This window comes from Porphyrobacter sp. AAP82, assembly GCF_000331285.1.
Lineage (GTDB): Bacteria > Pseudomonadota > Alphaproteobacteria > Sphingomonadales > Sphingomonadaceae > Erythrobacter.
In genome coordinates, this window is record NZ_ANFX01000020.1 from 1 (window position 1) to 53418 (window position 53418).

Below are 53418 nucleotides of genomic sequence, written 5' to 3' on the forward strand. Positions count from 1 at the left end.
CGCCCCACGAGCCGATACATGGGATAGAGAGCGCGGCTTCGCCGCAAGTGCAACTTCTCTGCGCCCCCCCTTTCTTCTCTGCGATCTTTGCGTGAAATCCCGCGGCGCAGCCGCGTAACCTTCGCAATACCCCTCCACCACCCGCCGCGCGGGCGGTCCCCCTCCCCATTCCTGCGGAACGGGGAGGCACCATGTGGCCCTACTGCCGTTCTGCCTGCGCCACCGCATCGCTCGCGCGCAGGGCCGAGACGATGCGGTTCAGATGCACCGCATCCTCCACCTCGACCTCGACATCGTAGGTGACGAAAGGGTGGTCGATATGCGCCTGCATCAGGGTGATGATGTTGGCCTTGTTCTGCGCGAAGATGCCCGCCATTTCGGCGAGCGTGCCCAGCCGGTCGTAGATCGTGACCGACAATTGCCCGGTCGCGCCCGAGGATTGCTTGCCCCAGGCAAGGTCGATCCAGTCGCTATCGACCCCGCTTGCCAGTTCCATGCAGTCGATCGCGTGGACCAGCACGGGTTCGCCCTTGCGGCGGATGCCGACGATGCGGTCGCCGGGCACGGGGTGGCAGCAGGGGGCAAGATCGAAGGCGACCCCGGGGGTGAGGCCGGTGATCGAGATCGCGCGCTCGCGCCGCTCCCAGTGCTCGTCTTCCTCGATCCCCGCGGTGCAGCCCGGGACCAGCGCCTCCATCACCTCGCGGTCGGTGATCTTGGCGGCGCCAATCGCATACATGAGGTCATCGGGCTCCTCCATTCCGAGCCGTTCGACCGCCACGCGGATCGCCTTCTTGCCGATGCGGGCGGGCACGCGGGCGGAAATCTCGTCGAACAGCTTGGAGCCGATGCTTGCGACCTCGTCGCGCTCCTTCATCCGCACCGCGCGGCGGATCGCGGCGCGCGCCTTGCCGGTGACCACGAAGGCGAGCCACGACAATTGCGGGGAGGCGTGGGGGTTCTTGATGATCTCGACCACATCGCCGTTCGCCAGCGGCGTGCGCAGCGGCATGTGTCGCCCGTTGATCTTCACGCCGGCGGTCTGCAAGCCCAGCTTGGTGTGGACCGCGAAGGCGAAGTCGACCGCGGTCGCCCCTTTGGGCAGCTGGAACAGCGCGCCCTTGGGGGTGAAGGCGAAGATGCGATCCTGGTAGATCGCCATCCGGGTGTGCTCGAGCAGTTCCTCGGCATCGTGGCTGGCATCGACAATCTCGATGAGGTCGCGCAGCCAGCCGACCGCTCCATCGGGCCGTTCGCCCTGCTTGTAGGCCCAGTGCGCGGCGAGGCCGAATTCGTTGGTGCGGTGCATCTCGCGGGTGCGGATCTGCACTTCGACGCGCATCGAATTGGCGTACATCAGCGAGGTGTGAAGGCTGCGGTATCCGTTCGACTTGGGGGTCGAGATATAGTCCTTGAACCGCCCGGGCAGGAACTGCCAGGTGGTGTGGAGAATGCCCAGCGCGCGGTAGCAGTCCTCCTCGGTTTCGGTGAGGACGCGGAAGGCCATGATGTCGGTGACCTGCTCGAAGCTGACATGGCGTTCGGCCATCTTGTGCCAGATCGAATAGGGGTGCTTCTCGCGCCCCCAGACCTCGACCTTGAGGCCCGCTTCGGCGAGGCGCTGCTTGATCTTCAAGGCAATGTCATCGACCTGCCCGCCGCCTTGCGAGCGCAGATGTTCGAGCCGGCCGGTGATGGTCGCCCAGGCTTCGGGTTCAAGCTCGCGGAAGGCCAGCGCCTGCATCTCGCGCATGTATTCGTACATGCCGACGCGCTCGGCGAGGGGGGCGTAGATATCCATCGTCTCGCGGGCGATGCGCTGGCGCTTCCCGGGGTTCTTGATGAAGTGCAGCGTGCGCATGTTGTGCAAGCGATCGGCGAGCTTGACCAGCAGCACGCGGATGTCTTCCGACATGGCGAGCAGGAACTTCCTGAGGTTCTCCGCCGCGCGCTCGTTCTCGGGCATGGTCTCGATCTTGGAGAGCTTGGTCACCCCGTCGACCAGCCGCGCGACCTCGGGGCCGAAATGGGCCTCGATATCGTCGATGGTGGCAAGCGTGTCCTCGACCGTGTCGTGCAGCAGCGCGGTGATGATGGTCGCCTGGTCGAGCTTCAGGTCGGTCATCAGTCCCGCGACTTCGACGGGGTGCGAGAAATAGGGGTCCCCGCTCGCGCGCTTCTGGCTGCCATGCTTCTGCACGGTATAGACATAGGCACGGTTGAGCATCGCCTCATCGGCCTGCGGGTCGTAATCGAGGACCTTCTCGACGAGTTCGTACTGGCGGAGCATCGCTATCGAATATGTGCGTGAGGGCGCAGTGCCGCAAGTGCGAAGAAGCCCCTCGTCACGCTACGACCATGTCGCGCGTTATGACCAGGTGGCTCTGGGCGGCAGGCTCATCAAAATCGCGTCGATATTGCCGCCGGTCTTGAGGCCGAAGATCGTGCCGCGGTCGTAGACCAAGTTGAACTCGGCGTAGCGGCCCCGGTATTCGAACATCTGTGCCTCGTCCGCCGCATCGAAGGGTGTTGCCATGCGCTTCCTGACGATCGCGGGAAAGGCGGCGAGGAACTGCTTGCCGATGTCCTGGATGAAGGCGAAGTTGCGCTCCCACACCGCATCGTCGGGGCATTCGAGATGGTCGCAGAACAGCCCGCCCACCCCGCGTCCGACCTTCCTGTGGGGGATGTAGAAATACTCTTCCGCCCACTTCGAATAGCGTTCGTAATAGTCCCGCCCATGCGGATCGCAGGCGGCCCGCATCGCGGCGTGGAACTGCGCGGTATCCTCGGCATAGGGCAGCGGCGGGTTCAAATCCGCGCCGCCGCCGAACCATGCCTTGGTGGTGGTGAGGAAGCGGGTGTTCATGTGGACCGCGGGCACATGCGGATTGGCCATGTGCGCAACGAGGCTGATGCCGGTGGCGACGAAGCCGGGGGCTTCCGCGCTCGCCCCGTTGATGCTGCCGGCAAATTCCTTGGCAAAGCTGCCGCGCACGGTCGAGACATTGACGCCGACCTTTTCGAACACCTTGCCCTTCATCAGGCCCTGCGTGCCGCCGCCGGGGTCAGGGTTGCCCTCCTCCTCGCGCTGCCAGGGGGTGTATTGAAAGGCCGCGTCCGAGCCCGCCTCGCGCTCGATCGCCTCGAACTCGGCGCAGATGTCATCGCGCAAGGCTTCGAACCACACGCGCGCGCGTTCGGTGTAAGGTGTCCAGTCTGTCATACATCCCCGTCCGTCATCTTGCCGCACCATAGGCGAAGGCGCGCGGGCCGCAACCCCGACTTTGCCCCGCGCGAGGAGTTGCCAAGCGCCGGAATTGGCGGCAGAGGACGGCCATGGTTCGCGCTATGTTCGCCCCCTTCCCCTTCGCCGGACACGAGCTTGCGCTCGGGCAAGGGCGCGCGCTCTATTGGCCTGCGGAACGCGCGCTGCTGGTCGCCGACCTGCATCTGGAAAAGGCGAGCTGGTTTGCCGCAAGGGGCCAGATGCTCCCGCCCTATGACAGCCGCGACACGCTCGAACGGCTGGCCGACGCGGTGAAGGCGACGGGCGCGCGGCGGGTCATCACGCTGGGCGACAATTTCCACGATGACGCAGGCGCGCTGCGATTGGATGCGCATTGCACGGGGATGCTCGAGGCGCTGACCCGGTCGCTCGACTGGGTGTGGATCACCGGCAACCATGACGAGGCGCTGCCGCGCGGCTTCGGCGGCACGATCGTGCCCGAACTGGTGATCGGCGGCGTGATCCTGCGCCACGAAGCGAAGCGCGCAGAGGCCGCGCCGGAACTGTCGGGCCACTATCACCCCAAGCTGCGCGTCAATGTCAGGAACCGCCACATCGCCCGGCCCTGCGCGGTCATGTCCCGCAGCCACAGCGGGGCCGAGCGCATGATCCTCCCCGCCTTCGGCAGCCTGACGGGCGGGCTCGACGCGGGCCACCCCGAGATCCTCGGCGCGCTCCAGCCCGCGGCAAGGATCGAGGCGCTGATGCCGGCAAGCGGCCGCATCGCGCGCTTTCCGCTGTGGCAGGCGGCGGCGCAAGACTCCACCTAGCGCTCGGCATTGTTTCGCACTACATAGCCGCCAGCACGAAGCTACCACAGGAGAACACCCCATATCACGTCCACCCCGGCGCTCGTTGGCCCCGCCTGTCAAAAGCGGCCCTCGTTTTGATTTCATGATCAACGTCCCCAAGGTTCGCGTCATCGATGACGAAGGCGAAAACCTCGGCGTCATGTACACGCGCGAAGCGATCGAGCAGGCCAACGAAAAGGGCCTGAACCTCGTCGAAGTGTCCCCCAACGCGGACCCGCCGGTGTGCAAGTTCCTCGATGTCGGCAAGTATCGCTACGAGGCGCAGAAGAAGGCGAACCTCGCGCGCAAGACGCAGAAGACGCAGGACATCAAGGAAGTGAAGATGCGTCCGAACATCGACACGCACGATTACGACGTGAAGATGCGCAACGTCACGAAGTTCATCGAACATGGCGACAAGGTGAAGATCACCCTGCGCTTTCGCGGGCGCGAAATGGCGCACCAGCACCTCGGCATGGACCTGTTGAAGAAGGTCCAGGAAGATGTCGCCGAAGTCGCCAAGGTCGAAGCCTTCCCGCGCCTGGAAGGCCGCCAGATGCTGATGGTGCTCGCGCCCAAGTAGGCGCGCGCCATCGCCCGCAAGGACATGGGGGGCGGGCCGCGAGGCTTCCGCCCCTTTTCCTTGCCCGCCCCCGCCGCTGCTGATAGTCCCTGACGGCCATGACGGGGGAAGAGCACATCGCATGACCGCGCGCGGGATCAGCCCCCGGATGATCGGCCTCGCCATGGGCCCGCTCGCCTTGGCGGCCACCGCCCTTGCCGCGCCGCCGGCCGGCATGGGTGACGGCGCCTGGCTGGTGGCGGGCCTCACCGCGTGGATGGCCGCGTGGTGGATGACCGAGGCCGTGCCGCTTTCGGTCACCGCGATGCTGCCTTTCGTGGTGCTGCCGCTCGCGGGTGTCTCGGACGCCGACAAGACCGCCGCGACCTATTATTCGCCGATCCTGTTCCTGCTTCTGGGCGGGGCCTTCATCGCGCTCGCGGTCGAGCGGACCGGCCTTCACCGCCGTCTCAGCCTGGCGATCCTGCGGCTGGTCGGGGCCGATGGCGGCGCGGTGCGGCTGCTGTTTGCCTTCATGCTTTCGACCGCGCTGCTGTCGATGTTCATCTCCAACACCTCGACCGCGCTGATCATGATGCCGATGGCGCTGGCGGTGCTGGAAGGGGGCGGGAGTGTGGCCGAGGGTGACGGGCCGGTGCCGCAAGACGGCATCGCGGGCGCGCTGCCGATGGGCATCGCCTTTGCCGCGAGCATCGGCGGGCTGGGCACGATCGTCGGCTCGCCCACCAATGCGATTGCGGTGGGGCTGCTCGACAGGATCGCAGGCGTGCGCATCACCTTTGCCGAATGGTCGCTCTACGGCATCCCGCTGGTGCTGCTTGCCGTGCCGCTGGCGGCGTGGATCGTGGCGCGGGGGCAGAAGGTGGCCGAGCACCCCTTCGATGTCGCCGCCGCGCGCGCCGCGATCCACAGCCATGCCACCTGGAGCGCGCCCGAGCGGCGGCTGGTGCCGGTCTTCCTGCTGGCCTTCATCGCCTGGGTCAGCCAGCCGCTGGTCGCCCCGCTGTTGCCGCCCGGTTCGTGGACCGACGGGACCATCGCGGTGATCGCCGCGCTCGCGCTGTTTCTTCTGCCCGACGGCACCGGCCGCCCGCTGCTGGTGTGGCAGGAAGCCGAGCGCGCGCCGTGGAGCGTGATCTTCATGTTCGGCGGCGGGCTGGCGCTGGCGGGCGGGATGCAGGCCTCGGGCCTTGCCAAATGGATCGGCACCGCGCTGCTCCCGCTCGAGGCCTGGCCGCTGCTGCTGGTCGCGCTGGCGGTGACGGTGCTGGTGATCGTGATCACCGAATTCGCCAGCAACGTCGCGACCGCCACCGGGATCGTGCCGGTGGTCGCATCACTGGTGGTGGCGCTGGGCGCGGACCCGGTGCTGCTTGCGCTGCCCGCGGCGCTCGCGGCGAGCTGGGGCTTCATGCTCCCGGCCGGCACCGGCCCCAACGCCATCGCCTGGGCGACGGGCCGCATCCGCATCGGCGCGATGGTGAGCGCGGGCGCGCTGCTCGACATCGCGGGCGCGGTGCTGATCGTCGCCCTCGTCTGGGGGATCGCGGCGCTGACCTAGGGCGCGGGCGGGAGCGGCTTGAGGCCCGCGAAGGGCTCCGCCTCATCCTGCGGCCACATCGCCTCGAGCTTGCCCTCGCCGCCCTTGGCCACGTGCATGTCGCCGCCCGCGATCCCGTCCCAGAACCGCCCGCCCACGATCTGCTCGGCGTCATAGGTCTTGACGAGGTAGCTGCCGAGATCGCGGTTGGCCAGCGGATCGGGCGCGGCAGGATCGGCGACCAGCGGCGGGTTCGCCATCTTGAAGGTCCACAGCCGGTGGCGGCCCTGCCGGTCCTCGGCCAGCACGCTCTTGATGAAGGCGTGGGGCACCGGCACGCTGATCCCGAAATCGGGGAGGTTCCTGCCGATCCGCTCGACCGGTTCGCCAAAGTAGAACACCGGGCAGGTCAGCACATAGGTTTCGAGCACGTCCTTGCGCGCGTCGAGCTTGCGGATCGCCTCCTCCAGCTCGCGCCAGCGCTTGCGGTTGAGATCGGGGTGCTGGGGCGACATGTTGGAGAGCAGGAAGGTTTCCGAATTCTGGATCTCGACGAGGTCCTGGTTGGCGCTCGCCACCAGATGCCCGCGGTCATAGCCGCTCGCGGTATAGGCCTTGAGGCCGGCGCGGAAGCGTTCGGGGATGCGCGTGTCGGCGCGGAAATTGTCGAGCCGGTCAGGCTCGGGCACGGTGTCGTTGACCAGCTCCAGATCGCGGTTGACGATCTCCAGCGTCCACTTGGCCTGGCGGAAATACCAGGAATAGCCGATCGTGAAATGGCGGCCGGTCAGCACCTGGTCGCACACCGGATAGCCGTAACGCAGCTCGCGCTGCATCAGGAACGGATCATTCATGCCTCACTCCCCTTGGCGGCGGAGCGCGCAGCGGCGCCCCGTGTTCAATGCGGATATGCGACCAGCGAGGGCTCTGACGGCTGCGGGCGGACCATGACGCATGGCGGCGCCCTTGCCCATCTGCCCTTTTCTGAAGGGTCATGCCGCGCCTTGCTTGCATGCGCGTGACAGGCCCGTTAGCCCTCGGCGCTGGACAAGGGAGGAGCACGCCATGACCGACAGCCGCAAGCCGGTGTTTCTGGTGATTGGAGCGGGCGCGGGGATCGGCGGGAATGCCGCCTTGCGCTTTGCTGCCGGAGGCTATCACGCGGTGCTCGCCCGCCGCTCGGACGCGCAGGGCCTCGCCCGCATGGTGGGCGAGATCGAGGCAGCGGGCGGCTCTGCCACCGGCACGCTCCTCAACGCCGCCGAGGACGGCAGCATCGAGGAGCTGGTCGCGCGCACCGAGGCGGACATCGGCCCGGTCCATGCCGCGCTCTACAACCTCGGCGCGCAGATCGGCAACCGCAGCCTCGACCAGACCCCGCACCGCATCTTCGAGCTCGGCTGGCGGCTCGGCACCTACGGCGTCTTCCGCCTGGCCCATGCGCTGCTGCCGCACATGGTGGAGCGGGCCAAGACCGGCGCGCACGGCACGCTGCTCGTCACCTCCGCCACCGCCGCGGTGCGCGGCAACGCGGGCCAGCACAGCCACGCCGCGGCGATGGGCGGGCGGCGCATGCTGTGCCAGACCCTGAACGCCGAGTTCGCGCGCCAGGGCGTCCATGTCGCCCACGTCATCGTCGACGGCCCGGTCGACGCCCCCGACACCCTCGGCAAGCTGCTCGGCGACCGCTTCGAGGCCTTCAAGCAGGGCAAGGGCGAGAGCGGCCTCATCGACCCCGCCGCCCTTGCCGAGACCTACTGGCACCTCGCCCACCAGCCTAGGAATTGCTGGACCCACGAGATCGACGTGCGCCCCTGGACCGATGTGGCATGGTGGAACGACAACCCCGATCCGCAGATCGACTCCAAGGGCAAGGGGTTTGCCGGGCCGCGAGCGGACTAGCGCAGCTTAAGGGTTTGCGGCGATGGCGCTGGCCATCATGGCGTCCTGATCGGCGGTGCCGCCCGACACGCCGACAGCGCCCACGACCTTGCCCTCCCGCACGATCGGCACGCCGCCGCCAATGGCCATCACCTCGTCGTTGGAGAGGATCGGGAGCCGCCCGCCCATCAATTGCTGCTCGCGCGAGGCGGTGGCCACGCGGTAGCGCGCTGCGGTGCGCGCCTTGGCCGGGGCGGCGTAGATCGATCCGTAGATCGCGCCGTCCATCCGCACGAAGGCGACAAGTTCCCCCGAAGGCTCGACCACCGCCAGCGAAATCTTGAGCCCCTCGGCCTCGGCCATCGCCAAACCGGCACGGATGATTGCCTGTGCATCGTCCAAACCGATCGGAGCGCCATAGGCTTGCGGTGCCGCAGGAGCGGGCGCTGCTGTTGCTGGGGGAGGTGTCTGTGCAACGGCGGCAACGCAAACCGTCACCAACATGGCTGAAGTTGCGACCGCGCGCATCGATTTGCCTGCAATCATCGCCCTTACTCCTCTTGACGCGAAACTACCCCCGCCACTCGCGCCGTTCCTCGGCCGCGCGCAGCACCTCATAGCTGGTCTGGACCAGCTGGAACTGCCGCGCGGCCTCGGCATCGCCGGGCTTCACATCGGGGTGCACTTCCTTGGCGCGGGCACGGTAGGCCTTCTTGATCGCATCGAAATCGGCGTCGGGTTCAAGCCCGAGCACTTCCAGCGCGCGCATTTCATCGGCGCTGCGCGAGCCGTCCCCCGATCCGGCCCAGCCGTAATGCGAGGCCTCGGCATAGCCTGCGCTTTCCTGCCGTTCGGCGCGGGCGCGTTCCTCCTTTTCGGCCTTGTCGAGGCCTTCGAAGTAATCCCACCTGGAATTGTATTCGGCGGCGTGCTTCTGGCAGAAATACCACCGGTCACGGCTGTTCGGGGCCTTGGGCGCGGGGCATGTCCCCGGCTCGTCACAGCCGTGGCGGTCGCAGATGCGCACGTTCGCCGCTTCCTGCGAGGAGCCATAGCCGCGCCAGCGCGGAAAGCCCCAATCCATCGACCGGCGCGCGCGGCTCACCGGGCAGGCCCCGGGATCATGTCGTTGGTCGATTGGGTCACGCGGTCAATCTAGGCGCTATGGCCGGAAATGGGAAGGCGTGAGAATGCGGGAACCGGTTGCAATGTGAAATGTTGCAGTGCGAAACAACCCGATGCGGCCCCTGCCCGCCGCCAGCGATGACCGGACCTGACGATGAGCCAGCAATTGACCCTTTCCAGCCTGTTCTGCGTGCTCGCGCTCGCGGGGCTGTGCATGATGACGGGCGCGCGCGACTTGGCGGGGATCGAGGCGCCGGTCGCGATCACGCAGGCGTTCTGAGGCGCGGCTTGCTTCTGCGCTGACGCCAGTCTCCCCTCCCCTTGGGGAGGGGTCGGGGGTGGGGGAGCTACGCCATCAACGGCAGAGCCCCCATCCCCAACCCCTTCCCCGAGGGGAAGGGGCTATAATCAGTTGATGATGACGCTCGCCGCGCGGCGGTTCTGCGCCCAGGCGGCCTCGTTCGAGGCGAGCGCGACGGGGCGCTCCTTGCCATAGCTCACCACCGCGATGCGATTGGCATCGACGCCGAGGCTGACGAGGTAGGCCTTGGCGGCATTGGCGCGCTTTTCGCCCAAGGCGATGTTGTATTCGCGCGTGCCGCGTTCATCCGCGTGGCCTTCGATGGTGAAGGTGATCTGCGGATAGCGCGCGAAATATTGCGCCTGGGCTTGCAGGGCAGCGGCATCCTGCGTGTCGACATTGTAGCGATCGGTATCGAAGTAGATCGTGGTCGAGGAACCGACGGCCTGTGCGAAGTGCGCCTGCGTGCCCACCGCCGGGCCACCCGGCGTGACCGGACGCGAGGTCGGGGTCGCGGTCGGGATGGTCTGGATGGGTTCGGGCGGCAGGGTGTCAGGCGCCTTCTTGGCGCAGGCCGCAAGCCCGCTCGCCGAGGCGAGGAGCAAGATCGTCGCAAGCTTGGTGTTCATCGCACGAGTTCCTTTTGTGGGGGAAATGTCAGGGCCGGATCGGGCCCCAGGCGGGGTCGGAAGCGTCGACCGGGGTGGGCAGGCGGCGTTCGTTCTGGCCGGTGAGATCGACCTGCCAAATGCCTGAACGCCCGGTGTTCTTTTCGGTGCGGAAGAACTGGATGATGCGGCCGTTGGGCGCCCACGTGGGGGCCTCGTCCTGCCAGCCCTTCGTCAGCACGCGCATGCCCCCGCCGCCGGTGTTCATCACCGCGACGTTGAAATCGCCCGCGATCCGCGTGAAGGCGATCTGGTCGCCGCGTGGGCTCCATTCGGGGGTGGCGCAGCGCCCGCCGAAAAAGCTGATGCGCTTCTGGTTGGTGCCGTCGGCGTCCATGATGTAGCACTGCTGGCTGCCCGAACGGTCGCTTTCGAACACGATTCTTGTGCCGTCGGGCGAGTAGGATCCACCCACGTCGATCCCCGGCGTGTCGGTGAGCTTGGTGGCGGTGCCGCCGGTCGCCGCGATGCGGTAGATATCGGTATTGCCCGCGACCGCCATCGAGAACAGGATCGACTTGCCATCGGGCGACCAGCGCGGGGCGATGGTGGGGTTGCGGTTCTCGGTGACGAGGGTCTGCTTGCCGCTGCCGATGTCGTAGACATAGATGCGGGGGTTTCCGTCGACGTAGCTGAGGTAGAGGATCTTCGAATAGTCGGGCGAATAGCGCGGGGTGAGCGCGGTGGCGCTCCCCAGCGTGAGGAAGCGGTGGTTCGCGCCGTCCGAATCCATCACCGCAAGGCGCTTGACCCGGCGGTCCTTGGGGCCGGTCTCGGCGATATAGGCGATGCGGCTGTCGAAAAACGGGCTCTCGCCGGTGAGGCGCGCGAAGATGAGGTCCGAACACTTGTGCGCCGCGCGCCGCCAGTCGGCCGCGGCGACCACCCAGCCCTCCTTCACCAGCTGCTGCTGGAGCTCGACGTCATAGAGGTAGCAGCCGACGGTCAGCCGGCCATCATCCCGCGCGGTGACATAGCCCTGCACCAGCATCTCCGCCCCCTGCCCGGCCCAGGCGCCATAGGCCGGTGCGCGCATGGCGGAGAAGGCGGGCTGCGGCAGGCTGTCGGGGCCGACGGGCTTGAACAGGCCGTTGTTCCTGAGGTTGGCGGTGATCACCCGCGCGATCTCGCGGCCCAAGGCGCCGGTGCCCGCCTCGTTGGCGGGGGTCGCGCGCTCGCGGTCGGTGGCGAAGGCGGGGATGGCGATGCCGATATCGGACCAGGCGGCCTCGTCGGTGATGCGGATGACCACGTCCTCGTCAGCGCTGCTGTCGATCACCTCGACCGGGGCCTCGGCACCTTGCGGCGCGCCCAGATCCTGCGCGGCAGCAGGCGCGACGGCGGTTCCGGCAAGCAGCAAGGCAATCAGCGCCTTCATTACGAATTCCTATCGAAGTCCAGAGTGAAGCTGTTTTTATCGGCCGGCACCGGGAAGGGAACCTTGAATCGCCCGACGAGCTTGATCGCGCGCACCGCTTCCTCGCGGTGGCGGGCGACCTGGTTGCGGTTGAGATCGGTCACGCCGGTGGTCGCGCCGAGGATTTGCGGCTCACCGGCAAGCGTCCCATCGGGGTTGAGGCGGAAGCGCACGCGGGTGACGAGCTTTTCGGCATCGGGCCCTTGCGGCACGCGGCCCTGCCACTTGGTCCGAACCTGCCGCGCCACCGCGCTGCGCAGCGAGGCGAGCTCGGTTGCGCCGATCGCTTGGGCGGGCGCGCGGGTTTCGGTGGTGGTGGTCGAGCTGCCCTTGCCGTCGAGGAAGTCGTCGCCGACGCGCGGCGCGCCGCCCGGTTTGCCGGTGGTCTGCCTTGGCTGCGTGGTCACCTGCCTGGGCGGAGTGCGGTCGGGGCGCGAGCGGTCGCGTGTGGGCGCGGGCTGCTGGGTCGCGGTGCGCGCCGGGGGTTTGGGGGGCACCGGAGCCGCGCGCGGCGCAGGCTCGGGCTTGGCGGCTTGCGGAGCGGGCGCGGGATTGTCGGCAATCGTCGGGGCAGCGGCCATGCGGCTCTCGCTCACCGGATCGGGCGCCGCGGCGTCCAGCCCCACCTCGGTCGCAAGGCTGACATTGATCCGCTCGGGGAACACCGTAACCTCGCTGCGCATCGTCTGCATGGCGAGCACGCCCACCAGCGCGCCATGCAGCAGCACGGCGGCGGCAAGGCCGATCTTCTCTTCGTTGCTGAGCGCGGTGTCTCCCATCCTGTCCTGCCGTTATGGGGCGCTAACTGAACCATCGGTGACCAGCGAGATCGAGGTAAAGCCCGCGCGGCCCAGCTCGCCCATAACCTGCATCACCCTGCCGTAATCGAGGCTGCGGTCGCCGCGCAGCACCACCAGCGGTGGCTCGCCCCCGCGTTGCAGGGCCTCGAGCGCGGCGGGGAGGCCTCCGGCGGGCACCGGCGCATCCTCGATATAGATCGTGCCGGCAGCGTCGATCGAGACGGTGATCTGGTCGGGCTTCTCCTCGACCGGCGCAGCGCGGCTTTCGGGCAGGTCGATGGGCACGCCCACGGCGGGGAGCGTCACCGTCACCATGAAGATGATCAGCAACACCAGCATCACGTCGACCAGCGGCGTGACGTTGATCTCCGACATCGCCGCGCGGCGCGAGCGCTTGGAGCCCTTGCGGCGGGAGGAAAGGTTCAATGCCATTTGTCAGCTCCATTCGGCGGCGAAGCCGCCGCAAGGCCGAACGGCCGCCCGCAGCGACGCGACCGCAAGGTCGCATGAGCGAGGATGCTCAAAACAAATCACGCCTTGTCCAATTCCCGGCTCAGCCCCGTGTGGAGCTTGTCGGCAAAGCGCTGGAGCGCCGCCTCGTAGCGGTCCACCGCGGCGCCGAAGCGGTTGTAGGCGATCACCGCGGGGATCGCGGCGAACAGGCCGATCGCGGTCGCGAACAGCGCCTCGGCGATGCCGGGCGCGACCACGGCGAGGCTCGCGCTCTGCTGCGCGCCGATCTGGAAGAACGAGTTCATGATCCCCCACACCGTTCCGAACAGGCCCACGAACGGCGCGACCGAACCGACGGTCGCAAGGAAGTTCAACCGTCCTGCAAGCTCGTCGGCTTCCTCGGCGATCTGGCTGTCCATCACCGCGGCGATGCGCTGGCGGGCGGCCTCGCGGTCGACCGGCTGCCTGGCGGTGGACTTCCTCCATTCATCGAGCCCGGCCGCCGCCACCCGCGCGGCGGGGACTTCCTTCCTGACCTGCTTGGCAAGCAGCGGCTCGCGGTTCTGCTGCTCCCAGAATTCGGCCTCGTATTCCCGCGACTTCTTGCCAAGCCCGCCGATCCTGAGCGAGAAGGAGACGATGATCGTCCACACCCACACGCTTGCCACGATCAGCCCGGCCATCACGGCCTGCACGATGATGTCGGCCTGAAGGAACAGTTCGACCGGATCGAGCCGGGTCGGCGTTGTGGCAGCGGCGGCAAGCAGATCGAACGTCACGGGGTCACTGGTCCTTGTTCATGAAGGCGGCAAAGGCGGCGCGCCAGGATGCGGGCTGACGGCGCGGGCGGCCATCCAGCGTGATGAAGCCGACGCGCAGCTGCGCCTCGCACAGCATCCGCGCGCCATCGTCTCCGGGGCGCCGCGCAATCTGGTGCATCCGGCACGAGGCCGCGCCAAGCTCGGTGCAGCGGGTTTCGATCACCACGTCATCATCGAGCCGGGCGGGCGCGAGGTATTTGAGATGGACCTCGGAGAGCGCATAGGCGCCCTCCCCGCTCTCGATCGCCGCGCGCTGGTCGATGCCGAGCATCCGCAAGAGGTCGGACCGCGCGCGTTCGAACCAGCGCAGGTAATTGGCGTGGTAGGTGATCCCCGAAAGGTCGGTGTCCTCGTAATAGACGCGCACCGCATAAAGATGCCGCGCGCCATCAAGGACGCCGCCGGGGGGAGTGGGAGAGGTCATGCCTTGCCGATTAGCCTAGCGGAGAGTCCGTTGCAAAGCCGGGACACTCGCGATGTGTCGATGAACCGCAGGCTAACGGGGGTGCGCGCGCAAGGTGAAGGCGTTCAGCCGCGCCGCGCGATCATCGGGCCGAGCGGCTGCCCGCCGAAGATATGGACATGGAGGTGCGGCACCTCCTGCCCGCCATGCTGGCCGATATTGGCGAGCAGGCGATAGCCGGGCTCCACCAGCCCCTTCATCCGCGCAACCTCGCCCACCGCGCGCACGAACCCGGCAATTTCGGAATCGCTCGCCTTCGCGGAAAAATCGTCCCAGCTGACATAGCGCCCCTTGGGGATCACGAGCGTATGGATGTCGGCCTGCGGGTTGATGTCCTCGAAGGCGAGCGCCCAGTCGTCCTCGTAGACCTTCCGCGAGGGGATCTCCCCGCGCAGGATCTTCGCGAAGATGTTGGCGTCGTCGTAGGGCAGGGTCGGGTCGATCGGCATCAGTCTTGGCTCCGGGGGTTACTCCGAACGAGCGGCTTTCTCGGCGATGCCCGAGAGCCCCTCGCGGCGGCCGAGTTCGGCGAGCACCGCCTCCAGCGCCACGCCCTTTTCGGCGAGCAGCACCATCAGGTGGAACAGGAGATCGGCGGCCTCGCCGACCAGTTCGGCCTCGTCGCCCGCAAGCGCGGCGATCACCGTCTCGGTCGCCTCCTCGCCCACTTTCTGCGCGATCTTGGCGAGACCCTTGGCATGGAGCCTCGCCACATAGCTTGCCTCCGGCGAGGCGGTGCGGCGCTGGGCGATCGTGGCTTCGAGGCGGGCGAGGATGTCCATTGAGCCTCTTTCGGTCAAACCCCGCGCGCGGGCAAGCCCGCCGCGCGCAGCGCCGCGTGGGCTTCGGCGATGGTGTGGTGGCCGAAGTGGAAGATGCTCGCCGCCAGCACCGCGCTGGCGTGGCCCTTGGTGACGCCTTCGACAAGGTGTTCGAGGCTCCCCACCCCGCCGCTGGCGATCACCGGGACGCTGACGGCATCGGCGATCTCGCGGGTGAGCGCGAGGTCGTAGCCGCGCTGGGTGCCGTCTCCGTCCATGCTCGTCACCAGCAACTCGCCCGCGCCGAGGTCTGCGACCTTCATCGCATATTCCACCGCGTCGATCCCGGTCGGCTTGCGCCCGCCATGCGTAAAAATTTCCCAGTTCCCGCGCGGCGTCCGGCGCGCATCGACGCTGGCGACGACGCACTGGCTGCCGAAGCGCGCGGCGATCTCGCCCACCAGCTCGGGGCGGGCGACGGCGGCGGAGTTGACCGCCACCTTGTCGGCGCCTGCCAGCAACAGCGCGCGCGCATCTTCGGCGGAGCGCACCCCGCCGCCGACAGTCAGCGGCATGAAGCACACCTCCGCCGTGCGCCGCACCATGCCCAGCAGCGTCCCGCGCCCTTCGTGGCTGGCGGAAATGTCGAGAAAGCACAGCTCGTCCGCGCCCGCCGCATCATAGGCGCGCGCCTGCTCCACCGGATCGCCCGCGTCCTTGAGGTCCACGAAGTTGACGCCCTTCACCACGCGGCCATCGGCAACGTCGAGACAGGGGATGACGCGGATGCGGACGGTCATTGGGCCACCTGTTTGTAGATTTTCACGGTCGGCTGCTGTTCGTCGCAGTCTGAGGATTCACAGTCACCGCCGCGCAAGCCAAAGGCCACGGCAGGCCAGAGGACGCTGATGAAGAAAGCACCTGCCATTCCAAAGACCAGCCCGTTGCGGCCCCACTGCGGCTCCAGAATGCGCGTCGCGATCAGCGCACAGACGAGGAAAACAACGAGATTGATCAGCGCGATCTCGACGGTACCAACCGTCAGCCCCGCAAGAAAGGTGAGTGCAAGGAAGAGCAACCCCACGAGCCGCATGGCTTAACCCCGCGCTCCCATCGCAATCGCGGCTGCCAGATCGAGCCGCCCTTCGTAGAGCGCGCGGCCCGTGATGACCCCCTCGATCCCCTCGTGCGCGTGGAGCGAGAGGATGTGGATGTCGTCCAGCCCCTTCACCCCGCCGCTGGCGATCACCGGAATGTCGACCCTGCGCGCGAGGTCGACGGTCGCCTCGATGTTCACGCCCTTCAAGAGGCCATCGCGCCCGATGTCGGTGAACAGCAGGCTGGCGACGCCTGCGTCCTCGAAGCGGCGGGCGAGGTCGGTGACGGGGACGTCGGAGACTTCCGCCCAGCCCTCGGTCGCGACCATGCCGTCCTTGGCGTCGACCGCGACGACGATGCCGTTCTCCCACTCGCGCGCCATCTCGCGCACGAAGTCGGGGTTCTTCAATGCCGCCGAGCCCATCACCACCCGCGCGACGCCGAGGTTGAACCACCCCTCCACGGCCTTGGCGTCACGGATGCCGCCGCCGAGTTGCACATAGCCCGGGAAGGCTTCGACGATCGCCTCCACCGCCGCACGGTTGCGGCTTTCGCCTGCAAAGCTGCCGTCGAGGTCGACCACGTGGAGGTGCTCCGCGCCGGCTTGCGCGAAGATCAGCGCCTGCGCGGCCGGATCATCGCCGTAAATCGTGGCGCGGTCCATGTCGCCCTCGGCAAGGCGCACGACCTGGCCGCCCTTCAGATCGATGGCGGGGAAGATGATCACGGGAACCACTCCAGAAAGCGCCGGAGCGTGGCGAGGCCGTAGCCCTGGCTTTTCTCCGGGTGAAACTGCACGCCGAGGATGTTTTCACGCGCGACGGCGGCGACCAGCCCCTCGCCGTGGTCGGTCATCGCGGCGACATTGTGCGGATCGTCAGCGGCGAAGTGGTAGGAGTGGAGGAAATAGGCCTCGCCCTCCGCGATCACCGCAGACCCGCGCGCGTGGGGGAGCATCGCGACATCGTTCCAGCCCATGTGCGGCACCTTGATGGCGGGGTCGGAGGGCGCGATCCGCCGCACCTCGCCCGGGATCCAGCCGAGGCCCGGCGTCTCGCCATGTTCGAGGCCGCGATCCGCCAGCAATTGCATCCCCACACAGATGCCGAGGAACGGCGCGCCGCCCACATGAACGCGTTCCTTCATGGCCTCAACCATGCCGGGGATGGCGTTCAGGCCCTCGGCGCAGGCCTTGAAGCTGCCGACGCCGGGGAGCACGATCCGGTCGGCCGCGCGCACCACGTAAGGATCGGCGGTGACAGTCACCTGCGCCCCAGCGGCCTTGAGCGCATTGTGAACCGAATGCAGATTGCCCGCGCCGTAATCAATCAGAGCAATGACTTCAGGCATTCTTGTTTTCCGCACCCGCCTCCGCGGGCGCGGTCCTCGCTAGGCGCGCGGCAAAGCCGCGCCCGCTGCGGGCGGCCGGTTGGCCTTGCGGCTGCTGCGCAGCCGATCGGCTCTGCCTACCCACCCAGTTGCCCCTTGGTGCTCGGGATCGCCCCGCCCTTGCGCGGGTCGCGTTCCACCGCCTGCCGCATCGCGCGGGCAAAACCCTTGTAGAGGCTTTCGCAGATATGGTGGTTGTTGGTGCCGTAGATGAGCTCCATGTGAAGCGTGATCCCGGCGGCCTGTGCAACCGAATGGAACCAGTGCTCGATCAGCTCGGTGTCCCATTCGCCGAGGCGTTCCTGCGTGAACTTCGCCTTCCACACGAGGTAGGGCCGCCCGGAAATGTCGAGCGCGACGCGAGAAAGCGTCTCGTCCATCGGCGAATAGGCCGCGCCGTAACGCCCGATCCCGGCCTTGTCGCCCAGCGCCTGCGCGATCGCCTGCCCCAGCGCAATCGCCGAATCCTCGGTGGTATGGTGCTGGTCGACGTGGAGGTCGCCCTCCACTCGCATCGTCACGTCGATCAGCGAATGGCGGCTGAACTGTTCGACCATGTGATCGAGGAACCCGATGCCGGTGGCAACGTCATAGGCGCCGGTCCCGTCGAGATTGACGGCGATGGCGATCTTGGTTTCGGTGGTGTTGCGGTTGACCGCGCCGGTGCGGGGAGGAGTGCTGGCCATGAGCCGCGCTATAGTCGGCTGGCGGCACATGACAAGCGGGCCGCGCATCGGTCCGATAGCGGCGTCAATGCGGCATGACAGGCCAAAGCCCCTTGACCAACTTCGCGCATACCGTCACGAATCCGTCCAGCCATGAACCCAGACACGCCCGACAGCCTGATCCCCTATGACGAGATCGTGCAGGAAGCCCTGCGCGCCGTGGTCGGCCGGGTGCTGGGCTCGATCGTCAGCGGCGGCGGCACGCTGCCGGGCGCGCACCACTTCTACATCACCTTCAAGACCGCCGCGCCCGGCGTGTCGATCCCGCCGCACCTGCGCGAACGTTTCCCCGACGAGATGACGATCGTGCTCCAGAACAAGTTCTGGGACCTGGAGGTGCTGCCGCACAGCTTCTCGGTCAGCCTCACCTTCAACCAGGTGCCCGCCAAGCTGACCATTCCGTTTGCCGCGATCACCGCCTTCGTCGATCCGGCGGTCGATTTCGGCCTCCAGTTCCAGGCCGCGGTCGAGGAGCTCGAGCCTGAAACCCACGAGGATGCCGAGAACGACGGGCCGGACACCGATCCCGACGGCTCGAACGTCGTCTCGATCGATTTCGGCCGCAAGAAATAGCGCTCCATGGCGGGGGCCGGACGCACAGGCAGGGGCAAGCGGGTGAAGCCAGCCGCACCCGCCGCGCCCGCTGACGCGGCCGGCGCGCCGCCCAAGCCTTCCGGCCTCCCCCTCCCCAGCCCTTCGGCCGGCACCAATCTGGTCATCGCCGATATCGTGCTGCGGGCTGCCGGGGGCCTGCTGCGCGACCGGCTGGAGAAGGGCCTGATCGTCAGGAGCCACGGCCGGGACAAGGCCGACAAGCTGGTGGGCCAGCGCGGGCTCGCATCGAGCCTTGCGCTCTACGGCGCGAGCCGCCTTGCGCGCCGTTCGCCGCTGGGGCTGGCGGTGGTGGCCGGCGTGCTTGCGGCCAAGGTGTTTTACGACCGCGGCAAGCGGCTCGAAGCCAAGCGCCGCGCCGGCAAGACGCCCCCCGCAGCGCCCCTGCAAACGGACGAATCCTGATCCCCGCTTGATTTGCCCACCCCTGATGGTGCAACGGGCGCTATGGGCGATACCTCTCAACCAGCCGACCAGCTCCACCGCCGGGGCCTGATGTTCATCCTCTCCTCGCCCTCGGGCGCGGGGAAGACCACCTTGTCGCGGATGCTGCTGGCCAAGGATCCCGAGATCATGCTCTCGGTCAGCGCCACCACCCGCCCGCCGCGCCCGGGCGAGATCGACGGGGTGCATTATCACTTCGTCTCGCCCGACCGCTTCCAGGCGATGGTCGACGAGGACGATTTCTACGAATGGGCCGAGGTCTTCGGCCACCGCTACGGCACGCCCAAGGGGGCGATCCGTGCAGGCCTGAAGGCGGGGCAGGATTTCCTCTTCGATATCGACTGGCAGGGCACCCAGCAGCTCTACCAGAAGGACCAGCAGGACGTGGTCCGCGTGTTCATCCTGCCGCCCTCGATCGAGGAACTGCACAACCGCCTCAAGGGCCGCGGCACCGACAGCGCCGAGGTCATCGCCGCGCGTATGGAACGCGCGCGGGCGGAAATCAGCCACTGGGACGGCTACGACTACGTCATCATCAACGACGATATCGACGTGTGCTTCGACAAGGTCCGCGCCATTCTGGAAGCGGAACGCATGAAGCGCATGCGCCAGACCGGGCTCATCCCCTTCGTGCGCGGGCTGATGGGATAGGGCTTTTATCGAGGTTCGCTGACGCGCGACCGGAAATCAGGCCGCATCGTCGCCGAATTCGGCGAGGGTCTGGAGGTAGCCCATATCCTTCACGATCAGCGCGCGGCCCTCGCGGGTGATCACCCCTTGCGCTTCCCAGTCCGACAGCAGCCGGCTGACATTCTCGCGCGCGAGGCCGGCAAAGGCGCCGAGGTCGCTCTGGTTGGGATCGTAGCGCAGCCGGCCATCGCCGCGCGCCGGATCGACCAGCCGCACCAGCGCGCGGGCAAGGCGCGGGGCCATCGAGAAGGTGCGGTCGCTTTCGATCACCAGGTTGAGCTGGCGCACCCGCCGGGCGAGCTCGCGCATCACGCCTGCGGCCGAGACCGCGTTGGCGGTTGCCGCGGCAAGGAAGGTGTGGCTGGGCAGGAGCAGCACCGATGAAGGCACCGCGGCAATCACGGTCGCGGTGCGCGGGCCCGAATCGAGCATCGCGATCTCGCCCACCAGTTCGCCCGGTCCGCAATAGTTGAGGATGATCTCGTGGCCGCTCGCGCTGACCATGGCGATCTTGAGCCCGCCGGTCAGCACCACCACCGCGAAGTCGCCATTCTCGTCGCCCTGCGAGATGATCGGCTCGCCCGGGCGCAGGTCGCGGCGGGTCGCCTCGCGCAGCAGGGTTTCGAGCTGTTCGGGCGCGAGCGCACGCAGCAGCGTGTCGGGCGCGAGCCGGGCGATGAGATCGTCGAGCGTATCCAGCATCATGAGTGGCCCCCTTGGGTTGGCCGTGAATAGGGGCTCGGGATCGGCCCCGCAACGGCTGGCAAGAGGGACAATATGTCGCCTGCGCGGGCAAGACCGTGATGGCCATCACAGACCGTGCGCGCGCCGCCTGCGATAGCGGCTGTGCGACCCGGGCGGGGGAGCAATTCTCCCCTGCCTCTTGGGCCCACACCCCTTGTGAGAGGGGGTGTGGGCCCCTTTTTTACGGCCGGGGCTGTGCCCGACATTCAGATGATGACGTGCCGAAAATGGTGCGTTTGCCGGACCCGGAGCGCAGCGGCCTTTCTAGCCGTGAGCACCGGAACGCCGGCAAACGGGCCATTTGCAGGCCGTCAGCGCTGAATGTCGGGTGCAGCCTTAGTGGCCGCCGCCCGAAGGATCGGCGAAGTGGTTGGGGAGCAGCGCGTTGACCACGCCGCCATCGACCGTCAGCGTCTCGCCCACCACATAATCGCCCGCGCGGCTCGCAAGGTAGATCGCGGCCGCCGCCATGTCTTCGGCGGTGCCGATGCGCTTGGCCGGGATGCCGCTCGCCGAGGCGTCGGGCGCGTCCTTGGCGGCGCGGTTCATCTCGGACGGGAAGGCGCCGGGCGCGATCGAGGTGACGACGATATTGTCGTGGATCAGCCGCGCGGCCATGCGCCGGGTCAGCTGGATCACCGCCGCCTTGGAGGCCTGATAGGCATAGGTCTCCCACGGGTTGATCCGCTGGCCATCGATCGAGGAGACATGGATGACCTTGGCCGGATGCCCCTGCTTGCCGCCCGCGACCAGCAGGTCGTGGAGCTTCTGGGTGAGGAAGAACGGGGTCTTGACGTTCAGATCCATCGTCCGGTGCCAGCCGGCCTCGGAAAATTCGAGATAGGGCTGGCCCCAGGCGGCGCCCGCATTGTTGATGAGGATATCGAGACAGCTCTCGCGCGCCTTCAACGCGTCCGCGAGCGCGATCATGCCGTCCATCTGGCTGAGGTCGGCGGGGATGCCGATGACTTTATCTGCTCCGAACTCGTCGATGGTGGCCTGCATCTGCTCGATCTTGCGCGCCGAGATATAGACGCGCGCGCAGCCCGCCGCGAGCAGCCCCTCGACGAACATCTTGCCGATCCCGCGGCTGCCGCCGGTGACGAGGGCGATGCGATTGTCGAGGCTGAAAAGTGATTGAATGTCCATTGTTCTCTCCATTCTCCTCCTGCCGTTTGCGGGAGGGGGTGATCGGAGGCACGTGACTCCGATCACGGGTGGGAATGGGCCGGGCAGGCCCACCCCGCTGCGACCAGCCAGCAAGCGGGCAAGTCTCGCACCCCTCCCGCAAGCGGGAGGGGTGGTGAAGGCTCAATACCCGCTCAATTCCGCCACGCGGTTCGCATGGAACGTCGCGTCGCCGAGGAACTCGGCCAGCGCGCGGTCGCGCTTCATGTAAAGGCCGATGTCGTATTCGTCGGTCATGCCGATGCCGCCGTGCATCTGCACGCCTTCCTGCACCGCAAGCCGCGCCGTGCGCGCGACCTTGGCCTTGGCGACGCTCGCCATCAGGTCGGCATGTTGCGAGCCGCCGTCGAGCAATTGCTGCGCCTTGATCGTCACCGCGCGGGCGATCTCGACCTCGGAATAGAGGTGGCTGGCGCGGTGCTGGAGCGCCTGGAACTCGCCGATCAGCCTGCCGAACTGCTTTCTCTGCTTGAGGTAGTCGACCGTCATGTCCATCGCGCCGCGCGCCACGCCCACGCCTTCGGCCCCCGCGCCGATCCGGCCTGCGACCAGCATCGCCTCGAGCACCGCGCGCCCGCCGTCGATCTCGCCGATCACGGCATCGCCGTCCAGTTCGACCCCGTCGAACTTGGTGTGGGTGGCCATCGCGGAATCGACCAGCCGGACGCTGTCATGGCTCACGCCCGCCGCGTCCTTGGGGACGGCGAACAGCGTGATGCCGTCGGCATCATCGTCAGCCCCGGCCGTGCGCGCGGCGACCACGATCATGTCCGCGCTCGCGCCGTGGATGACGAAGCTCTTGGCGCCCGAGAGCTTGAACCCGTTGCCCGATTTCTCGGCGCGGGTGGTGATGCGCGCCGGGCGGTGCTTGGCGGTCTCGTCGATGGCGACGGCGAACACGCTGTCACCCGCAATCAGCCCGGGCAGGTAGCGGCCCTTCAAGTCCGCCGAGCCGTGCTTGAGGGCCGTTGCCGCCAGCACCGAGGAGGTCAGGAACGGCGAGGGCGTGAGGTTGCGGCCGATCTCTTCCAGCACGATCCCGGCCTCGACATGGCCCATGCCGAGCCCGCCGTCGGCTTCCTCCACCAGCATGCCGGTGAAGCCCATTTCGGCCATCTGCTTCCACAGCGCATGGCCGAAGCCGTCCTTGCAGTTGCGGTCGCGCCAGTGGCGCAAGCCCTTGGCGATATTGCCTTCCTCGGCAATGAAGCCGCGCGCGGTATCGGCGAGCATCGCCTGATCTTCGTTGTGATACAGGGGCATTGGTTTTCCCTCTCAAGATTCCTCCCTCCCGCCTGCGGGAGGGGTAGCGAGACTTGCCAGCTTGCTGGCTAGTCGCAGCGGGGTGGGCCTGCGAGCGGTCGCGCGGGTCCACCCCGACCCCTCCCGTTGTTCCGATTTGACGGCTGGCAGAGCCAACCTTCGGCGGGAGGGGAGAATGACGATTACGCCCCCGGCAGGTCGAGGATGCGCTTGGCGATGACGTTGAGCATCACCTCGGAAGTCCCGCCCTCGATCGAGTTGGCCTTGGTGCGCAGCCAGTTCTTGGCGGGCTTGCCGTGTTCGGTCGCCTCGCTTTCCCATTCGAGGCTGCGCGAGCCGCCGACCGCCATCATCAGTTCGTGGCGGCGCTTGTTCAGCTCGGTCCCGGCATATTTCATCATGTTGGGCTGCGCGGGGTGGGCCTTGCCGACCTTGATCTCGTCCAAGAATTTCTCGCCCATCGCGGCATAGGCCAGCGCGTCGACATCGAAATTCGCAAGCTCCGCACGCAGCACCGGGTCAAGATCATCACCGAGCTTGGCCGCGTGGCGCTTCATCATCGCGCCGATCGCCGCCTGCCGCTCGCCGCCATCCGCGCCCGAGATCATCTCGCGCTCGTGGCCGAGGAGATACTTGGCGACATCCCAGCCACGGTTGATGGTGCCCACATAGGCGGGCACGTCATCGCCGTAGGACTTGGGCACGGCAACATTGTCGAAAAAGGTCTCGCAGAACGGCGAGGAGCCGCTGATCAGCTTGATCGGCTTGGTGGTGACGCCTTCGGATGCCATGTCGAACAGCATGAAGGTGATGCCGCCATACTTGTTCTCCTTGTCGGTGCGGACAAGGCAGAAGATCCAGTCGGCGTGATCGGCATAGGAGGTCCAGATCTTCTGGCCGCTCACCACCCAGTGATCGTCCTTGTCTTCGCCGAAGGTCTGAAGGCTCACGAGATCGCTGCCCGAACCCGGCTCCGAATAGCCCTGGCACCAGCGGATTTCGCCGCGCGCGATTTCATTGAGGAAGCGCTGCTTCTGCCCCTCGGTGCCGAAGTGCAGCAGCGCCGGGCCGAGCATCCAGATGCCGAAGCTGCTCAAGGGCGGGCGGGCATTGATGCGGCCCATTTCCTCGCGCAGCACCTTGGCTTGCGGAGCGGTGAGGCCAGCGCCGCCATATTCCTTGGGCCACATCGGCACGGTGTAGCCCTTGGCGATGCAGGCTTCGAGCCACGCGCGCTGGGCATCGTTCTTGAAGGTCGCGCGGCGCCCGCCCCAGTAGATATCGTCCTCGCCGCGCACCGGCTCGCGCATTTCGGGCGGGCAGTTGGCTTCGAGCCAGGCGCGGGTTTCGTCACGGAATTGTTCAAGATCGGCCATGACCGACTCTCCTCTCTCGTCTCTCACTTGACGCTTACGTTAGGATCAATTCGCATGCCGCTGCAAGCGTCCTTCGCTGGATCGCGCGTGCCGTAGCGTCATCCCTTGCGCGATTGACGCGCCCCTCAATCGGTCTAGGTTCGCGGGCAGAAAAAAGGGAGAGAGGAACGTGGCCGGACACCCCGCTTGCGAGGGCGCGCGCATGGCGCAAGGGCGCAGCGTGATGGCCGGAAAGCTGCCGATGCGGGTCAAACTGCTCGCCGGATTCGGGTCGGTCGCCTTCGGGGTGAAGGACAACGGCTTCTCGTTCTTCCTGCTGATCTTCTACAATCAGGTGCTGGGGATGGATGCGGGGCTGGTGAGCCTTGCGCTGCTGATCGCGCTGCTGGTCGATGCGCTGGTCGATCCGCTGCTCGGCAACCTTTCGGACCGCACCTACACCCGCTGGGGGCGGCGCCTGCCGTGGCTCTATGCCGCACCCGTCCCGCTTGCGGTGCTGTGGGTGATGCTGTGGAGCCCGCCGGGCGGCGCGGCGCCGAGCTTTGCGGGGCTGGTCGGGATCGCGGTTGCGGTTCGGCTGCTGCTGTCGGCCTGCGAGGTGCCCTCGATCGCGCTCGTCCCCGAACTCACCGCCGATTACGACGAACGCACCACGCTGTTCCGCTACCGCTTCCTGTCGGGCTGGATCGGGGGCCTGGGCATGATGGTGCTCGCCTACACCGTGTTCATGCCCGGGGCGCAGGGGATGCTGTCGCTGGAGGGCTACCAGGCCTTCGGGATTTTCGGCGCGGTGCTGATGGCGGTGTCGGTGATCGGCTCGGCCGCAGGGCTGCACCCGCTGGTCGCGCGCCTGCCTGCTCGCAAGCCCCCGCCCTTCACCTTCAAGGGCGCCTTCGCCGAGATCGCCGAGGCCTTTTCCGAGCGCGCCTTCCTGGTCTTTGCCGCCGGCGGGCTTGCCGCCTACGTGGCGCAGGGGATGACCTTCTCGATCTCGAACTACCTCAACCTGTTCGTCTGGCAGCTGACGCAGGGCCAGCTCGTCGCCTATCCGCTGATGCTGCTTGCCTCCGTGGTGCTGATGTTCGTGATCGTCGGCCCGATGCACCGCCGGCTCGGCAAGGCGGGGAGCGCGGCGCTGAGCGCCCTTGGCGCGGCGCTGATCGGGATCATTCCCTATGGCCTGCTGCTGGCAGGCATCTGGCCGCAGCCCGGCACGCTGGCATCGACCGCGGGCTTTTATGGCTTCGCGCTGTTCGCCAATGCGCTGGGCGTGGTCTCGCTGGTATCGGCGACCTCGATGATGGCCGAGATTGTCGAGGCCTTCGAGGAACGCACCGACAGGCGGGCCGAAGGCTCGTTCTTCGCGGGCGGCTGGCTGGTGCAGAAATGCGCGACGGGGGCGGGGATCTTCGTCACCGGGCAGATCATCGGCTTTGCCGGGCTCGCCGCCAATTCCGCGCCGGGAGCCGTGCCGCAGGACGTGATCGTCCGGCTGGTGCTGACCTATGGCGCGGCCGCGCTGGCGCTGGCGGGGACCTCGGCGTTCTTCCTCGCGCGCTTCCCGATCAGCCGCGCCGAGCACGAGGCGCGGCTCGAACGGCTCGCTCATCGCCGCGGCCCCGATCCGCTCGGCGAGGCGGCGCGCGCCGATCCGGAGGGGCACTCCATCGGCGCCTGAGGCCCCACAAAAGAGTGCTTGGCGGGGGCGCTGCCCCGTGCCACGGTCACACCCAGATTCGATTGCAAATAAGGACGAGAGGAACCCCCATGGATTTCGAACCCACCGAACGCCAGGCCTACTGGTCGGGCCGCGTGCGCGATTTCATCGAACAGCACGTGCGCCCCAACATGGATGTCTACAAGGCGCAGGACGCCGAGGGCGGCCGGTGGAAGGTGATCCAGATCATCGAGGACAAGAAGAAGCTGGCAAAAGAGGCCGGCATCTGGAACCTGTTCATGCCGCCGCGCAATGACAGCCACCACCATGTCGACGAGACCTTCGAATTCGCAGGCCCGGGCCTTACCAACCTCGAATACGCGCTGTGCGCCGAGGAAATGGGCCGCATCGGCTGGGCGAGCGAAGTGTTCAACTGCTCGGCGCCCGATACCGGCAACATGGAAGTCTTCCACCGCTACGGCACGCGCGAGCAGAAGGAGGAATGGCTCCGCCCGCTTATGAACGGCGAGATCCGTTCAGCCTTCCTGATGACCGAGCCCTACACCGCCTCCTCGGACGCGACCAATATCGAGACCCGCATCGAGCGGGACGGCGACCATTACGTCATCAACGGGCGCAAGTGGTGGTCGAGCGGCCTCGGCGATCCGCGCTGCAAGGTCGCGATCGTGATGGGCAAGACCGATTTTGCGGCACAGCGCCACGCGCAGCAATCGATGGTGCTGATGCCGATCGACAGTCCCGGCGTGAACATCATCCGGCACCTGCCCGTGTTCGGCTATGACGATGCCCCGCACGGCCACATGGAAGTCGAGATGGTCAACGTGCGCGTGCCCGTCTCGAACATGCTCTTGGGCGAAGGCCGCGGCTTCGAGATCGCGCAAGGGCGCCTCGGGCCGGGCCGCATCCACCACTGCATGCGCACCATCGGCGTCGCCGAAGAGGCGCTCGCCAAGATGTGCCGCCGCTTGCAGGAGCGCGAGGCGTTCGGCAAGCCGGTCTACAAGCATTCGGTCTGGGAAGAGCGCGTGGCGCGCGCCCGCATCGATATCGACATGACGCGCCTCTTGTGCCTCAAGGCCGCCGACATGATGGACAAGGTCGGCAACAAGGCGGCCAAGCAGGAAATCGCGATGATCAAGGTGCAGGCCCCCAACATGGCGCTCAAGATCATCGACGACGCGATCCAGGCCCACGGCGGCGGCGGGGTGTCGGAAGATTACGGCCTCGCGTCTGCCTATGCCCACCAGCGCACCCTGCGGCTCGCCGACGGGCCGGACGAGGTCCACGCCCGCTCGATCGCGCACATGGAATTCGCCAAGCACGCGCCGGTTGCCGGCCCCACGGCGAACGCCCTGCGCGGCAATCACGGGCGCGCTGCCAATGACGGATCGAGCTTCAGCTCGGGCGACATGGGCGTGGCGCGGTAAGCATCAGCCTCCCCTCCCGCCGAAGGTTGGCCCTGCCAACCGTCACTTCGGATCAACGGGAGGGGGCGGGGGTGGGCATGGGCCCGCAAGGGCCCACCCCGCTGCGACTACGACTTGCGAGGCAAGCCCAGGTCTCGCTCCCCTCCCGCAAGCAGGTGGGGTGAGGAATTATCATGGCAAAAGCCGCCATCCTTGAAGCCCCCGGCCAGCCCTTGCGCATCGCCGAGGTCACCTATGCCGAGCCCGGCCCGCACGAGGTGTTGATCGACACCAAGGCCTGCGGGCTGTGCCATTCGGACCTGCACTTCATCGACGGGCATTATCCCCATGCCCTGCCCTGCATTCCCGGGCACGAGGCAGCCGGGATCGTGCGCGCGGTCGGCAGCGAGGTGAAGACCGTTCGCCCGGGCGACCATGTCGTCTCCTGCCTTTCGGCCTTCTGCGGGCACTGCGAGTTCTGCGTCACCGGCCGCATGGCGCTGTGCCTTGGCGGCGACACCCGCCGCCAGAAGGGCGAAGCGCCGCGCATCGCCTTTGCCGATGGCTCTGCGCCGGTGGCGCAAATGCTCAATCTCTCCGCCCTGTCGCAGCAGATGCTGATCCACGAACATGCCTGCGTCGCCATCGACAAGGCCATGCCGTTTGATCGCGCCGCCCTGCTCGGCTGTGCGGTGACGACCGGCGCGGGGACGATCTTCAACGCCTGCAAGGTGACCCCGGGCGAGACCGTGCTGGTGGTCGGCTGCGGGGGCGTGGGCCTGGCCGCGATCAACGCCGCCAAGATCGCCGGCGCGGGCAAGATCATCGCCGCCGATCCGCTGCCTGAAAAGCGCGCGCTGGCCGAGGTGCTGGGCGCGACCCACACCGTCGATGCCCTCGCCGAGGATGCGGCGCAGCAGATCATCGCCATCTCCGGCGGCGGGGTCGATTGGGGGATCGAAGCGGTCGGGCGTCAGGCCTCGGCCGATCTTGCGGTCGCCAGCATCAAGCGCGGCGGGACCGCGGTGATCCTCGGCATGATGCCCTTGGATTGCAAGGTCGGGCTCGGCGCCTTCGATCTCCTGTCGGGCAAGAAGCTGATGGGCGCGATCATGGGGATGAACCACTTCCCCGTCGATCTGCCGCGCCTTGTCGATTTCTACCTGCGCGGGCTGCTCGATCTCGACACGATCATCGCCGAGCGAATCACGCTCGATCAGGTCAACCAGGGCTTCGAGACGATGCGCAAGGGCACGTCGGCCCGCACTGTGGTGGTGTTCGACTGATGACTGACGCGCCCAATATCGATTTCGACAAGGAAATGGTCGGCACGGTCGCCGTGACCGAGAAGGACGCGCTCGACCTTGCCGCGCTGACCGCGTGGTTCGAAGCCAATGTCGAAGGCTTCGCCGGCCCGATCAGCTACACCAAGTTCAAGGGCGGCCAGTCGAACCCGACCTACCGGATCGACACGCCGGGCGCTTCCTACGTGCTGCGCCGCCAGCCCTTCGGCAAGCTGCTGCCAAGCGCCCACGCGGTCGACCGCGAATATGCGGCGATGACCGGGCTCTACCCGACCGGCTTCCCGGTGCCACGCACCTACGGGCTTTGCGAGGACCCGGAGGTGATCGGCTCCAAGTTCTTCGTGATGAGCATGGCCGATGGCCGGTCCTTGTGGAACGGCGCGCTGCCCGGCGTCGCGCCCGAGGAACGCCGCGCGATCTACCACGCGCTGATCGATACCATGGCCGACCTCCACCTGAACCAGCCCGAAAAGATCGGGATGGGTGACTATGGCAAGCCGACCGATTATTGCGCGCGCCAGATCACCCGCTGGACCAAGCAGTACAAGCTCTCCGAGACCGAGCACATGCCGGAAATGGAAGCGCTGATCGCCTGGCTGCCGCAGACCATCCCGCCGCAGCATGGCTCGAGCGTCGTCCATGGCGACTACCGGCTCGACAACGTGATCTTCGCGCATGACGAGCCGCGCATCATCGCGGTGCTCGATTGGGAGCTGTCGACGCTGGGCGATCCGATTGCCGATTTCAGCTACCTCATGCTCAACTGGCACAACCCCGCCGATGGGCGCGCAGGCCTGCTGGGGCTGGATCTCGAGGCGCTCGGCATCCCCAGCCAAGAGGAGGCGGTCGAACGCTATGTCGCGCGCACCGGCTACCCCGTGCCGCCGATGGACTGGTATTTCGCCTACAACCTGTTCCGGCTTGCAGGGATCATGCAGGGCATCAAGAAGCGCGTGATCGACGGGACCGCGTCCAGCGCCCACGCCCAGGCGATGAGCGAGCGGGTGCGGCCGCTGGCGGAGCGGGCCTATCAGTTTGCGGTGGCTGCGGGGATGAAGCCTTAGTGTTCCGCGCCCCCATCCGAGGACGCGTCCTCGGTGCTGTTCCCTCCGCTGCGCTACGGGGCACCTGCGGGCGGCCATTCGGCCTTGCGGCCCTGCGGGGGCCGAGCTTGAGTGTGCCAGCGAAGTTTACGTATGCCTGCCTCACGCCTGTGCAGCCTCCGCTTGCCGCAGCCGCGCCGCGCGGCTAGGCGCGCGTCACAACCCGACGCCCGGAGACCGCCCATGACCGACAGCCTGATCGCCGCCATCGAAGCCGCATGGGATGACCGCGCTGCCGTTACCCCCGGCCACGCCGTGGGCGAAGCGGTCGAGGCTGCCCTCGCGCTGCTCGACAGCGGCGCGGCGCGCGTTGCCGAGCCCGATGGCAACGGCGGCTGGCAGGTCAACCAGTGGCTCAAGAAGGCGGTGCTCCTCAGTTTCCGCCTCAACGACAACGCCGTGGTCGATGGCGGCGCGGCGAGCGCGCCGGCCTATGACAAGGTGCCGCTGAAGTTTGCCGGATGGGGCGAGAACCGTTTCCGCGAGGCAGGCTTCCGCGTCGTGCCCGGCGCGGTGGTGCGGCGCGGCGCGCACATTGCCAAGGGCGCGGTGCTGATGCCCTCCTTCGTCAACATCGGCGCATACGTTGGCGAGAACACCATGATCGACACCTGGGCGACGGTCGGCTCCTGTGCGCAGATCGGCGCGAATGTGCACATCTCAGGCGGCGCGGGGATCGGCGGCGTGCTCGAGCCACTCCAGGCCGAACCCGTCATCATCGGCGACGGTGCCTTCATCGGCGCGCGCGCCGAAGTCGCCGAAGGCGTGCGCGTGGGGACCGGCGCGGTGCTCTCGATGGGGGTCTATCTCGGCGCCTCGACCAGGATCGTCGACCGCGCGAGCGGAGAGGTCCATATCGGCGCGGTGCCGCCCTATGCGGTGGTCGTCCCGGGTTCGATGCCGGGCAAGCCGCTCCCCGACGGCACGATGGGCCCGAGCCTCTACTGCGCGGTCATCGTCAAGACGGTCGATGCGCAGACCCGCTCCAAGACCGGCATCAACGAGCTGCTGCGCGACTGACCCTGCGGCAGGCCCGCTCTGCCCCGTCCTGACTTCCCCCGCCGGACCCGCGGCCCCCGCGCGGGCGTAGTCCCTGCCTCACCCCAGCAGGAGACCGCCATGCCCGATTCCCCGCGCCGCACCCGTATCGACGAAACCGACGCCAAGGCGGGCAGCACCGAGGGCGTGGTGCGCTGGGTCCTGCTCATCAGCCTCGCGCTGGCGATCATCGCGCTGACCGTGATCTGGGTGACCGGCGCGCTGACGCAGAATGCCGACGAGAGCCAGATGAATGTCGCGCGCAAGCAGCAGGCCGAAGCCGCCCGCGCCGATGACAACGCCGATCTCGCCGAGGAAGCGGGCCTGGTCGCCCCGGGCACCAGCGAACAGCCCCAGAGCCCCGCACCAGCGCCCGCCCCCGCCCCCGCCCCCGCCTCCGCGCCCTCGCCCGGCAACTGAGACGGGGGCCGGTCGGGAACCGGAAGCGCGCTGCGGCTTTGATTGACGTTACGGAAAGGCCTTTCCGTAACGTCAATGACAGCTTGGGAGAGCGATAATGGCCGACAACGACAAAGCCCACCGGATCCACCATGAGGACGCGCGCGGCGCGGTCAGCAACACGGGCCTGCGCTATGTGCTGGCGATCAGCCTCGGCCTTGCGGTGATCGCGATGAGCCTCGTCTGGATCATCCCGGCGCTGGCGATGGCGCACTGACCGCGAGCGATCACTCCGCCGCGACGGGCGAAGTGATCAGCGTCTCGATCGGCGGCTGGCCTGCAAGGCTCGCCGCATAGCTTTCCGCCGCGCGCATCACGCGCAGGATGTTGCGGCTCGCGATCAGCTCCAGCTCCGCCTGCGAAAGCCCGCGCCGCGCGAGTTCGGTGAACAGCGCGGGGTAGCCGCTGACATCCTCCATCCCCGCAGGGCCGATCGGCATGCCGTCATAATCGCCGCCGATGCCGATATGCTCGATGCCCGCCACCGCGCGGATGTGCATGATGTGATCGGCAACGTCGCCGATCGACGCCTTGGGCTCGGGATTGGCGGCGAGCCACGTCGTCATCGCCGCGCTCGCGGCATCGGGGTTGCCGAGGTGGACGACCCTCAATCGCGCCAGCTCGCCCGCGCGGCGTGCGTCCCATTGGCGGATATCTTCGTCGATGAAGCGCGGCAGGGCGACCACCATCACCACCCCGCCATTCGCGGGCAGCCGCGCGAGCACGCTGTCGGGCACGTTTCTGGGATGCGGCGTCACCGCGCGCGCGCCGGAATGGCTGAAGATCACCGGGGCCTTCGCCGCATCGAGCGCGTCCATCATCGTGTCTTCGCTGACATGGCTGAGGTCGACCAGCATGCCGATGCGGTTCATCTCGCGCACCACGTCCATGCCGAAGGCGGTCAGCCCGCCGTGCTGCGGCGCGTCGGTCGCGGCATCGGCCCAGGGGATGTTGGAATTGTGGGTCAACGTCATGTAGCGCGCGCCCAGCGCGTGGAACTGGCGCAGCACGGCCAGGCTCGATCCGATCGAATAGCCGCCCTCCATGCCCAGCAGCGAGGCGACCTTGCCCTCGCGCATCGCGCTCTCGACCTGATCGGCGGTGAGGGCAAAGCGCATGGTATCGGGGTTCTTGGCGATCAGTCGCTTGGTGACATCGATCTGCTCGATGGTCTGCTGGATCGCGGCAGCCTCGTTGGCGTTGTGCGGCACATAGACCGACCAGAACTGCGCGCCGACCTTGCCCTTCCTGAGGCGCAGGAGATCGGTGTGCATCGCCCCGCCCTCGCCGCCGACATGGTCATGGCCCTCCAGCGTGTCGGTGAAGTCGAAGGCATTGATCTGGTTGGCGAAGCGTGACCGCAGCTGGCCCGGCGCGTCGTTGTGCCCGTCGAACACCGGCGCGGCCTCGAGCGCGGCGGCGGCGGTGGCGGTGGCGGCGGCATCGTCGACAAGCGGCGGCGGCGGCGGGGCCTTCGCCTGCTGCGCGGCAAGCGGGCTTGCGAGCATCAGCGCGGCGGCGATTGCGGCAAGCGGGGCGGCAGAGAGTTGCATGGGGGAGGCTCCCGAAGCTAGAGCGCCTGCACCGGCAGATGGCGGGACAGGCAGGGGTATCGGGCATGGATAGCGCGGGCGCGTTGATTGAACAATTGGGCCTTGCTGCCCATCCCGAGGGCGGGTGGTACAAGGAAACGTGGCGGGGCGAGGCGGGGCCGGATGGCCGCGCGGGCGGCACCGCGATCATCTTCCTCCTGCGCGCCGGCGAGGCCTCGCACTGGCATACGGTCGATGCGGCCGAGCTGTGGATCTGGCAGGCGGGCGATCCGGTCGAACTGCGGCTTGCCGCCACGGACGAAGGCCCCGCGCGATCGGTGATCCTCGGCAGCGATATCGCGGCGGGCCAGCAGTTGCAGGGCCTGGTCGCTCCGCAGGAATGGCAGGCGGCCCGGCCCTTCGGAGAGGCTGCGCATGGCTACTCCCTCGTCTCCTGCGTGGTCGTCCCGGGGTTCGACTTTGCGGGCTTCCGCCTTGCCGCACCGGGCTGGGAGCCGGGCGCGTGAAGACAGCGCTTCGTTGGGTGCTGGCGGTGTTCTACCTCGCCGCCGGGGTGATCCATCTCCTCAAGCCCGCGCCCTTCCTCACCATCATGCCCCCCGGCGTGCCCTACCCCGAGGCCGTGGTGCTGTGGACGGGGGTGGCCGAGATCCTCGGGGCCATCGGGCTGGTGCAGCCGGTCTCTAAGCCGCTGCGGCAGGCGGCCGGGTGGGGACTTGCCGCCTATGCGCTGTGCGTCTGGCCTGCCAATATCAACCACTTCGCGCTCGACATGGCGAAGGCGGGCGGCGGGCTTGGCCTTGGCTACCACGTGCCGCGCATGTTCGCGCAGCCGGTGATCATCTGGCTCGCGCTATGGGTGGGCGAATGCCTGCCGCTCAGGCGCAAACCCGCGTGACCGCCGGGGAGGCGATCCTCGCGCTGCTCGCGGAGCGGGCCGAGGGCGCCACCATCTGCCCGAGCGAGGCTGCGCGCCTCATCGCCGGGCCCGGGGACGATTGGCGCGCCGGAATGGCGGCGGTCCACGCCGCGACCGACAGTCTGCTGGCGCAAGGCTCCATCGCGCTGTCGTGGAAGGGCGAGGCCAAGCAAAAGCGGCGCGGACCCTACCGGATCGCGCGCCGCTGATTGCCGGGCGTCAGCCCGCCGGATGGGACCGCAAGGGCCCCGCCCGCCTTAGCTCAGATGCTTGGAGACCGCAGCGGTCATCTTGAACATCGAGATCTGGTCCTTGCCGATCACCGCGCCGAGCTTGGCGTCGGGATTGATCTGGCGCTTGTCCTTGGTGTCCTGGAGGCTGTTGGCCTTGATGTATTCCCACATCTTCGAGGTCACTTCGGCGCGGGTCATCGGGCCCTTGCCGATCACTGCTTCCAGGTCGCCCGAAAGCGTCACGGGCTTCTGCAGTGCGTTGGTCGTTCCAGCCATCATCTACTCCCTTATGTCTATGGCAGGTTGATCACAAATCATCGTCTTCCCAGTCCGCATCGTCATCCCCGCCGCCGGTGAAGGTGGCATGGAGCACCGCACAGGCCGTTATCGACCCTTGCAGCGATGCGAGCAGTTCCGCACGCCCTGCACCGGGCATCAGCACCAGCGGCAGGTCAGTCGCGAAAAGTTGAAACAGGTAGTGGCGCGTCTCGCCTTCGGGCGGGGCGGGCAGCAGCCATTCGGAATTGCCCGCCTGGTTCTTGCCGGTGCGCGGCGGCACCTCGCCTTCGAGCAGCTTGCCGCGCTGGCCGGCGAGACCCCACACCAGCCAGTGACAGGCAGGATCGGCGCCGGGGGCGGAGGCATCCTCGACCACCAGCACCAGTTCGGCAGAGCCGGGCGGCGGCGCGCTCCATTCGAGCGGCGGGGCGACGGCGTCTTCCTCGGCTGCGGTGAAGCTCGCATCGAGTTCCTCCCCGCTGCGGAACGCCGGACTGGTGAGGGCGAACCCGCCGCGCGCGATGGTCTGCGCCGATCCGAGCTGCGCGATCGCAAGCCCGGGATGACGCGCGGACGCGGGCACATGGGGTGCAAGCCAGGCGGGGAAGTCAGTCATGATTCTGTCTTTTCACTGCCCTCGTGCTAGTCCCTTCGGATGCGGCTTGCGAGACTGGGCAAGGGCGTTTTCGGCGGATTCTGCGGAAAACCATGCAAATGCAGGCAAAAAGGTCACGTTTTTTTGCGCCATAACGGGGCGAACTGTTGCAGGCATGCTTGCTCTTGGCGGTCTGGCGGGGCATTCCTGCACCCGCGCGCCGACCCTTCGGCGCGCCAAATTGTCGGGAGTGATGTCACGCCATGCATGTCGGCCGCGCCGCGCTCAGCCTTGTTCTGGCCTTCCAGCTTGCCGCTTGCGGCGGGGGCGGATCGTCCTCGTCCGGCCCGCCCACCAGCGGCGGCGGCACCCCCACCCCGACACCGACCTCGTCGGCCTGCTCGCTGAGCGCGCGGCAGGATTTCGCCGACCAGGTGCTGAACGAATGGTATCTGTTCCCCGATCTGCTCGCCACGGTGAACCGCGCGAGCGTCAGCAATCTCGACGATTATCTCGATGCCCGCGTCGCGCCGGCGCGCAACCTCGGGCGGGACCGCTTCTTCACCTTCGCGACCTCGATCGCGGAAGAGAACGCGCTGATCAATTCGGGCTCCTCGGCGGGCTTCGGCATCCGCCTGTCCTATGACACGGCGAACCGCCGCCTGTTCGTGGTCGAGACCTATGAAGGCACCGCCGCGCTCGCCGCCGGGATCGACCGCGGGACCGAGATCACCGCGATCGGCACCAGCACCGCCACGCTGCAAAGCGTCTCCAGCCTGTTCGCGAGCGGCGGATCGCAGGCGGTGGCCGACGCGCTCGGGCCCTCGACCGCGGGACTCAGCCGCGTGCTGCGCTTCACCCCGGCGGGCGGCGCCAGCCAGGAACGCACCGTCACCAAGACCGAATTCGCGCTCGATCCGGTCTCGGACCGCTACGGCTTCTCGGTCATCACCGATGGCGCGCGCAGGATCGGCTATATCAACCTGCGCACCTTCATCATCTCGGATGCGGCCAACCAGCTGCGCACGATCTTCGGACAGCTCAACACCCAGGGCGTCACCGAACTGATCATCGACCTGCGCTACAACGGCGGCGGGCTCGTCAGCGTGGGCGACACCTTCGGCGACCTGTTGGGGCGCGGTCGCGTGGGGCAGGTGTGGAGCCGCGAGGTCCTGCGCGCGTCCAAGGCCTCGGAAAACTCCACCCAGCTGTTCCGCAACGAGGCGAACGCCATCGCCCCCACCAAGATCGCCTTCATCACCACCGGATCGAGCGCCTCGGCAAGCGAGCTGGTGATCAATTCGATGCTGCCCTACCTCGGCAACAACATGGCGCTGGTCGGGGCCAATTCCTTCGGCAAGCCGGTCGGCCAGTTCGGCTTCGACCTTGCGGCCTGCGATTTGCGCGTCCGTGCGGTCGCCTTCCAGACGGTCAACGCCAGCAATCAGGGCGAATATTACAACGGCCTTGCCAGCGTCGTGCCCAACACCTGCCGTGCGGGCGATGACATCACCCGGCCGCTCGGCGATCCGCGCGAGGCCTCGGTCGCGGCGGCACTCGATTTCCTCGCCGGGCGCGCCTGCACCCCGATCAGCGGATCGGGAGCGGACATCGCGGCGGCAGGCGCCAATGGCGGCCAGGCCGCAAGGCAGGGCCTCGACCTTCCCGAGCGCGAGCCGCTCCAGCCGAGAAAGCCCTTGCCCGTCCAGCGCGAACTGCCCGGGCTGTTCTAGGCGTTACAGGCCCTCGGGCACCGTCGCGAAGCTCGGCGTGTCGCCAAGGTCGACCCAGTCCTGCTTGCTCTTGGCATAGCAGTGGAAGGCGGGCTTGAGGATGCTGGTATCGTCCAGCGTCCCGGCCTTGATGAACATCATCCCAGGCGGGCTGTCGACCCGGGTGAAGACCGGCGATCCGCATTCCGGGCAGAACTGCCGCCGCACCGTCGCGCCGCTGTCGCCGGTGTCGTTGTAGGTCTTGAGCGTGCCCTCGAAGCTCACCGCGGCCTCGGGCACGCCGATGATCACCGAAAGCGCGCTGCCGGCCTGACGCTGGCAGTTCTTGCAATGGCAGGTGACGCACAGCAGCGGATCGGCCTTGCAGGAATAGCGCACGCTGCCGCACAGGCAGCCTCCGGTGATGGTCATCGTCTCTCTCCCCGTGATGGCCGCTCGCGCTCTACGGCGCTTCGGGGCCGGTGAATGGCTGGGTCTCGCTATAGCCGCAGCCCTCGAAAATCTCGCCCCCCAAAGCGATAGTGGCGACATAGGGGAAGGTGCGGTCGCTCATCCCGTCGCTGCATTGGCCCGGGGTGAGCGTGGCGGTCAGGGCCTTGCCATCGAGCGTGCCGGAAAAGCCCAGGCCCCCGTTTCCGGCAAACCGCTTGAGCGTGACCGCGCTGCCGGGCTGGTTCTCGGGCGTGGTCCACAGCCCCCTGTCGCCCGTGACCGCAAGGTTCCAGAAGGGTTCGGTGCCGAGCATGGTGACGGCTTCCTGCGGCGCGAGGGCATCGAAGGCCTTGCCCTGCGGGTCGATGCCGTCGGTCTTGGCCGGGGTGCAAGCGGCAAGCACAAGAGTGAGCGCGGCGAGCGGCAGCGGGCGGGGTTGCATCGGGTTTCTCCTCACTTGCAGGATTAGGCCGGAACCGCAGGCGCGCCAAGCGGTTGGGCGCGCATGGACTTCACCCCGACCCGCGAGGCCGCATTGGCCCGCCTTGCCGCCTTCCTCCCCGCCGCCGGTCGCCGCTATGCCGAAACCCGCAATGCCGACGATGGCCCGCGCCCCGGCGGGCGGAGCAATGTCTCGCAGCTTTCGCCGTGGCTCCATGCAGGCGTGATCGGCGAGACCGAGGTGCTGGAGGCGGTGCTCTCGGAGCACTCCCCCCGCGCGGCGGAAAAATTCATCACCGAGGTGTTCTGGCGGATCTACTTCAAGGGCTACCTCGAACAGCGCCCGGCGATCTGGGACGACTATTGCAAGGGGCGCGACAATGCGCTGGCCGCGCTCGCGGGCAATGCGGGGCTGCGCAAGGCCTTCACCGAAGCGAGCGAGGGCCGGACGGGAATCGAGGCCTTCGACGTGTGGGCGCGCGAGCTGGCCGGGACCGGCTACCTCCACAATCACGCGCGGATGTGGTTTGCGAGCATCTGGATTTTCACCCTCAAGCTCGACTGGCGGCTTGGCGCGGACTTCTTCCTCAAACACCTGATCGACGGCGATGCGGCCTCCAACACCCTCTCGTGGCGCTGGGTCGCGGGGCTGCACACCAGGGGCAAACACTACCTCGCGCGGGCCGACAATATCGCGCGTTACACCGCCGGCCGGCCCGAAGGCGCGCTCGCGGCTGCACGGCTCGCGGGTGACGAGGCAGAGCCGCTGACCGAACCGCACGATTACGCGCGCCAGACGCTCGACCTGCCCCGCCCCGTCACTGCCGCCGAGCTTGCGCAGCCTTTCGCGCTGCTGCTGCATGACGAGGCCGCGCATCACGCGCCGCTGGCTCTGCCGGCAAGCCCGGCGCTGGTGATCGGCGCCGAACGCAGCGCAGCCCGCTCCCCTGGCGGGGCCGGGCGCCACGCGCAGGCCTTCGCGCAAGGGGCGCTCGCGGGCGGCATGACTTCAGGCGCTGCCGCTTTCGGCTGCCCCGCTGCGCAATGGCGCGCAGGCGCACCGCTCGCCCCGCTGCTCGTGGCGGCCGGGGTGGAACGGATCGCGGTGCCGTTTCTCCCCGCCGGATGGACCCGCGACGCGCTGTGGCCCGATCTCGCCCCGCTGGCCGCCGCAGGGCGCATCATCACCCTGCTCGGCGATCTCGACCGCGCCACCTGGCCGCTCGCCAAGGCGGGGTTCTTCCCGGTGGCCAAGGCGATCGACGCGCTGATCGCCGAATGCGCCATCCAGGGCCGCGCGGTGCCTGTTTCAACCGGGAATTAACCCTGATGGCGTAGCAGCTTGCGGCTGACACTCACTCCCGGACCTGCCACCCGCCATGCTTTACCCCAACCGCATCCAGGCCGCGCTGCTGTTCGACCGGCCGTTCCACGATCTCGAAAGCGTGATGCGCCAGTTCGCGCGGATCGAGGGCATGCGCAGCGGCGCCGACTTCCATGTCTCCGAGGCCAATCCGGGCCGCTTCTACCGCCTCTATGCGGGCGGCGAGGAGCTGATGGTGACGCTCGAATATGTCGAGCGGCCCTGCGATGCCGCGCTGTTTGCCCCGGCCCTGTCCTCGCCCGTCACCGGGATCATCACTCCCGACATCCGCGAGCGGATCGCGCGGTCGGGCCCCCATGTGCTGCTCGAAGTCAGCCACGGGGTCTTCGCGGGGGTCGAGGAGGACCCCAAGATCGCCGCGATGTTCAACGCGATCGGCCGCAAGCGTTCGGGCGCCAGCCAGGCCGAGTTCGAGCGGCGGCTCGCCGTGCTCGCGCTGATGGCACGGGTGGCGATCGAGCATGCGATGCCGCTAGCGGTGCACTGGACCCAGTCCGACATGCTGATGAAGGGCGAGGCCTTCGACGGGTTCGCCCAGCTTGGCGACATGCCCGGGCCGCTCCACATCCACCCCTTCCTGTTCGGCCCGCGCCCCGCTCCCGGCGAGGACGCGCTCGCCGGCATCCGCACCTTCGGCGCCCGCCACTGGCTGGGGCGCGAGATCATCGTCCAGCCGCATGTCCTGCCGTGGGCCGCCAATTTCGAGACGATCCTCGCCTTCCTGCGGGTCGCGACCTTGGCCAACGGCTATGTCATCCCGCATGGCGACACCTTCGGGCCCGAGGATCGCAGCCAGTCCTACCGCGTGCTGCACCACGATGCGGGCGACAATATCGGCCATGCCTCGCCCGAGCCTGCGGACCTGCCCTTCTACGAGCTGGTCCCGCTCAAGCACCGCGAATACGGCTATCTCGCCCCCGAGCATGTCCCCGACGAGCGCGCTTTCGATGACCGCGCCTTCCCGCTCGATATCATGCCCGAAGGCCAGGACGAGAAAATGGCGCTCGCCAACGAGTGGTTCCAGAAGCGCAAGCTTGCCGAGGGGATCGGCGGGCGCTTCGAGGTCCGCCACCGCGATGCCCCGCAAGCCCCGTCGTCGCCGCCGCCGCCGTCACCGCCCGCCCCGCCGCCTGCCCCTGCCGGGCCCGGCCCCACCGGCGCAAGCGGGCGCGGGGTGAGGGCGCGGGTATTCGGGCGCAAGGGGCTCTAGAGCGGTCTAGCCGGCCTCCGCCGCGCGGCGTTCGGCACGCACCCGGTCCGCTTTCTCGCGCTCCTCGATGGTCCGGCGCGCCTGTTCGGCAAGGCCGCGCCAGGTCTTTTCGGAGCGCAGTTCGCGGTCGCGGACATTCTCGAGCGTCGCCTTGGCGGCAAGGGCGGCCGCTTCATCGGCGCGCTCGAGGTAGAATTCGTGGGGATGGGCCATCTGGGGGTGTCCTGCCATGGGAGGGGGTCGGCGGGATTCTGTAGGGGTAGGGTAGGCTCGGGCGCTGGCGTGGGACAGCAAGGAGGAGCGGGACGCCAACCGCGCCCCGCCCCGCCAGAGTGTCAGGCCGAAGCCAGGTTCACGGCGCTTTCCTTGCCGTTGCGCCCGCGCTCGAGATCGTAGCTGAGGCGCTGGTCCTTATCGAGGCTGTGCATCCCGGCGGCCTGCACGGCGGTGATGTGGACGAAGCTGTCCGACGAGCCATCATCGGGCTGGATGAAGCCATAGCCCTTCTCGGTGTTGAAGAATTTGACGGTTCCGGTCTTGGTGCTCATGAATTGTTCCTCTCAAGAACAAAGGGTTACCGGCAGGCAACATGCCCGCAGGTGGTGCCCGGTGGCAGCAGGGCCACAAAGCGTAGTGCGTTATCGTCCGATGAAAGGAAGTCGTCGTCTGGGAGTCGCCAAGGGGCCGGAGCCGGGTGACGGAGCGCAAATTTCGAAGTCCGTCGCAAATTTCGACGTCAGCAAGCGGCCCATAGCACACCTTGCGCCAATCGCCTAATCGGCCCGCCGCATTCCCCGCCCGCCATGCTGCGCGCATCAGCATCGTCGCGGCGTCCGGCATGCTGGCCGATCCTTTGCGATGGAACCCTTGGCCACTCCCCGCGCACTTGCCGCCCCCTCCCCCGACGGCGCAGCCGGCTGCGCCGCACCGAGGCCGAGGGCGTGGAGGCGCCCTCGCAAGACAAACCACCAAACTTCACGAAGTTCACATTGCATTTTGTGCAATCCTACAGGTTTTTGCCCTTGTTCCCCGTATCTTGCAGCCCGAAACCGAAGTTCACACATTTTCGCGCGCACGCCCTCTTGTGTGCGCGGGTTCAATAGTCCTTCGCATCGAAGCTCTTTTCCGCCCCGCCCTCGATCATCGCCCGCCTGCGCGCCTCGCGCGCTTCCTCGCGCGCGACATAGTCGGCCTCGATCTCCTCGTCCCAGGTCTCCGGTCCCTGCGCCACCCGTGCGAGCAGGCGGGTGAAATCCTCGCGCGTGTAGCCTGACGCCGGGTGCCCGTTGGCGAACCCCCGCCCGCCCATGGAATTGCGCCGCGCCAGCAGCGCGATGGTCAGCCGTTCGTCATAGCGGCGCGAGGTGTGGACCAGTTCGCCCTTGTGGAAATGCGGCACCTCGACCCCGTTGAGCGCGCGTTCGAGCGCGGCCTCGAGCAATTGGTCGAAGCGGCAATGGGTGGCGACATGCCACGCCCGGTCGAACGGCTCGCCCCGCAGCCGCGCGCGCAAGGCATAGGCCGAGCGCGCGCTCATCCCCACCTGCCGCGCCGCCTCGGCAATCGCCGCGCCCGCCGCGAGCGCCTCGAGAAAGGCGACCTGTCGCGGGACGGTCCACCCGTCATGGCGAACCGGAACAAGCGCGGTGGCGCGCGGCGAACGGGGGGAGGGGCTGCGAGTCATGGCCGGAAGGATGACTCAAGGCGGGGTCTGTAAGAAAGCGGAATGCGTCTATCGCTTGCGAGCCGCCCCCTCCGCCACCCTGCGGGTCGCCCGCTGCCGGGCCGGGAGGATCATTCCTCGCCCAGTTCCAGCGTATCGAGAGCGTCGAGGTTGGAGAGCGCCTTGCGGGTGCGGCCGCTGAGGTAGGCGATGCAATGTTCGTTGAGCGCCGCGCTCAGTTCGGTCGCAAGGCCGCGTTCGCCGATCCGTTCCGAGACCACCAGATAGCCCGCCTCCTCGGCGTCCTTGAGCATGCGCTGCGCGGTGCTGTGCGAGATCCGCGTGCGGGTCTGGAGCGCGAGGATGAGGTCGCTCTTCTTCTGTCCGGGCGTGGCGAACAGGTCGAGGAACAGCACGATGAAGGGGACCGAATGGAATTTCGGGTCCTCGAAGAAGTCGAGCCATTGCTGGAGGCTCTCGAGCACCTGGTGGGCGATATCGGCAAAGACATCGCGCTGTTCGGGGCTGAGATCGGCGGCGGGGGTATCGGTCATGGCGGGGGGCCTGGATGAGGGGTGAGGGTTACGGGGCGGGGGATTCGGGTCCATCGATGCACCCCATATAGAGGCGCAAGAGTGAACATTCAATGTCACAGGTGAATTAGAAATCTCAGGTTAATGTCTCAATATCCCATTTCTAGCTGAACATTCATTCATGATAGTTAATTTCACATGTCAGATTGAAATGTCAAATCCGAATCGCTAGAGAGGGGGTGTCGAGAGGCTGAGGCTTCACCAGAAAGCCGAAATCCCGACAGCCGAAATTCCGCAGCATCGCCTGCTGCAAATCCAAAAAGGGACATACCATGAAGAAGACCTTGAATATTGCCCTGGGCCTGTTCGCAATCGCATTCGCCAGCACTTCGGCGCAGGCCGATCCTCTGGTGCCGGATATTGTCGAACAATACGGCCGCGTTCTTGATAACATCATCAATGCCGACACGCTTGCCGACATTCCCGATCCGATCGACTCCGCGCCCGAGCCCAAGGACCCGCCGAGCGAGCCGCTGCGCTGCGAAGACCTGTTCGACCGCTGATCCACCCCGGCCCGCGCCTTGCAGGCCATCCCTCACAAGAGGAACCACGCCATGAGGAAACTGCTGCTCATCGCCCTGCTGGGCGCTGCCGCCCCGGCCACGCTCCAGGCCGCCCCCGCCGACCGCGACGCCGATATCTTCGGCCCCTCCGCCCCCCGCGCCGAAAGCATCGCCGAGCGCAACATGCGCGAGGCGCCCGAGATCGCCGCGCGCATCGAGCGCGAGCGGGTCCGCGAGGAAATGCGCGACACGTCGCATGATGGCCGCCTGCCGGTGGGCAAGGACACCTCGCTGGGTGTCGGCCGCGGCGGCATCAACGTCCTCGTCACCTACTGACCGGGCACCGCCCCAAGGAGCTTACGCCATGAACCGCATCATCTGTGCCATCTGCGCTTGTGCTATGCTCGTGACCGCGGCGACCCCGGTCATGGCGACCTCCATCGCCTATGGCGGCGATCCCTTTCCCCGCGGCCCCGCGGACGAGATCGTCTGCGACGGGATGATCCGGGGTGACGGGGAATGCCGCCCGCTGCGCGACCCGTGCGAATGGGTCGAGGATTGCCGGGAAGAGCCCCGCGAATGCTGGTGGGCTGCGGATCCCGATGTTGTCCGCAAGCGCTGCGTCGACCCCTGCAACGCGGACGTCGCCATCGAACGCTGTGTCGATCCGGGGATCGATGACGACAGGTTCGATGACTGAGCAGGACCTGAAGGGGCGGGGCGGGGCCTCGGGCAAACCACCCGAAGCGCAGTCCGGAAGGCTGGAATTCCTCGCCCCGGGTCCGCGGGCCCTGCCCCTCAATCGTGCTCGCGGTCCCCTGCCCCCACATAGAGCTGGCGGCCGGTCTCGTGATATTTGGCGCTCATTTCGGCCATGCCCTTTTCCGCCTCGGCCTCGCCCGCGACGAAGGTTTCGATCCCTGCGTTCTGTTTCGCGGCAAAATCGCGCACTTCCTGCGTGATCTTCATCGAGCAGAACTTCGGCCCGCACATCGAGCAGAAATGCGCCGACTTGGCGCCCTCGGCGGGCAGCGTCTGGTCGTGATACTGCTCGGCGGTTTCGGGATCGAGGCTCAGGTTGAACTGGTCGCGCCAGCGGAACTCGAAGCGGGCCTTGGAGAGCGCATCGTCGCGCACCTGCGCGGCCGGATGTCCCTTGGCCAGATCGGCGGCGTGAGCGGCGAGCTTGTAGGTCACAACGCCCACCTTCACATCGTCACGGTCGGGCAGGCCGAGGTGCTCCTTGGGGGTGACGTAGCAGAGCATCGCGGTGCCATACCACCCGATCTGCGCCGCGCCGATGCCGCTGGTGATGTGGTCATAGCCGGGCGCAATATCGGTGACGAGCGGCCCCAGGGTATAGAACGGCGCCTCGCCGCAGGCCTCCAGCTGCTTTTCCATGTTCTGCTTGATCTTGTGCATCGGCACGTGGCCGGGGCCTTCGATCATCACCTGCACGTCCTGCGCCCACGCGCGCTTGGTGAGTTCGCCCAGCGTGTAGAGCTCGGCGAACTGGGCCTCGTCATTGGCATCCGCGATCGAGCCGGGACGCAGGCCATCGCCCAGCGAATAGGCGATGTCATAGGCCTTCATGATTTCGGTGATCTCGTCGAAGTGCTCGTAGAGGAAGCTCTCCTTGTGGTGGGCGAGGCACCACTTGGCCATGATCGATCCGCCGCGGCTGACGATCCCGGTGACGCGCTTGGCGGTGAGCGGGATGTAGGGCAGCCTGACCCCGGCGTGGATCGTGAAGTAGTCGACCCCCTGTTCGGCCTGTTCGATCAGCGTATCGCGGAAGATGTCCCAGGTCAGTTCCTCGGCGATGCCGCCGACCTTCTCCAGCGCCTGATAGATCGGCACGGTGCCGACGGGCACGGCGGAGTTCCTGATGATCCATTCGCGGGTGTCGTGAATGTTGCGACCGGTGCTGAGGTCCATGATGGTGTCCGCGCCCCAGCGGGTCGCCCAGACCATCTTGTCGACTTCGCTCGCCACGTCCGAGGCGACGGCGGAGTTGCCGATATTGGCGTTGATCTTGACGAGGAAGTTGCGCCCGATCGCCATCGGCTCGCTTTCGGGGTGGTTGATGTTGGAGGGGATGATCGCCCGCCCCCGCGCCACCTCTGACCGCACGAATTCCGGCGTGATGACATCGGGGATCTCCGCGCCCCAGCTTTCGCCGTCGCGCACCAGATCGGCGGCGATTTCGCGCCCGAGGTTCTCGCGTTCGGCGACATATTCCATCTCGGGCGTGATGATGCCGGCCCTCGCATAGTGCATCTGGCTGACGTTCATGCCCGCGCGCGCGCGCAGGGGGCGCTTCACGGTGTTGGGGAACTGCGGCACCCCGCCCGAACGATCGGGGCCGAGGCGGCCGTTATCCTCGGGCTGCACCTCGCGCCCGTCATAGGCCTCCACGTCGCCGCGGGCGAGGATCCAGTCACGGCGCAGCGGGGCAAGGCCGGCGCTGATGTCGATGGTGACGGCGGGATCGGTATAGGGGCCCGAGGTGTCATAGACCCGCACGCTCGGCTCGCCGCCCTCAAGGTCGATCTCGCGCATGGCGACGCGGATGCCGCTGCCGGTGCGTGCGCCGACATGGACCTTGCGGCTGCCTCGGATCGGCCCGGTGGTGACGCCGATTTCTACCGGGGAATTGATGTCGGCCATAATGCTCTGTCTCCTCATGGCGGAAAGCGGGCGGGGTTTGGCACGGCGACCAGCCCACTCCCTCCGCCGATGCTAATCGGTTCAGGTTCGACGGGTCGTGGGGTGCTACACCCACCTCTCAGCACAAGCGTGCTCCCCGGGGATGGGAGGGGATTAGAGGGTTTGCTGCGGAGTGTCGAGAGGTGCGCGGCAAGGCGCCCGCCCGCTCAATCGTCCTTGGCCGCGCCCCACAGGCACACCGCCAGCAGCGCCGTCGCCAGCACGCCCGTGCCGCCGGCGAGCGGGAGCGTGCCGAAAATCTCGCCGCCCCCGGCAATGGCCGCGCCATTGGCGAGCATCGCCAGCCCGCCGGCCAGCGCCGTCATGCCGCCCAGCAGCCTGCCCGCGCTCGCCATCCGTGACAGCCCCGCCAGCAGCGCGGCAAGGCCCAGCAGCAGCTTGGCGGCGTTGTAGATGACGAAGGCGAAGGCGACCACCGCCCCTGCCAGCGGGGCGAGCGCCGGGTCGGCCCTGGCGGCGAGCGCAAAGGGGACAAACAGGGTGAGGCCCACGCCCACCTGCACGAGGTTCAGAACCGCGGCAAAGGCGATGGCGGCAAAGGGCAGGGTCAGCCGCCCGGCCCGCACCATCGCGGCCCCGGCCAGCACGGCGAGCAGCGGGAACAGCAGGCCTTCGGTGCCCCACAGCAATGGGCGCGGCACCTCCAGCCGGGCGAAATGGAGCGCGGTGTAGACCCCTTGCGTGATGCACGCGAGCAGCAGCAGGAGCGCAATCGCGCGGATGGTGCGGTTCTGGCTCGTGTGCATCGAAGGAAGGCCCCTGCCCGTCAGGATGACGGGTGCTTGCAGCCGGTTCGCCGCCGCGCGCGGTCAGGTTACAAAAGGGGCGGCCTCTGGACGTTCCGATGCTGCGCGCGGACGCGCCCAGCGCAGGACTGCGCGGTTGGCGGGCTGTTCGATCCAGGTGAAGGACAGCCAGCCCGCGGTGCAGCACACGGCGGGATAGGCGAACAGCATCGCCGGGTGCTGCCACACTGCGGCCGGGACGCCGAGCGTTGCGAAAAGCAGCAGCACCGCGATCTGGAGCGGCACGTACCACAGGTAGATGCCATAAGTGCTGTCGCCGATGAAGCGCACGCGGCGCAAGGCCGCGCTCCGGGGGCCGAGGTCGATCAGGGCCGCGCCGCCGACGAGCAGGATCGCGAAAGGCAGGAAGAAGTTGCCGATCCTGAAGTCCCCGGCAACAACCGGCATCAGCACGCACACCGCAGCCATCAGCGCCACGATCGCGCCCAGATCGCGCACCGGCCGGGCGTGGTGGGCCGCGACGTGGAACAGCGCGCTGCCGATGAAGAAATACTGGGCGCATTGCCAGATGAAGTGCGAGCCGACCTCCAGCCGCAGCATCATCCCCGCCGCGACGACCAGCAGCAGCGGCCCGGCCAGCCCCCGGCTCAGCAGGGGTTTCGAGACCAGCCAGAAGAGCAGGTAGATCAGCATCTCCACCGACACCGACCAGATCGGGGCGTTGAACGACTTGCCCTGTTCGAGCCCCCATGACGAGGCAAGCAGCAGGTTGAGGACGAAGTGCCAGGCATCGTTGTTGCCGACGATCAGCGAGGTACCCAGCCCGCCGATGGCAACGGCCTGGAGCACGGCGACCAGCAGCAGGGTCAGCAGGTGCAGCGGGTAGAGCCGCGCGATGCGGCGGATCAGGAATTCGCCCCCCGGCGTCGCCTTTCCTGCGTAGACCTTGGCGAAGACAAACCCCGAGATCATCCAGAACACCTGCACCGCCCAGTTGCCGTAGACGTAGAAGGGCCACAGCCAGTCATAGAGCGGCAGGACCCCGGCCATCGCGGCAGCGTTGATATCGAAGGTGCCCGGCGGGTATTGCATCTGCCGGTAGTGGTTGAGCAGCACCGTCACCGCCGCAAAGCCGCGCAGCACGTCGACCGCGTGGAAGTGGTCGGGCGTGCGGGCCGGGGGCGGAGGCGGGGTGGCGGGCATGGCCCTGCCATAGCGCTCAAGGGTTAAGGGCTGGTCGATGCCGCCTCTTCGATCACGCGCCCGCGCACCATCACGAAGTCGACCTTTTCGAGCACGCTGACGTCCTTCAGGGGATTGCCCGCGACCGCGATGATGTCGGCCGAGAAGCCGGGCGCGAGCTTGCCGATCTGGCTCTCCATGCCGAGCACCCTGGCGGCCACGGTGGTGGCGCTGGCGAGCACCTCGCGGTCGCTCATCCCCTGCTTCCTCATCAGCGTCAGTTCCTCGGCGTTGCGGCCGTGCTGGTAGACGCCGGCATCGGTGCCGAAGGCGACCGTGACGCCATATTGCCGCGCGCGGGACACGAGGCTCGCCATCAGCGGCTGGACGGCGCGGATCTTGTTCTCGACCACGGGGGTGTAGAGCCCCTTGCCGAGGCCTTCGGAAACGCCCTCCAAGGCCATCAGCGTCGGCACCAGCACCACGCCCCGATCGCGCATGGCCTTGGCGGCGGCTTCATCGAGATAGGTGCCGTGCTCGATGGTGTCGATCCCGGCTTCGGCGGCCTGCTGGATACCGCGTGCGCCGTGGGCGTGGGCCATGACCTTGAGGCCGAGCGAATGCGCGGTGTCGGCGATGGCCTTCATTTCCTCAGGGGTAAAGTGCGCCTCGAGCCCCCGGCCCTGCTGGCTGAGGACGCCTCCGGTCGCGGTGATCTTGATGATGTCCGCGCCGTTCTGGCTGGCGAGCCGCACCTTGGCGGCGCACTCCACCGCGCCGGTGCAGTTGTAGCCGGTATCGAGCAGGGCGTTGACCTCGGGGGTGAAGCCGTTGGTGTCGGCATGGCCGCCGATGATCGACAAAGCCGGACCGGCGGCAATGATGCGCGGGCCCGGGATGATGCCCTCGGCCGTGCCGCGCCGCAGCGAGAAGGCGCTCTCCTGCCCGCTTCCCGCCTCGCGCACGGTGGTGAAGCCGGCGAGCGCGGTGATCCGCGCGTTCTTGGCGCCGACCACCACGCCCCATTCCTCGGGCTCGACGGCTGCCTTCCAGAAATCCCCGCCCGGATCGCCGGTGAGATGGGTGTGCAGGTCGATCAGGCCGGGGAGCACGGTCTTGCCCCTGAGGTCGATCTCGCGGTCGGCCTTGGCGCCATGGCCGGGGGTGATGGAGCGGATCTTGCCGTCCTCGACGATGATCGTCGCCGGGCCGCTCGGCTCGGCGGCCGCATCGGTGATGACGCTGCCGGCGCGGATCGCGACGGTCTCGGCGAGCGCAGGACCGGCGGCCAGCGCCATCATCGCAGCGCCTGCGCAAAGCGCCTTGCGGAACGGGTGCATGATCTCTCTCCCCTTGTTTGTCAGGCAGGAGTGATGGCGCGGGCCGCGCCGCAAGGCAAGAGCGCGCAGCCTTCAGAAGGTGTAGGCGGCCCCGGCGCCGAGGATGAACTGGTTCGCATTGCCGCGCACGGAGGTGTAGGGCGTTTGCGCGCTGTCGCCGATCAGGCGCGAATAGCCGCCCACGCCGGTCAGCGCCCAGCCGCCGTTCAGGGGATTGCGGTCGAGATCGTAGCTGAGGATCGCGGTGGTGCCGATGCGGTTCAGCCCGCCGTCGGCGCTGTATTGCGCCAGGCCCGCGGCGGCGCTCTGCGCGGGGGTGACCGAGAAATAGGTGCGCGCGAAGCGGTTGTCGGTGAACTCCATGCTCGCCTGCGCCTGCAAGGTGAAGGCCTTGCCGACCCGTGCGCGGTAGGAGGCCTGCGGTTCGATCACCCAGCCTGCGTGCGCGCCCAGCACATCGCGGCGCGCCTGAACGCCGATGCTGAGCTGGTCGAGCGGCTTTGCCACCCCGCGCCATGCCACCGCAACACTGGCGCCGACTTCCAGCGCCGCATCGAGCCTGCCCGCGCGCGCCACCACATCATCGGAGATGCGGTTGCTGCGATCATTGCGGAACCGGAGCGCCGGACCGAAGGCGAGGCGCGCGCCCTTTCTCGGGGCCATCGCGGGCTTGGGCGAATTCACGTCGAGCACAAAGCCCGGCCCGTTGGGCGCGATCCCCACCCCGCCCACGCGGCCCGCGATCAGCGGCAGGGGGAAGGCGATGTAATCATCCGAGCCCGCATAGCTCGGCACCATCCCGACGCCGAGGCCGATGGTCGCCCAGGTCTCGTCGAACACCGGCCTGGCGAATGCGAACGGCGGGGGCGGCGGGGGCGGCGGGGCGGGTTCGGCGTCGGGGGCGCGCTCCTGCCGGGGCTGCGCGTCGGCTTGGCTGCCATCTTCGGCGCGCGCGGGCGCGGCGGCGAGCGCCAACGCGGCGCTGACGAGGGGCAAGAGGCGGGTCTTCATGGTGCTGCGATCCTTGGCAAAACCGGGCCCGGCAGGCCGTTCCGGCGGGTCTGACGCGGGCGCGCTCTAATGTTTCTGCGTAATGTTGCAACATTCCAATTGCACGGCAATCCGCCAGCGCGATTGCCCATTACCGCCGCCTCGCCTAGGGCTTGCGGCCGATGGTCGATTCCCAACCCAGCACCGGCGCCCCTGAAGGGTCCGCGCATGACGTCATCATCGTCGGCGGCGGGCTTGCCGGAGGCCTGATCGCGCTGGCGCTGCACCGCCACACGCCCGGTTGCCGCTTCGTGCTGGTCGAAGCCGGGCGCACGCTTGGCGGCCACCACCGCTGGAGCTGGTTCGAGACCGACATCTGCCCGGCCGAACGCGCGCTGATGGCGGGCTTCGCCCTCAACGGCTGGGAGGAGGGCTATGACATCACCTTCCCCGGCCTGGGGCGCACCCTGCCCACCGCCTACCGCTCGCTCGCCAGCGCCGAATATCACCGCGCACTCATGGCGGAACTGCCCGCCGATTGTGTGATGCTCGAAACCAGGGCTGCCAGCCTCGATGCGGGCGGCGTGACGCTGGCGGACGGCACGCGCCTTGCCGCAAGGCGGGTCATCGATTGCCGCCCCTTCCGGACCTCGCGGCACCTTGCGGGCGGCTGGCAGGTATTCCTCGGCCAGCACTTCAAGTGCGAAAAGCCCCACGGTCTCACCCGCCCGGTCATCATGGATGCGAGCGTCGCCCAGCTCGCCCCGCACGGCAATGGCGAGGCCTACCGCTTCGTCTATGTCCTGCCGCTTTCGGAAAACGATGTGTTCATCGAGGACACCTATTATGCCGATCAGCCCAAGATGGATGCCGAGGTGCTGAAGGGCCGCGTCGCCGAATATGCCCACCATCACGGATGGAAGGGCGAGGTGATCGACCAGGAGGCGGGCATTCTGCCGGTGATCTCGGGCGGCGATTTCGCCGCGGCGAGCGCCGAGGTGGCGATCCCCGGGGTGGCGCTGGCCGGCGCGCGCGGGGGCTTTTCGCATCCGCTGACGAGCTACACCCTGCCCTTTGCGGTCAGCAATGCGCTCGCCATCGCGCAAGTCCTCGCCCGGCGGCCCGAGCTTTCCGGCGCCGAGCTCGCCGCCTTCTGCAAGCGCCGCGCACGGCGCCACTGGCGCGCGACCGCCTATTACCGGATGCTCAGCCGCATGCTCTTCGAGGCCGCCGAGCCCGGCAAGCGGGTGGTGGTGTTCGAACATTTCTATGCGCTGCAAGGCCGGCTGGTCGAACGTTTCTACGCGGGCCGATCGACCTGGCCCGATCGCTTGCGCATCCTCACCGGCAAGCCGCCCGTAGCTATCCCGCGCGCCATCCGGGCGCTGTTTTCTTCAGGCAAGCCTCTCAACATGGAGACCCCGGCATGAACGCCGATGCGAAGCTCAACCTTTCGGGCGCAAAAGGCATCAACCCCGCCCTCGCCCAGCGCTACGAAGGCCGCACCGCCTGCGTGATCGGCGCCGGTTTCGGCGGCATGGCGCTCGCGCTCCGGCTGCAATCGGCGGGCATCGCCACCACCGTCATCGAAAGCCGCGACAAGCCCGGCGGGCGCGCCTATTTCTGGGACAAGGACGGCTTCACCTTCGATGCCGGGCCGACCGTCATCACCGATCCCGATTGCCTCAAGGAATTGTGGGCCCTCACCGGTCACGACATTGCCGATGATGTCGAGCTGATGAAGGTCATGCCCTTCTACCGCCTCAACTGGCCCGATGGCACCAATTTCGACTATTCGAATGATGAAGCCAGCCTCAATGCCGAGATCGCCAAGCTGAACCCGGCCGACGTTGCGGGCTATGCGCGCTTCCTCGAATATTCCGAGCGGGTCTACAAGGAAGGCTACCTGAAGCTCGGCACCGTGCCGTTCCTCGATTTCAAGTCGATGCTCAAGGCCGCGCCCGCGCTGATCAAGGAACAGGCGTGGCGTTCGGTGTACTCGATGGTGTCGAGCTATGTCGAGAACGAGAAGCTGCGCGAGGCCCTGAGCTTCCACACGCTGCTGGTCGGCGGCAACCCGATGAACACCTCGTCGATCTATGCCCTCATCCACAAGCTGGAAAAGGACGGCGGCGTGTGGTGGGCGCGCGGCGGCACCAACCGGCTGATCGCGGGCATGGTCCGCCATTTCGAGCGCTTGGGCGGCACGATGCGGGTCGGCGATCCGGTGGTGCAGGTGCACACCCTCGGCACCAAGGCCACCGAAGTCGAGACCAAGTCCGGCTTCCGCCAGCGCTTCGATGCGGTCGCGAGCAACGCGGACATCATGCATTCCTACAAGGACCTGCTGTCGGGCAGCGAGCGCGGGCGCAGCATGGCCAAGTCGCTGGGCCGCAAAAGCTTCAGCCCCAGCCTCTTCGTGGTGCATTTCGGGCTTGAGGGCACCTGGCCCGGCATTCCGCACCACATGATCCTGTTCGCCAAGCGTTACAAAGGCCTGCTCGACGACATCTACAAGAACGGCGTGGTGCCGGAAGATTTCGCGATCTACCTCCACCACCCGACCGTCACCGATCCCTCGATGGCGCCGGCGGGCAAGAGCACCTTCTATGCGCTCGTCCCCGTCAGCCACATGGGCAAGATGCCGCTCGACTGGGACGAGGTCGGCCCGCGCCTCGAAAAGATGATCCTCGACGAGCTCGGCCGCCGCTTGATCCCCGACATCCACTCGCGGATCGTCACCAAGTTCAGCTACGCTCCCAAGGACTTCAAGGCCGACTTGAACGCCCACATGGGCAGCGCCTTCAGCCTTGAACCGGTGCTGTGGCAGAGCGCCTGGCTGCGCGGCCACAACCGCGATGACGTGCTGGGCAACTACTACCTCGTCGGCGCGGGCACCCACCCGGGGGCGGGCATCCCCGGCGTGGTCGGCAGCGCCAAGGCGACGGCGGGTCTGATGCTGGAGGATCTGGCGGTGCGGTAATCCTCCCCTTCAGGGGAGGGTGACCACCGCAGGTGGTGGAGGGGCGAGCGATGATCAGAGGCCTGAAGGAAACAGTCAATCTCGCCCGCAAGCTCCGCGCCGAAATGACGCCGCCGGAAATCGCGCTGTGGCAAGCCTTGCGCACCCGCTCGGGCGGCCACAAGTTCCGCCGGCAGCACCCTGCCGGGATCTACGTGCCCGATTTCTTCTGCTCCAAGGCGCGGCTGGCGATCGAAGTGGACGGCAGGGCGCACGACAGCGCCTCGGTGATCGCCAAGGATGCCGCCCGCTCGCGGTTCCTGCGGGACAACGGAATTGCCACCACGCGCATTCCGGCGAAACTTGTGCTTGAAGATATCGAGGCCGTGGTTAGGCGGCTGGTCGATATCTGCGATGAAAGAATGAAGACGATGCGTTGCTCGCCCCTCCCCTATCCTGCGGATGGTCCCCCTCCCCGTTCCGGGGAGGATCGGTCGTGAAACGCCTCGCGGTCTATTGC

64 protein-coding genes and 1 riboswitch (1 of these 65 only partly in view) are annotated in these 53418 nt (G+C 67.6%); of the genes, 28 read left to right on the top strand and 36 right to left on the bottom strand.

All coding sequences use genetic code 11. The features are described from left to right. Nucleotides 1-199 precede the first annotated feature (199 nt). Nucleotides 200-2290, bottom strand: coding sequence for a RelA/SpoT family protein (locus D620_RS0106170; protein WP_017664925.1), 2091 nt, complete (start codon nucleotides 2288-2290; stop codon nucleotides 200-202). A gap of 78 nt (nucleotides 2291-2368) precedes the next feature. Continuing rightward, nucleotides 2369-3226 carry an oxygen-dependent coproporphyrinogen oxidase gene (hemF, locus tag D620_RS0106175; RefSeq protein ID WP_017664926.1) on the bottom strand — a complete coding sequence of 286 codons (858 nt, stop codon included), beginning with the start codon at nucleotides 3224-3226 and terminating at the stop codon, nucleotides 2369-2371. 113 nt (nucleotides 3227-3339) lie between these two features. Here hemF and pdeM point away from each other — a divergent pair, with 113 nt between their 5' ends. The 3 genes from pdeM to D620_RS0106190 all read left to right on the top strand — a co-directional run bounded on the left by pdeM (nucleotide 3340) and on the right by D620_RS0106190 (nucleotide 6224). Further along, entirely contained in the window at nucleotides 3340-4059 is a 720-nt protein-coding gene (pdeM, locus tag D620_RS14800) for a ligase-associated DNA damage response endonuclease PdeM (protein ID WP_051020555.1), read from the top strand. Between the two features lie 124 nt (nucleotides 4060-4183). Beyond that, nucleotides 4184-4663 (top strand): translation initiation factor IF-3, encoded by a 480-nt coding sequence (gene infC / locus D620_RS0106185; protein WP_017664928.1) that lies wholly within the window; start codon nucleotides 4184-4186, stop codon nucleotides 4661-4663. A gap of 121 nt (nucleotides 4664-4784) precedes the next feature. Next, entirely contained in the window at nucleotides 4785-6224 is a 1440-nt protein-coding gene (locus tag D620_RS0106190) for an SLC13 family permease (RefSeq protein WP_017664929.1), read from the top strand. On the opposite strand, the gene D620_RS0106195 is transcribed toward D620_RS0106190, so the two are convergent. Next, complete coding sequence (locus tag D620_RS0106195) at nucleotides 6221-7057, bottom strand: DNA/RNA non-specific endonuclease (protein WP_017664930.1); 837 nt, start codon at nucleotides 7055-7057, stop codon at nucleotides 6221-6223. The genes D620_RS0106190 and D620_RS0106195 overlap by 4 nt on opposite strands. A 211-nt stretch (nucleotides 7058-7268) precedes the next feature. Here D620_RS0106195 and D620_RS0106200 point away from each other — a divergent pair, with 211 nt between their 5' ends. Further along, nucleotides 7269-8105, top strand: coding sequence for an SDR family NAD(P)-dependent oxidoreductase (locus D620_RS0106200; protein WP_017664931.1), 837 nt, complete (start codon nucleotides 7269-7271; stop codon nucleotides 8103-8105). A 6-nt stretch (nucleotides 8106-8111) separates the two neighbouring features. Here D620_RS0106200 and D620_RS16565 read toward each other — a convergent pair whose 3' ends face one another. Both D620_RS16565 and D620_RS0106210 read right to left on the bottom strand, forming a co-directional pair. Continuing rightward, a complete protein-coding gene (locus D620_RS16565) occupies nucleotides 8112-8486 on the bottom strand; it encodes a heme-binding protein (protein ID WP_196795264.1) in 375 nt (124 codons plus the stop codon). 169 nt (nucleotides 8487-8655) lie between these two features. Beyond that, nucleotides 8656-9189: a J domain-containing protein gene (locus tag D620_RS0106210; protein WP_026092004.1), complete on the bottom strand. Its 534-nt coding sequence runs from the start codon at nucleotides 9187-9189 to the stop codon at nucleotides 8656-8658. Between the two features lie 174 nt (nucleotides 9190-9363). On the opposite strand from D620_RS0106210, the gene D620_RS16875 reads away from it, so the two are divergent. After that, entirely contained in the window at nucleotides 9364-9489 is a 126-nt protein-coding gene (locus D620_RS16875) for a hypothetical protein (RefSeq protein ID WP_017664934.1), read from the top strand. A 128-nt stretch (nucleotides 9490-9617) separates the two neighbouring features. On the opposite strand, the gene pal is transcribed toward D620_RS16875, so the two are convergent. The 13 genes from pal to hisB form a co-directional block, all read right to left on the bottom strand. Then, entirely contained in the window at nucleotides 9618-10139 is a 522-nt protein-coding gene (gene pal / locus D620_RS0106220; protein WP_017664935.1) for a peptidoglycan-associated lipoprotein Pal, read from the bottom strand. A gap of 28 nt (nucleotides 10140-10167) precedes the next feature. Continuing rightward, on the bottom strand, nucleotides 10168-11556 hold the full coding sequence (gene tolB, locus D620_RS0106225) for a Tol-Pal system beta propeller repeat protein TolB (protein WP_017664936.1): 1389 nt from the start codon (nucleotides 11554-11556) through the stop codon (nucleotides 10168-10170). Beyond that, entirely contained in the window at nucleotides 11556-12374 is an 819-nt protein-coding gene (locus tag D620_RS0106230; RefSeq protein ID WP_017664937.1) for a hypothetical protein, read from the bottom strand. Before D620_RS0106230 ends, tolB begins: the two co-directional genes overlap by 1 nt. Before the next feature lie 12 nt (nucleotides 12375-12386). Continuing rightward, a complete protein-coding gene (locus D620_RS0106235) occupies nucleotides 12387-12827 on the bottom strand; it encodes an ExbD/TolR family protein (RefSeq protein ID WP_017664938.1) in 441 nt (146 codons plus the stop codon). A gap of 98 nt (nucleotides 12828-12925) precedes the next feature. Then, the gene (gene tolQ, locus D620_RS0106240; protein WP_017664939.1) at nucleotides 12926-13627 is read right to left on the bottom strand and encodes a protein TolQ; all 702 of its coding nucleotides are present in this window, start codon (nucleotides 13625-13627) and stop codon (nucleotides 12926-12928) included. A gap of 4 nt (nucleotides 13628-13631) precedes the next feature. After that, nucleotides 13632-14093 carry a YbgC/FadM family acyl-CoA thioesterase gene (locus D620_RS0106245; protein WP_017664940.1) on the bottom strand — a complete coding sequence of 154 codons (462 nt, stop codon included), beginning with the start codon at nucleotides 14091-14093 and terminating at the stop codon, nucleotides 13632-13634. A 104-nt stretch (nucleotides 14094-14197) separates the two neighbouring features. Then, the gene (locus D620_RS0106250) at nucleotides 14198-14581 is read right to left on the bottom strand and encodes a histidine triad nucleotide-binding protein (protein ID WP_017664941.1); all 384 of its coding nucleotides are present in this window, start codon (nucleotides 14579-14581) and stop codon (nucleotides 14198-14200) included. 18 nt (nucleotides 14582-14599) lie between these two features. Then, nucleotides 14600-14914 (bottom strand): phosphoribosyl-ATP diphosphatase, encoded by a 315-nt coding sequence (locus D620_RS0106255; RefSeq protein WP_017664942.1) that lies wholly within the window; start codon nucleotides 14912-14914, stop codon nucleotides 14600-14602. A gap of 14 nt (nucleotides 14915-14928) precedes the next feature. Beyond that, nucleotides 14929-15693, bottom strand: a complete 765-nt coding sequence (hisF, locus tag D620_RS0106260; protein ID WP_017664943.1) for an imidazole glycerol phosphate synthase subunit HisF — start codon at nucleotides 15691-15693, stop codon at nucleotides 14929-14931. Continuing rightward, nucleotides 15690-15977 carry a hypothetical protein gene (locus D620_RS0106265; protein ID WP_155800050.1) on the bottom strand — a complete coding sequence of 96 codons (288 nt, stop codon included), beginning with the start codon at nucleotides 15975-15977 and terminating at the stop codon, nucleotides 15690-15692. Before D620_RS0106265 ends, hisF begins: the two co-directional genes overlap by 4 nt. Before the next feature lie 12 nt (nucleotides 15978-15989). Continuing rightward, on the bottom strand, nucleotides 15990-16718 hold the full coding sequence (gene hisA / locus D620_RS0106270) for a 1-(5-phosphoribosyl)-5-[(5-phosphoribosylamino)methylideneamino]imidazole-4-carboxamide isomerase (protein ID WP_017664945.1): 729 nt from the start codon (nucleotides 16716-16718) through the stop codon (nucleotides 15990-15992). Then, nucleotides 16715-17341, bottom strand: coding sequence for an imidazole glycerol phosphate synthase subunit HisH (gene hisH, locus D620_RS0106275; RefSeq protein ID WP_017664946.1), 627 nt, complete (start codon nucleotides 17339-17341; stop codon nucleotides 16715-16717). The genes hisA and hisH overlap by 4 nt, the downstream gene beginning before the upstream one ends. 116 nt (nucleotides 17342-17457) lie before the next feature. Beyond that, nucleotides 17458-18066: an imidazoleglycerol-phosphate dehydratase HisB gene (hisB, locus tag D620_RS0106280; protein ID WP_017664947.1), complete on the bottom strand. Its 609-nt coding sequence runs from the start codon at nucleotides 18064-18066 to the stop codon at nucleotides 17458-17460. Between the two features lie 132 nt (nucleotides 18067-18198). Here hisB and D620_RS0106285 point away from each other — a divergent pair, with 132 nt between their 5' ends. From D620_RS0106285 to gmk, 3 genes are read left to right on the top strand one after another with little or no spacing between them, the layout of a single operon-like run. Then, entirely contained in the window at nucleotides 18199-18678 is a 480-nt protein-coding gene (locus D620_RS0106285) for an SspB family protein (RefSeq protein WP_017664948.1), read from the top strand. A gap of 42 nt (nucleotides 18679-18720) precedes the next feature. Next, nucleotides 18721-19122 carry a hypothetical protein gene (locus D620_RS14805; protein ID WP_155800051.1) on the top strand — a complete coding sequence of 134 codons (402 nt, stop codon included), beginning with the start codon at nucleotides 18721-18723 and terminating at the stop codon, nucleotides 19120-19122. A gap of 42 nt (nucleotides 19123-19164) precedes the next feature. Further along, nucleotides 19165-19812 (top strand): guanylate kinase, encoded by a 648-nt coding sequence (gene gmk / locus D620_RS0106295; protein ID WP_017664950.1) that lies wholly within the window; start codon nucleotides 19165-19167, stop codon nucleotides 19810-19812. 36 nt (nucleotides 19813-19848) lie between these two features. Here the strand turns inward: gmk and D620_RS0106300 are convergent, their stop codons facing one another. From D620_RS0106300 to D620_RS0106315, 4 genes are all read right to left on the bottom strand, one after another. Next, the gene (locus D620_RS0106300) at nucleotides 19849-20556 is read right to left on the bottom strand and encodes a Crp/Fnr family transcriptional regulator (RefSeq protein WP_017664951.1); all 708 of its coding nucleotides are present in this window, start codon (nucleotides 20554-20556) and stop codon (nucleotides 19849-19851) included. A gap of 375 nt (nucleotides 20557-20931) precedes the next feature. Further along, nucleotides 20932-21744, bottom strand: coding sequence for an SDR family oxidoreductase (locus D620_RS0106305; RefSeq protein ID WP_017664952.1), 813 nt, complete (start codon nucleotides 21742-21744; stop codon nucleotides 20932-20934). A 162-nt stretch (nucleotides 21745-21906) separates the two neighbouring features. After that, nucleotides 21907-23046 carry an acyl-CoA dehydrogenase family protein gene (locus D620_RS0106310; protein ID WP_017664953.1) on the bottom strand — a complete coding sequence of 380 codons (1140 nt, stop codon included), beginning with the start codon at nucleotides 23044-23046 and terminating at the stop codon, nucleotides 21907-21909. 182 nt (nucleotides 23047-23228) lie between these two features. Continuing rightward, on the bottom strand, nucleotides 23229-24422 hold the full coding sequence (locus tag D620_RS0106315) for an acyl-CoA dehydrogenase family protein (protein WP_017664954.1): 1194 nt from the start codon (nucleotides 24420-24422) through the stop codon (nucleotides 23229-23231). 169 nt (nucleotides 24423-24591) lie between these two features. Here D620_RS0106315 and D620_RS0106320 point away from each other — a divergent pair, with 169 nt between their 5' ends. The 7 genes from D620_RS0106320 to D620_RS16570 all read left to right on the top strand — a co-directional run bounded on the left by D620_RS0106320 (nucleotide 24592) and on the right by D620_RS16570 (nucleotide 31627). Further along, nucleotides 24592-26100, top strand: a complete 1509-nt coding sequence (locus D620_RS0106320) for an MFS transporter (RefSeq protein WP_233992004.1) — start codon at nucleotides 24592-24594, stop codon at nucleotides 26098-26100. Nucleotides 26101-26189: 89 nt separating this feature from the next. After that, nucleotides 26190-27527, top strand: coding sequence for an acyl-CoA dehydrogenase family protein (locus D620_RS0106325; RefSeq protein ID WP_017664956.1), 1338 nt, complete (start codon nucleotides 26190-26192; stop codon nucleotides 27525-27527). A 173-nt stretch (nucleotides 27528-27700) separates the two neighbouring features. Then, nucleotides 27701-28792, top strand: coding sequence for a Zn-dependent alcohol dehydrogenase (locus D620_RS0106330; RefSeq protein WP_017664957.1), 1092 nt, complete (start codon nucleotides 27701-27703; stop codon nucleotides 28790-28792). Beyond that, nucleotides 28792-29874, top strand: coding sequence for a phosphotransferase family protein (locus tag D620_RS0106335; protein ID WP_017664958.1), 1083 nt, complete (start codon nucleotides 28792-28794; stop codon nucleotides 29872-29874). Before D620_RS0106330 ends, D620_RS0106335 begins: the two co-directional genes overlap by 1 nt. A 222-nt stretch (nucleotides 29875-30096) precedes the next feature. Next, nucleotides 30097-30933, top strand: a complete 837-nt coding sequence (dapD, locus tag D620_RS0106340) for a 2,3,4,5-tetrahydropyridine-2,6-dicarboxylate N-succinyltransferase (RefSeq protein ID WP_017664959.1) — start codon at nucleotides 30097-30099, stop codon at nucleotides 30931-30933. Between the two features lie 99 nt (nucleotides 30934-31032). Continuing rightward, on the top strand, nucleotides 31033-31371 hold the full coding sequence (locus tag D620_RS14810; RefSeq protein WP_017664960.1) for a hypothetical protein: 339 nt from the start codon (nucleotides 31033-31035) through the stop codon (nucleotides 31369-31371). A gap of 97 nt (nucleotides 31372-31468) precedes the next feature. Next, nucleotides 31469-31627: a hypothetical protein gene (locus tag D620_RS16570; RefSeq protein WP_017664961.1), complete on the top strand. Its 159-nt coding sequence runs from the start codon at nucleotides 31469-31471 to the stop codon at nucleotides 31625-31627. A 10-nt stretch (nucleotides 31628-31637) separates the two neighbouring features. Here D620_RS16570 and D620_RS0106355 read toward each other — a convergent pair whose 3' ends face one another. Next, on the bottom strand, nucleotides 31638-32963 hold the full coding sequence (locus tag D620_RS0106355; RefSeq protein WP_017664962.1) for a dipeptidase: 1326 nt from the start codon (nucleotides 32961-32963) through the stop codon (nucleotides 31638-31640). A 65-nt stretch (nucleotides 32964-33028) separates the two neighbouring features. Between D620_RS0106355 and D620_RS0106360 the strand changes: the two genes are divergently transcribed. The 3 genes from D620_RS0106360 to D620_RS0106370 are packed head-to-tail and all read left to right on the top strand — an operon-like array spanning nucleotide 33029 to nucleotide 34091. After that, a complete protein-coding gene (locus D620_RS0106360) occupies nucleotides 33029-33469 on the top strand; it encodes a cupin domain-containing protein (protein ID WP_017664963.1) in 441 nt (146 codons plus the stop codon). After that, nucleotides 33466-33861 carry a DoxX family protein gene (locus tag D620_RS0106365; RefSeq protein WP_017664964.1) on the top strand — a complete coding sequence of 132 codons (396 nt, stop codon included), beginning with the start codon at nucleotides 33466-33468 and terminating at the stop codon, nucleotides 33859-33861. Before D620_RS0106360 ends, D620_RS0106365 begins: the two co-directional genes overlap by 4 nt. Continuing rightward, nucleotides 33858-34091, top strand: a complete 234-nt coding sequence (locus tag D620_RS0106370; protein WP_017664965.1) for a DUF3253 domain-containing protein — start codon at nucleotides 33858-33860, stop codon at nucleotides 34089-34091. The genes D620_RS0106365 and D620_RS0106370 overlap by 4 nt, the downstream gene beginning before the upstream one ends. 48 nt (nucleotides 34092-34139) lie before the next feature. On the opposite strand, the gene D620_RS0106375 is transcribed toward D620_RS0106370, so the two are convergent. Further along, nucleotides 34140-34394, bottom strand: a complete 255-nt coding sequence (locus D620_RS0106375; protein WP_017664966.1) for an SWIB/MDM2 domain-containing protein — start codon at nucleotides 34392-34394, stop codon at nucleotides 34140-34142. A gap of 28 nt (nucleotides 34395-34422) precedes the next feature. Continuing rightward, the gene (locus D620_RS0106380; protein ID WP_017664967.1) at nucleotides 34423-35010 is read right to left on the bottom strand and encodes a YbhB/YbcL family Raf kinase inhibitor-like protein; all 588 of its coding nucleotides are present in this window, start codon (nucleotides 35008-35010) and stop codon (nucleotides 34423-34425) included. A gap of 242 nt (nucleotides 35011-35252) precedes the next feature. Here D620_RS0106380 and D620_RS0106385 point away from each other — a divergent pair, with 242 nt between their 5' ends. After that, entirely contained in the window at nucleotides 35253-36722 is a 1470-nt protein-coding gene (locus D620_RS0106385; RefSeq protein ID WP_017664968.1) for a S41 family peptidase, read from the top strand. A gap of 3 nt (nucleotides 36723-36725) precedes the next feature. Here the strand turns inward: D620_RS0106385 and D620_RS0106390 are convergent, their stop codons facing one another. Then, nucleotides 36726-37133 carry a GFA family protein gene (locus tag D620_RS0106390; protein WP_017664969.1) on the bottom strand — a complete coding sequence of 136 codons (408 nt, stop codon included), beginning with the start codon at nucleotides 37131-37133 and terminating at the stop codon, nucleotides 36726-36728. A gap of 31 nt (nucleotides 37134-37164) precedes the next feature. Further along, on the bottom strand, nucleotides 37165-37596 hold the full coding sequence (locus tag D620_RS0106395; protein WP_017664970.1) for a COG3650 family protein: 432 nt from the start codon (nucleotides 37594-37596) through the stop codon (nucleotides 37165-37167). A gap of 63 nt (nucleotides 37597-37659) precedes the next feature. On the opposite strand from D620_RS0106395, the gene D620_RS0106400 reads away from it, so the two are divergent. Next, nucleotides 37660-38919: an FAD-binding domain-containing protein gene (locus D620_RS0106400; protein WP_017664971.1), complete on the top strand. Its 1260-nt coding sequence runs from the start codon at nucleotides 37660-37662 to the stop codon at nucleotides 38917-38919. Between the two features lie 55 nt (nucleotides 38920-38974). Further along, a complete protein-coding gene (locus tag D620_RS0106405) occupies nucleotides 38975-40189 on the top strand; it encodes a hypothetical protein (RefSeq protein WP_017664972.1) in 1215 nt (404 codons plus the stop codon). Nucleotides 40190-40195: 6 nt separating this feature from the next. On the opposite strand, the gene D620_RS0106410 is transcribed toward D620_RS0106405, so the two are convergent. From D620_RS0106410 to D620_RS0106425, 4 genes are all read right to left on the bottom strand, one after another. Further along, on the bottom strand, nucleotides 40196-40420 hold the full coding sequence (locus tag D620_RS0106410; RefSeq protein WP_233992006.1) for a hypothetical protein: 225 nt from the start codon (nucleotides 40418-40420) through the stop codon (nucleotides 40196-40198). A gap of 104 nt (nucleotides 40421-40524) precedes the next feature. Next, on the bottom strand, nucleotides 40525-40737 hold the full coding sequence (locus D620_RS0106415; RefSeq protein WP_017664974.1) for a cold-shock protein: 213 nt from the start codon (nucleotides 40735-40737) through the stop codon (nucleotides 40525-40527). A gap of 548 nt (nucleotides 40738-41285) precedes the next feature. After that, nucleotides 41286-41873 carry a hypothetical protein gene (locus D620_RS15730; protein ID WP_017664975.1) on the bottom strand — a complete coding sequence of 196 codons (588 nt, stop codon included), beginning with the start codon at nucleotides 41871-41873 and terminating at the stop codon, nucleotides 41286-41288. Nucleotides 41874-41983: 110 nt separating this feature from the next. Then, nucleotides 41984-42406, bottom strand: coding sequence for a hypothetical protein (locus D620_RS0106425; protein WP_017664976.1), 423 nt, complete (start codon nucleotides 42404-42406; stop codon nucleotides 41984-41986). A gap of 311 nt (nucleotides 42407-42717) precedes the next feature. Here D620_RS0106425 and D620_RS0106435 point away from each other — a divergent pair, with 311 nt between their 5' ends. From D620_RS0106435 to D620_RS0106445, 3 genes are read left to right on the top strand one after another with little or no spacing between them, the layout of a single operon-like run. Next, nucleotides 42718-42948, top strand: coding sequence for a hypothetical protein (locus tag D620_RS0106435; RefSeq protein ID WP_017664978.1), 231 nt, complete (start codon nucleotides 42718-42720; stop codon nucleotides 42946-42948). 51 nt (nucleotides 42949-42999) lie between these two features. Continuing rightward, nucleotides 43000-43284, top strand: a complete 285-nt coding sequence (locus D620_RS0106440; protein ID WP_017664979.1) for a hypothetical protein — start codon at nucleotides 43000-43002, stop codon at nucleotides 43282-43284. Nucleotides 43285-43312: 28 nt separating this feature from the next. Beyond that, nucleotides 43313-43648 (top strand): hypothetical protein, encoded by a 336-nt coding sequence (locus tag D620_RS0106445; RefSeq protein WP_155800052.1) that lies wholly within the window; start codon nucleotides 43313-43315, stop codon nucleotides 43646-43648. A gap of 98 nt (nucleotides 43649-43746) precedes the next feature. On the opposite strand, the gene thiC is transcribed toward D620_RS0106445, so the two are convergent. The 5 genes from thiC to D620_RS0106470 form a co-directional block, all read right to left on the bottom strand. Further along, nucleotides 43747-45618 carry a phosphomethylpyrimidine synthase ThiC gene (gene thiC, locus D620_RS0106450; RefSeq protein ID WP_017664981.1) on the bottom strand — a complete coding sequence of 624 codons (1872 nt, stop codon included), beginning with the start codon at nucleotides 45616-45618 and terminating at the stop codon, nucleotides 43747-43749. 40 nt (nucleotides 45619-45658) lie between these two features. Further along, a riboswitch (TPP riboswitch) is annotated at nucleotides 45659-45767 on the bottom strand. Nucleotides 45768-45824: 57 nt separating this feature from the next. Next, nucleotides 45825-46424: a hypothetical protein gene (locus D620_RS0106455; RefSeq protein WP_017664982.1), complete on the bottom strand. Its 600-nt coding sequence runs from the start codon at nucleotides 46422-46424 to the stop codon at nucleotides 45825-45827. A 63-nt stretch (nucleotides 46425-46487) separates the two neighbouring features. Beyond that, complete coding sequence (locus D620_RS14820; protein WP_017664983.1) at nucleotides 46488-47627, bottom strand: acyltransferase family protein; 1140 nt, start codon at nucleotides 47625-47627, stop codon at nucleotides 46488-46490. Nucleotides 47628-47650: 23 nt separating this feature from the next. Further along, a complete protein-coding gene (locus D620_RS0106465; RefSeq protein ID WP_017664984.1) occupies nucleotides 47651-48946 on the bottom strand; it encodes a metal-dependent hydrolase family protein in 1296 nt (431 codons plus the stop codon). Between the two features lie 72 nt (nucleotides 48947-49018). Then, nucleotides 49019-49957: a MipA/OmpV family protein gene (locus D620_RS0106470; RefSeq protein WP_017664985.1), complete on the bottom strand. Its 939-nt coding sequence runs from the start codon at nucleotides 49955-49957 to the stop codon at nucleotides 49019-49021. Nucleotides 49958-50118: 161 nt separating this feature from the next. On the opposite strand from D620_RS0106470, the gene crtY reads away from it, so the two are divergent. The 4 genes in view from crtY to D620_RS0106490 are tightly spaced (at most 35 nt apart) and all read left to right on the top strand, a layout consistent with a single transcriptional unit that may run on beyond the window. After that, nucleotides 50119-51366 carry a lycopene beta-cyclase CrtY gene (gene crtY / locus D620_RS0106475; protein ID WP_017664986.1) on the top strand — a complete coding sequence of 416 codons (1248 nt, stop codon included), beginning with the start codon at nucleotides 50119-50121 and terminating at the stop codon, nucleotides 51364-51366. Beyond that, the gene (locus tag D620_RS0106480) at nucleotides 51363-52919 is read left to right on the top strand and encodes a phytoene desaturase (RefSeq protein ID WP_017664987.1); all 1557 of its coding nucleotides are present in this window, start codon (nucleotides 51363-51365) and stop codon (nucleotides 52917-52919) included. Before crtY ends, D620_RS0106480 begins: the two co-directional genes overlap by 4 nt. A 35-nt stretch (nucleotides 52920-52954) precedes the next feature. After that, on the top strand, nucleotides 52955-53398 hold the full coding sequence (locus tag D620_RS0106485) for an endonuclease domain-containing protein (RefSeq protein ID WP_017664988.1): 444 nt from the start codon (nucleotides 52955-52957) through the stop codon (nucleotides 53396-53398). Beyond that, on the top strand, nucleotides 53395-53418 hold the 5' end (the start) of the coding sequence (locus tag D620_RS0106490) for a TIGR00730 family Rossman fold protein (protein ID WP_017664989.1). The gene runs 558 nt beyond the window's last position; the window shows 24 of its 582 coding nt (coding positions 1-24); its start codon is at nucleotides 53395-53397; its stop codon lies off the right edge, out of view. Before D620_RS0106485 ends, D620_RS0106490 begins: the two co-directional genes overlap by 4 nt.

Coding starts and splice junctions, on each gene's coding strand:
- thiC (WP_017664981.1), bottom strand. CDS start 45,618: ATGGCCGACATCAATTCCCCGGTAGAAATCGGCGTCACCACCGGGCCG.
- D620_RS0106255 (WP_017664942.1), bottom strand. CDS start 14,914: ATGGACATCCTCGCCCGCCTCGAAGCCACGATCGCCCAGCGCCGCACC.
- D620_RS0106425 (WP_017664976.1), bottom strand. CDS start 42,406: ATGACCGATACCCCCGCCGCCGATCTCAGCCCCGAACAGCGCGATGTC.
- D620_RS0106395 (WP_017664970.1), bottom strand. CDS start 37,596: ATGCAACCCCGCCCGCTGCCGCTCGCCGCGCTCACTCTTGTGCTTGCC.
- D620_RS0106415 (WP_017664974.1), bottom strand. CDS start 40,737: ATGAGCACCAAGACCGGAACCGTCAAATTCTTCAACACCGAGAAGGGC.
- D620_RS15730 (WP_017664975.1), bottom strand. CDS start 41,873: ATGACTCGCAGCCCCTCCCCCCGTTCGCCGCGCGCCACCGCGCTTGTT.
- D620_RS0106455 (WP_017664982.1), bottom strand. CDS start 46,424: ATGCACACGAGCCAGAACCGCACCATCCGCGCGATTGCGCTCCTGCTG.
- tolB (WP_017664936.1), bottom strand. CDS start 11,556: ATGAAGGCGCTGATTGCCTTGCTGCTTGCCGGAACCGCCGTCGCGCCT.
- D620_RS0106410 (WP_233992006.1), bottom strand. CDS start 40,420: ATGGCAGGACACCCCCAGATGGCCCATCCCCACGAATTCTACCTCGAG.
- D620_RS0106170 (WP_017664925.1), bottom strand. CDS start 2,290: ATGCTCCGCCAGTACGAACTCGTCGAGAAGGTCCTCGATTACGACCCG.
- D620_RS0106335 (WP_017664958.1), top strand. CDS start 28,792: ATGACTGACGCGCCCAATATCGATTTCGACAAGGAAATGGTCGGCACG.
- D620_RS16570 (WP_017664961.1), top strand. CDS start 31,469: ATGGCCGACAACGACAAAGCCCACCGGATCCACCATGAGGACGCGCGC.
- pdeM (WP_051020555.1), top strand. CDS start 3,340: ATGGTTCGCGCTATGTTCGCCCCCTTCCCCTTCGCCGGACACGAGCTT.
- D620_RS0106200 (WP_017664931.1), top strand. CDS start 7,269: ATGACCGACAGCCGCAAGCCGGTGTTTCTGGTGATTGGAGCGGGCGCG.
- hisH (WP_017664946.1), bottom strand. CDS start 17,341: ATGCCTGAAGTCATTGCTCTGATTGATTACGGCGCGGGCAATCTGCAT.
- D620_RS0106190 (WP_017664929.1), top strand. CDS start 4,785: ATGACCGCGCGCGGGATCAGCCCCCGGATGATCGGCCTCGCCATGGGC.
- crtY (WP_017664986.1), top strand. CDS start 50,119: ATGGTCGATTCCCAACCCAGCACCGGCGCCCCTGAAGGGTCCGCGCAT.
- D620_RS0106230 (WP_017664937.1), bottom strand. CDS start 12,374: ATGGGAGACACCGCGCTCAGCAACGAAGAGAAGATCGGCCTTGCCGCC.
- D620_RS0106285 (WP_017664948.1), top strand. CDS start 18,199: ATGAACCCAGACACGCCCGACAGCCTGATCCCCTATGACGAGATCGTG.
- D620_RS0106470 (WP_017664985.1), bottom strand. CDS start 49,957: ATGAAGACCCGCCTCTTGCCCCTCGTCAGCGCCGCGTTGGCGCTCGCC.
- D620_RS0106375 (WP_017664966.1), bottom strand. CDS start 34,394: ATGATGGCTGGAACGACCAACGCACTGCAGAAGCCCGTGACGCTTTCG.
- D620_RS0106325 (WP_017664956.1), top strand. CDS start 26,190: ATGGATTTCGAACCCACCGAACGCCAGGCCTACTGGTCGGGCCGCGTG.
- hemF (WP_017664926.1), bottom strand. CDS start 3,226: ATGACAGACTGGACACCTTACACCGAACGCGCGCGCGTGTGGTTCGAA.
- D620_RS0106400 (WP_017664971.1), top strand. CDS start 37,660: ATGGACTTCACCCCGACCCGCGAGGCCGCATTGGCCCGCCTTGCCGCC.
- D620_RS0106245 (WP_017664940.1), bottom strand. CDS start 14,093: ATGACCTCTCCCACTCCCCCCGGCGGCGTCCTTGATGGCGCGCGGCAT.
- infC (WP_017664928.1), top strand. CDS start 4,184: ATGATCAACGTCCCCAAGGTTCGCGTCATCGATGACGAAGGCGAAAAC.
- hisB (WP_017664947.1), bottom strand. CDS start 18,066: ATGGCCAGCACTCCTCCCCGCACCGGCGCGGTCAACCGCAACACCACC.
- D620_RS0106330 (WP_017664957.1), top strand. CDS start 27,701: ATGGCAAAAGCCGCCATCCTTGAAGCCCCCGGCCAGCCCTTGCGCATC.
- D620_RS0106380 (WP_017664967.1), bottom strand. CDS start 35,010: ATGACTGACTTCCCCGCCTGGCTTGCACCCCATGTGCCCGCGTCCGCG.
- D620_RS0106250 (WP_017664941.1), bottom strand. CDS start 14,581: ATGCCGATCGACCCGACCCTGCCCTACGACGACGCCAACATCTTCGCG.
- D620_RS0106480 (WP_017664987.1), top strand. CDS start 51,363: ATGAACGCCGATGCGAAGCTCAACCTTTCGGGCGCAAAAGGCATCAAC.
- D620_RS0106360 (WP_017664963.1), top strand. CDS start 33,029: ATGGATAGCGCGGGCGCGTTGATTGAACAATTGGGCCTTGCTGCCCAT.
- D620_RS0106305 (WP_017664952.1), bottom strand. CDS start 21,744: ATGGACATTCAATCACTTTTCAGCCTCGACAATCGCATCGCCCTCGTC.
- D620_RS0106235 (WP_017664938.1), bottom strand. CDS start 12,827: ATGGCATTGAACCTTTCCTCCCGCCGCAAGGGCTCCAAGCGCTCGCGC.
- dapD (WP_017664959.1), top strand. CDS start 30,097: ATGACCGACAGCCTGATCGCCGCCATCGAAGCCGCATGGGATGACCGC.
- D620_RS0106300 (WP_017664951.1), bottom strand. CDS start 20,556: ATGATGCTGGATACGCTCGACGATCTCATCGCCCGGCTCGCGCCCGAC.
- pal (WP_017664935.1), bottom strand. CDS start 10,139: ATGAACACCAAGCTTGCGACGATCTTGCTCCTCGCCTCGGCGAGCGGG.
- D620_RS0106390 (WP_017664969.1), bottom strand. CDS start 37,133: ATGACCATCACCGGAGGCTGCCTGTGCGGCAGCGTGCGCTATTCCTGC.
- D620_RS0106440 (WP_017664979.1), top strand. CDS start 43,000: ATGAGGAAACTGCTGCTCATCGCCCTGCTGGGCGCTGCCGCCCCGGCC.
- D620_RS14810 (WP_017664960.1), top strand. CDS start 31,033: ATGCCCGATTCCCCGCGCCGCACCCGTATCGACGAAACCGACGCCAAG.
- D620_RS0106310 (WP_017664953.1), bottom strand. CDS start 23,046: ATGCCCCTGTATCACAACGAAGATCAGGCGATGCTCGCCGATACCGCG.
- D620_RS0106195 (WP_017664930.1), bottom strand. CDS start 7,057: ATGAATGATCCGTTCCTGATGCAGCGCGAGCTGCGTTACGGCTATCCG.
- hisF (WP_017664943.1), bottom strand. CDS start 15,693: ATGACCGTCCGCATCCGCGTCATCCCCTGTCTCGACGTTGCCGATGGC.
- gmk (WP_017664950.1), top strand. CDS start 19,165: ATGGGCGATACCTCTCAACCAGCCGACCAGCTCCACCGCCGGGGCCTG.
- D620_RS0106465 (WP_017664984.1), bottom strand. CDS start 48,946: ATGCACCCGTTCCGCAAGGCGCTTTGCGCAGGCGCTGCGATGATGGCG.
- D620_RS0106405 (WP_017664972.1), top strand. CDS start 38,975: ATGCTTTACCCCAACCGCATCCAGGCCGCGCTGCTGTTCGACCGGCCG.
- D620_RS16875 (WP_017664934.1), top strand. CDS start 9,364: ATGAGCCAGCAATTGACCCTTTCCAGCCTGTTCTGCGTGCTCGCGCTC.
- D620_RS0106385 (WP_017664968.1), top strand. CDS start 35,253: ATGCATGTCGGCCGCGCCGCGCTCAGCCTTGTTCTGGCCTTCCAGCTT.
- D620_RS0106445 (WP_155800052.1), top strand. CDS start 43,313: ATGAACCGCATCATCTGTGCCATCTGCGCTTGTGCTATGCTCGTGACC.
- D620_RS0106435 (WP_017664978.1), top strand. CDS start 42,718: ATGAAGAAGACCTTGAATATTGCCCTGGGCCTGTTCGCAATCGCATTC.
- D620_RS14820 (WP_017664983.1), bottom strand. CDS start 47,627: ATGCCCGCCACCCCGCCTCCGCCCCCGGCCCGCACGCCCGACCACTTC.
- D620_RS0106315 (WP_017664954.1), bottom strand. CDS start 24,422: ATGGCCGATCTTGAACAATTCCGTGACGAAACCCGCGCCTGGCTCGAA.
- D620_RS0106355 (WP_017664962.1), bottom strand. CDS start 32,963: ATGCAACTCTCTGCCGCCCCGCTTGCCGCAATCGCCGCCGCGCTGATG.